The organism is Ruegeria sp. YKSF57 (assembly GCF_059612585.1).
This window is the reverse complement of the sequence record NZ_JBXWQW010000038.1, coordinates 1-42951: the sequence shown is the minus strand read 5'-3', so window position 1 is coordinate 42951 and position 42951 is coordinate 1. Positions and strand designations below refer to the sequence as shown.

The window sequence follows — 42951 nt, the reverse complement described above, 5'->3', positions numbered from 1 at the left end:
TAGCGAACCATCCCTCCCGGCACGTGTGGTTTTTCCGGCAAAGCGCGCGGCGCGCCTTCGGGCAGTTTGCAGAACCCTCGCGTCCACGGGCGCTGCGTCGAAACAACGGGGGAAAACGCGTTACCGTCTGGACCGGTGATACCTTCATAGTGGTTCGATCCGCCCCAGCAATTGTAGGCCAGCCATGTCCCCGTAGCGCAAACCAGAACGAAAGGTGCTGCCGGGCGATCGGTTGCCCTACGCAAGAAAAACAGGTGATGCTCTTCGACCATGTCCGCACCCCGGCGGGCGCGCAGGGTAACCAGATATCCACCCTCCATCCAGTCCTGCGGAATGTCGAACTCAAACTCGACTGGCCAACCGCATCCTTCAACGGAACAGTCGACAGGCGTAGGGTGATGTGTGCCTGGCAGATCGGTTCGATGAAAAAGAGGGGCGTAGCGGGCGCCGTCGCGTCCGATCTCGACATCCCAGGAATCGCCCGTCGTCGAAACGCGCAGTGCAAGCCGCTCGCCGGGACGATAGGTGTAGCAATCGGAATAGCCCCAGATCTCAAGCACAGCGCCATCACGCGACGGGCCGATATAGTAGTTATCAAGAATATGCCGCGCCTTGGCGCGGGTACGCGGCGTGGTCGCGGGGGTGGCGCATTCGCTGGTCCGCATGATGAATTCCTGTTTTCCGGCCCGACCTGAGCACAGTAATCAGAAGAATTTCATCCAGATCAACATATTCAGCTCAAGCCGAACCCTTTTCAGTCGTACCTGATCTGGCCCGCATATGGGCTGCGCGTCACGATGTTGTGGACCATTGTCGCCAATGTCGTCAAGTCGGCTATAGGCAATCCCAACACTTCTTGCAGGCGGTGCGCATACGGCGGAAGGTCGGTACATTCCAGAACGATCGAATTGACATCCGGATTGTCTGCTACCAGTTGACGGCCAACAGTGGCGAGTTCCTGAGCCAGTACCTCTTGGTCGATTTCCGGCCGATTGTCATCAAGGATCACGTCCCGGAATTCCGGCTGTTCTTCCATCCCCGCAATGGCGACGGGCGTCGTTCCCGCCCCGACTGCATCCATATGCGCCTGTGTCAGCGCCGATTTGCGGGCAGTGATCACACCGACCTTGCCACGCTGCCCTGCCATCTGGTGCATCAACGGGATCTGGATCAGGCTGGAAGAAAACACGGGTATCGAAACCTGTGCTGCCAACTCGCGGTGAAACAACGCCATGAATCCACAGCTGCCGGTGATGGCGGCGCATCCCTGAGCCTCCAGTTCCCTTGCCGCGTCCAGAAAGGGTGAGAAGAACTCGATACTGGGTCGTTCCAGCAACTCGCGGATGGTTGTGCCTCGCACGATCCGTTTGACCGTCGGGAATGGCAAGCTTTCACTGCACCGGATATGGCCGGGTGGTTTGGCGAAATGTGTATCGAGACAAAGTATGCCGATCGGGGTGTTTGTGACTGTCATGGTCAAAGGTCCGTTGTTGGGATCAGTCCGCGGGAAAAGCGGCCCGTGGAATAGGCCGAGCAATCAATGTTGTTACTGCGCCCCGACAGTATGTCCGCCAGCAGTTCCCCGGTTTTCGGTGCCATCATCAATCCCCAGTGAGAATGACCAAAGCCCGCAAACAGGCCCGGTTGATCATCAAATTCGCCGATCATTGGCAGGCTGTCAGGAAAGGTCGGGCGGCGACCCATCCAGAAACTCGGGCGATCGGTCGCGAGATCCGGAAAGGCGGCCTTGGCCTGCGCCAGCATTCGGGGTTGCTTGCGAGGATCTGGTGGGTCGTTCACATCGCCGAATTCGGCTTGTCCAGCGATACGCATACCGCCTTCCATGCTGGATGCCACGATCTTGGCATCGGTATCCATGACCGAATTGTTCACCTCAATCCCCGGAGCAGAAAACTCCAGGTGATATCCACGCTCGGCCACCAGCGGTACGTTGATACCCAAAGGCCGCAGGATCTCGGGCGACCACGCCCCCATCGCGATCACCACTCGGGAGGCTTCATAAACACCCGCATTGCAGGAAATGCGCCACCCCAGATCGGTACGCATCAGGCCGGTGACCTGCTCCTTGACAATTTCGACACCAAGCGAACGAGCCTTGTCGGCCAGGGCCGCGCCAATACGCCCCGGTGAAAGGGCGCGGGCCTGATCGTGGATCAGAACGGCCGCCTTGAAATCGTGCGACAAAGCAGGCTCAATCCGGCGCAATTCATCCACCCCCACCAGTTCAAGACGCGCGCCCTTTTCTTGGCGAATGCGATAGTCCAGAGACCGCAGCGAAGCCTTGTCGCCCTCGCGAAAGGCGTGGATATAACAACTGTCGCGCACCAAACCTTCTGCCCCGGTGCCTTGCAGATGCCGACGATAAAGGTCGATCGAAGGGCCGCACAGCACCTCCATCGCATCGGCGGCCCGCTGCACACGGGCTTCGGTTCCGTTACTCAAAAACGCCAGACCCCAACGCGCCATCCTGGGCCAGAATGTCGTGCGTACGGCCAGTGGTCTGTATTTGCCGAACAGCAAATGGGGCATCTGTTTCCACGTCCCCGGCAGAGCCTGCGGGATGATGGACCATGGCGAGATGACGCCGGCATTGCCAAAAGAGGTCTCTTGCCCAGGATCGCCCCGGTCAATCAGTCGCGCCGCGACGCCGCGCTCAGCGAGGGAGAGGGCGGTGCAGATGCCAACAACACCTGCACCGAGAATGGTGACATCCTTTTCCATCGAGTTACGCCACGGAAGTTTGCGCCCGTCGGGCGATGATCTGGCTTAGGATTGCCGGGCTGGCAATTGCAAGCGCCACCAGATCGGCCTGCAGCGATGGAGCGATGAAAACAAGACCCGAGATTGCCATCAGGATCCGATAGAACACACCCATCGGTGCCAGCCAGTAACCCACGACTGCCGTCGACAGGGCGATGACACCCGCAATGCAACTGGTGGCCGTATAGCTGAACTCGACGAAGTTGAAGCCGGTCGATGAGACGAACAGCAGCACCGGCGCATAGACGAACGCCATTGGAGCCACCACCTTTCCCAATCCCAGCGAGAAGGCCGACAAGCCGGTCCGGAACGGGTTGGAGTTGGCAATGGCCGCAGCCGCGTAAGCCGAGGTACAAACCGGCGGGGTGATCTCAGCCACTACGCCATAGTACAACACGAACATATGACTCGCGATCGGTGGGATGCCAAGCTGTGCCAACGCGGGCTGAGCCACCGAAACCAGCATGATGTAAAGCGCCGTGGTCGGCACCCCCGCCCCCATCAGGATACAGGCAACAGCGATGAAGATCAGGCTGATGAAGAGCGTCAGATCCTCGACTGCGAACAACTCGAAGCTGCCGAAAGTCAGAAGGCTGTTGAGATCACCGCCAAGGTTCGCTGCGGCCTGCGTAACCATGAAACCGATCCGGAACCCGACGCCGGTGGTGTTGATCACACCGATGACGATGCCGACAGCTGCCGAGGCCGCGCCCACGGCCAGCGCGTATTTCACGCCGGTTTCAAGCGTATCCGCCATTTCCGTGATTGTCGTGCGGCCCTGTGGGTTGAATGTGGCGATGACCGATCCCGCAATGAGGATGAGGGACATCGTCAGATCAAAGCCATCGCCGGCATATTTCCACAGTACAAAGGCGATGAACGCTGCGGGAATTGGCAGAGTCAGCGGCTCTTTGTAGCGGGCCATACCAGCGATCAGTGCCAGGGATATACCGCAGAACGCAGACATATAGGGGGTGTACCCCGAGAACAGAACCACCAAAAGCCCGACCAGCGGAACGATGTTGGCCCAGCCTTCGCGCCACACTTCGCCAAGCTTCGGCAGCATTTCCTTGGACAGACCCTGCAGGTTCAGGCGGCGCGCCATCAGATGCACCACTGTGAAGACGCCGGTATAGTGCAACAGCGCCGGAAAGATCGCCGCAATGACAATCGTGGTATACGGCACTTCCAGGAATTCAGCCATGATGAAGGCCGCAGCGCCCATGATCGGTGGCGTGATCTGCCCACCCGCCGACGCCGCCGCCTCGACCCCGCCTGCGAAATGGCCTGGGTAGCCAAGCCGTTTCATGTTCGGAATGGTCAGCGCCCCGGTCGAGACGGTGTTCGCCACCGAAGAACCCGAAATCGTACCGAAAAAGGCGGACGAAACCACCGACACCTTGGCCGGGCCACCGGTATAGCGGCCCGCCAGAATGGTGGCATTGTCAATGAAGAGCTGCCCCAACCCGGTGCGCTGCGCAATCACACCGAACAGGACAAAGTGGAAAACGATCGTCGAGACGACCCAGAGCGTGACGCCAAAAATGCCTTCCTGCGGGAAGTACATCGAGCTGACGAATGTTTTAAATTTGACGCCAGGATGCTGAAGGATGCCCGGAAAGATCGGACCGAACAGCGCATAGGCCATAAAACAGCAGATGATCAGCGGCAGAATCCAACCCAGCGTCCGGCGCGCAATATCGAGAACCAGAACGATCAGGATGCAGCCGAATATCATGTCATAGGTGTTCGGATTTCCCATCCTGAAGGTCATTTCTTCTACACCAAGGAAGGGAATACCATGCCAGGCGAACCCCAGATAAAGTGAGGCCGCCACGCCCAAAACCATCAGCATCACATCCAGATAGGGCACGCCGCCCAGATGGAACGCACCGGTTTTCAGGTCGAACGAAGTTTTGGTCTTGATATGCGGGAACAACGCGTAAATCAGGATAAACAACCCCGACAGGTGCCAACCCATGTGCCAATAATCAGGCGGCAGTCCAAACCCTGCGGTCAGATAGTGGTACGTGGCATAGATCAGGGCCACATAACGCAGGAACTTTCCGAACCGGTCCGAAACTTCGCGTGTCGCGGCACCTTCGTCGAATTTCTCTTCGATTGCGGCCAGCTCTTCGGCGGACAGTTCCGGAGACTCGTGGTTTGGCGCGTTGCTCATGGCCCGCCCTCTCGCATCAAGTGTGGTGTGGGATTGATTGGGCGGCGCAGCTTACGCCCGCCGCCCAGGACTTGGAATAACCGAGGAGAGAGGGGTTACTCCAGAACGCCAGCTTCTTTGTAGAACTTCTCGGCACCCGGGTGCAGCGGGACGCCCAGATTTGCGATCCCGTCAAGCGCGGTATCCAGTGTGATTTGCTTGCCCTTGGCGTGGCCGTTATCCAACAAATTGCGGGTGTTGTCGTTCCACATTGCCTTGGTGATGCCATAGACCAGTTCGTCGGACAGGTCGGACGAAACCACCAGCAATGCCGAAACCGCCGGGGTTTTCACTTCATAGTCGACACCTTCATAGACACCGGCCGGAATCTTTGACGGGATATAGGCCGGGATGATCTCATTGATCTTGGCAAGATCCTCGTCGGTGAAGCTGTGCAGGTCCATACCTTTGGTCGAGGCGAGCTGAACCATCGCCGAAACCGGCCAACCGGCCGCATAGAAATAGCCGTCAAGCTGACCGTCAGCCAGACGTTCGGCCGACTGGCTGTTGTTCAGTTCGGCCTCTTCCATGTTGTCGCGGGTCACGCCCCAGGCCTCGAGCATCTGCAGGACTGCAACTTGGGTTCCCGATCCCGCCTGAGCGATGCCCACGCGTTTATCTGCCAGATCGCCAAGGTTGCTGATCGACGTACCCTTGGGCAGAACCAGGTGCAGGTCTTCGGGGAACAGGTTCGCGACGATACGCAGCTTGGGATGCGGCTTGCCTTCGAACTTGCCTTCGCCCAGATACATCGAACGCGTGACGTCCGCAGCCGCCAGACCAGCTTCAAGCTCGCCGTTCTCGACAGCGGTATTGTTGAACACGGACGCGGTGGTCGATTGTGCGATGGCGATCAGGCCCGGCACGCCGCACTGGCCACCTTCCTCACAAGGGCGCGAGCCCGGAGGGGACGAGATGCCGTTTGCGATGGTGCCGCCAATGGGGAAATAGGTGCCGCCTGCACTGCCCGTGCCAATGCGGAAGAAGGTCGGGTCCTGAGCATAAGCTGCGCCAGCTGCCAGAGTGGCTGCCAGAACAGCTCCGCCAAGATTTCTGATGAATGCCATTTTTGTCTCCCTTTGGTGTGATTGGACGTTAGGTCACGATCCTTATTCTGAAACGATGATCGAACTTTTAAATAAATGCAAATTTGATTACTTTAGGTTAGGCAAAGTTTTCCTTATGGATTTACGATGAATCTATCCCAAATCACTGCGTTTCGCGCTGTCATGAACTCGTCATCTCTGTCTGAGGCAGCACAGAAACTGGGCAGGACCCAACCTGCGGTCAGCCTGGCGATTCGATCTTTGGAAGATTCGCTGGGTTTGAAACTGTTCGAACGTCGGGGTCGCCAACTGGTTCCGGTACCTGAGGCCCGCTATCTTCTTGCCGAAACCAGCGATATTCTGGATCGTCTATCCACAGTGGCCGGAACCATGAAAAGTCTGGTCAGAGGCGAGCGCGGAACTTTGAACATTGCGTCGATGCCAGGTCCTTCGGCGTTTCTGTTGCCACGATTTATCAGTCGCGCTATCGGCGATGTGCCAGATATTCGCGTGTCCCTGTCATCACGGACCTCAATGCAAATCCGCGAATTGGCAGCGACGCAGGCTTTCGACTTTGGTTTTGCCGATCTTGCGGTCGGCCCGGGCGACGACCGCACATTTCAGCAGGAACTTATCACCGCAAACTGTTTTTGCGCGCTACCCCGCTGCCACCCTCTGGCTGAGCGCGACACGATTTCCTGTCAGGATCTGGACAGTGTTCCGCTGGGCACATTGCAGAGCTATCACGTGATGCACCAACGAACTCTCAAGGCTTTACGCGACGCCGGAGCCACGCCGAACATACTTCTTGACAGCCAATTTTTCGCCCCCTTGATGCAATTCATCAGCGCAGGACGCTGCCTGTCCATCGTCGACCCCCTGACGGTCGTCAACGAACAAGAAACCAACACGACTCGAGGCGAGGTCGTCTTTCGCCCGATGCCCGACATTTTCAGGTACGAATACGTGATCCTGACCCCGCTTTATCGACCGCTCTCGCAACTTGCTAAAAAGATCAAGGAGGGTTGGCAGGCCGAGGTTGTCGCACTCCTGGACAGTATCGGCGCGCACCCAGATATCTCCGCCATCGAAGACGAGACTGAAATCCCTCAGAATGCTGCTTCCAGGCCGGATTGATAACCGAACAACGCAGCCAGACCGCCCGTGTGCACGAACAGAACCCGACTTCCTTGCGCGATTTCTCCACTCGCCGTTAGGGCCGGGATGGCCGCAAAGGCCTTGGCCGTATAGACTGGGTCAAGCAGAATACCTTCCTGCCGCGCCATCATTTCCATTGCAGATTTGGCGGCTGGTCCGAATTGCCCATACCCGGGTGCGAGCGCCCCGTCCCAGATGCGGATATCCTGCGACGTCACCGAAGACGCGTGCTCGGTCAACTCGCTCAACCGGTCAAGAACCTCGGCTATGCGCAGGCTCTGCGACTCGCGCGACCGGCGCACACAACTCCCGATGACGGTGGCCTGTCCGCCCGCCCCACGCAATCCGGTCAAAAGCCCTGTATGGGTCGCCCCGCTGCCGGAAGAAACGACAACAGTGTCGAAATCACCAGCTTGCGCCACAATCTCCTGTCCGGCCCGGACATAACCCAAGGCGCCGAGCGGCGGGTTGTTCACCGCGAGAGGAATGACATACGGATGACGCCCCGCCTCGCGCAGTTCTTCTGCCCGGGCACGCAAGGCCGCATCGGCACCCGCCTCGTTCTCGCCTTCAGGGTAGTGCATGATTTCGGCCCCAAGAACGCGCAGCAGCAGGACATTGCCAGAGGTCCGATAGATCTCGTCAACGCCATTCACACGCTCTTCAAGCTGCACGACGGTCTGCATACCCAGCGAGGCGGCGGCTGCAGCCGCAGTGCGAACGAAATTCGACTGGACCGCACCGGTAATCAGTATCGTGTTGGCATCCGCCGCCTGCGCCGCGCCCAGATAGTATTCCAATTGCCGGGACTTGTTGCCACCAAATGGTGCCCCGGCCAGATCATCCCGCTTGATCCACAGGTCGATGCCAAGATGCCCGGAAAGCCGCGGCAGGCGATAAAGCGGCGTGTTCGACGCGGCAAGGTCGGCACGAGGTCTGTCCATGAGAAGCTCTCCGAAACCCGGTATGATGTATGGAAAACCTAAACACCTCCCGCACGCCGGCACAAGCCAATCCGGCTAAAGGGTCAATCCGGTCACCCGTCCCTCATATATTGCAGCCGCAGCCAGGCGCGGCGCGTACACGTCACCGACCAAACGAGGATGGATGCCCCTGGAACGCAGGTCATCGTGCAGGGTTCTGTCGACGATGTTGCCCGTGGCCAGAACCAGTGCGTCTGCCTCGATCCTGTTTTCTCGCCCAGACAGCAGGCAAACCAAATTGGCACCGGAACCGGTCCATTCGGAAATCGCGCTTTCCGTGACGAACCGCACGCCAAGTGCGGCCAGTGACCGGCGCGCGGGCAAATCTGTGGCCGAGCGGATCAGGTCGCGCGCCACCATCGGGCTTGGTGTCACGATCGTTACGTCGTGCCCTTCCTCGGCCAAATGCCAAGCCGTGCCGATCCCGCGCCAGTTTCCGGCCTCATCCAGAACAACAACCCGCTTGCCCAAACTCGCGGCACGCCCCATGACGTCCTCGGGCGACCAGGCATTCGCACTACTGGCGCCGGGCATTGCGGCCACATGCGGCAGCGCCTTTTGAAACCCGGTTTCCGCAGGCAGCGACCCCGTGGCCAGAACCACCTGATCCGCACCGATGCCTGAAATGTCATCCGCATCAAGAAACGTGTTGAACCGCAAATCAACGCCCAACTTGTCCAGTTGCCGACCATACCACGCAATAAGATCCGCAATTTGCGCCCTGCGCGGTTGCAATCCCGCAAGACGGAACTGACCGCCCAGTTCCGAGGAGGCCTCCGCCAGTAAAACCCTATGACCTCGCTCCGCCGCTACGCGAGCGGTTTCCAGACCGGCGGGGCCAGCCCCCACCACCAGAATGGTCTTGGGGTCGTCGGTTTTCGCGAAACGATCGCCGCCCCACAGATACTCATGCCCTGCAGAAGGGTTGATCAGGCACGATATGTAATAGTCACGCCCCCGCCGTCCCCAGCATTGCTGATTGCAGGACAGACAGCCGCGAATATCCTCGACCCGATCCTCTCGGGCCTTGGTGACCAGATGCGGGTCCGCGATCTGACCGCGCACGATCGAGACAAGATCGGCCTGCCCACCCCCTAGTAGAGCGTTGGCGTTCTCAGGCGTCCGGATATTGGCCTCAGCCGTCACCAGCGCATTCCGAACCACCTTTTTCAGGCGGATCGACAGGTCGACTCCCAGACCCTCCGGATACTGGAAACTGGGCAAGATCTTGTAGAAATCAAAATAGCTTCCTGAACCAACAGTCACATAGTCCATCAAACCTTCGGCGTCGTGCAAAGTTATGATCTCGACCATCTCGTCCCGACTGAGGCAGACTTCGACTTCGGCATCGTCGTTGATCGCCAAGCCTACAATGAAATCCTCGCCACAAGCCGCGCGAATGCGGCGCAGGATATCGCGGGAAAACCGGGTTCGGTTTTCCAAACTACCGCCCCATTCATCCGTGCGCTTATTGGAAAATGGCGTCCAGAACTGATCAAGCAGACAGTGATAGGCCGCCCAAACCTCGACGCCGTCGAACCCAGCACTCTGGCATCGGATAGCAGCCTGAACGAAACCTTCGATCGTCTCCTCGATCTCGTCGGCGGTCATTTCGTGACTACCGTCACTATCGTGATAGCTGGGACCGCCCGAAGGTGACCAGTTGGCATGCCAACTGTTGTCCCAATCCCCATGCGCACCGACGTGATACAATTGCTGTATCATCACCGCACCCTGCGCCTTGCAAGCTTCGGTCAAGCGGGCAAAGTGCGGGATTACATCGTCGCTGCAATGTCGGAAGTTGCCGCGGGTCAGAACCGCCGCCGGATGAACCGGCATCGGCTCTACCACGATCATCGCGGCCCCACCAATGGCGCGCTCCAGATAATAGCCCAGGTGTTGGTCACCCGGCACCCCATCCTGCGCCATATTGGTCGTGTGTGCGCCAAAGACGATGCGATTGTGCAAGGTCTTGTGGCGCAAGCGCACCGGGGTGAAGACGTGCTTGAGGCTCATGGCAAACCTGTGAACATGCGTATCAGATGTCTTTCACCAGCCGTAGAGCGTCATAGATTGCCGCATGTGTATTGCGGGCACTGACAGCATCTCCGATTCGAAACAGTTTGAAGTTGCCCTCAGGGTTGCGTGTTACTTCCTGCGGCAGACCCGCGATCAGCGCATCATAATCGACCGCCCCCTCGTTCGACGACAGCGGTTTGAGGTCGAAGTAAAGGTCGGCAAGCGGCATGGTGCCATAGTTCACCACAACCTGATCATAGGTCTTTTCGGACGTGAAGCCGCTGTAATCCGTACCAATCACTGCCCTAAGCTGGTTTCCGTCACGCTCAACGTCCAGTAGTCGGCGCGCGACAGTAAAGGTCGTTTCCTTGTCCTGCAATGCACGCATATAGGGCACGAGGTTCATCCCCATGATGTCGGGCGCAAACATGCGGTCAGGCGTCATGACTTCAACCTTCGCACCCGCACTTGCCGCAACTTCGGCGGCCATAAGGCCGGGGTGATCACCACTTTCGTCATAGACAAGCACGTTCTGTCCAGGTTTCACATCACCCGAAATCATGTCCCAGGCACTGACCAGAAGGTCGTTTTCCTTTTTGCTTTCAAACAACTCGGTGTTGGCAATACCACCCGTCGCCACGATTACCACATCCGGGTTCAGCGCGGTGATATCCTCGGACTCGGCCCAGGTGTTGAAACGGAATTCGACGTCGCGCGCGGCGCATTGGGCCATGCGCCAATCGATGATGCCGATCATCTCGCGCCGGCGCGGGTTCTGTGCCGTCAGGCGCACCTGGCCACCCGGATCGGGTTGCGCCTCGAACACGGTGACGTCATGCCCCCGTTCGGCGGCCACACGAGCGGCCTCCAAACCTGCGGGACCGGCCCCGACGATCACCACTTTCTTGCGTGTTTCAGCGGGTGATATTTCGTGCGGCATGGTCAGCTCGCGACCCGTGGCGGCATTGTGCATGCACAGCGCCTCTCCGGCCTGATAGATCCGGTCAAGGCAATAGGTAGCGCCCACACACGGGCGGATATCGTCTTCGCGCCCCTCGACAATCTTTCTGACGATGTGCGGGTCCGCCATATGCGCGCGCGTCATGCCCACCATGTCCAACAGGCCCGAGGCAACGGCATGGCGCGCTGTAGCCACATCGGGGATTTTCGAGGCGTGGAACGTTGGCAGGCCGGTCGCCTTCCTGACCTCACCGGCGAAATCCAGATGCGGCGCATTCTTCATGCCCTGAACCGGAATCACATCGGTCATCGCCGGGTCAGTATGAATACGCCCCCGGATCACGTTGAGAAAATCGACCATGCCGCTATCGGCAAGGCGTTTGGAGATTTCCAGCCCTTCCTCTGGCGAAATGCCGCCCTCCTCTGCCTCGTCGGCTGTATAACGCAGGCCGACAATGAAGTCGTCGCCTACCCGTTTGCGGATGTGGCGCAATACGTCGAGAGGCATCCTCAGTCGGCTATCCAGTGTCTGTCCGCCATAAGGACCTTCCAGATCGTTGGTGAGCGGCGACCAAAACTGGTCGAGCAGGTGGCCATAGACCTGCAATTCGATCCCGTCCATACCGCCTTCTTTCATCCGTTCGGCGGCATCGGCAAAATCCGAGATAATGCGCTCGATGTCCCAGTCCTCGGCAAGCTTCGGGAACGATCTGTGCGCAGGTTCGCGATGTTTCGACGAACTGACCGACGGCAGCCAGTCGCCCTTGGCCCAGCCGGTACGGCGGCCCAGATGGGTCAACTGGATCATTACCGCGCATCCGTGTTCGTGGCAGGCATCCGTCAGACTCCTGATCCACGGCACCACCTCATCCTTGTAGGCGAGGATATTGTTGAACACCGGCGGGCTGTCCTTGGAGACCGCCGCCGAGCCGGCCGTCATCGCCAGCGCCACGCCCGCCTTTGCGCGCTCCGCATGATAGGCGGCGTAACGGGCTTTCGGCATCCCGTCCTCGGGATAGGCCGGTTCATGACTGGTGGTCATGATGCGGTTGCGCAGGGTCAGGTGTTTCAGCTGATAGGGCTGCAGCAGCGGGTCTTTGGACATGACTTTTCCCTCAGTACCAGGCGTCGGCCATTGCGGCTTTCTTTCGAGCGACGAAATCCTTCAAAGCTTCATCGGTTGCTTCATCCATGGCGGGCGCCTCATAGGCGTTCAGCAGGTCTTTCCAACGCTTGTTGGCGCGTTGGGCGTAATCCACACCGCCCTGTTCTTCCCATGTCTCGAACGGCTGATCGTCGTTCAGTCCACTGTCCCAATAGGCGGTTTCGTAGTGGCGCAGGGTGTGATCGGTTCCAAACAGGTGTTCACCGGGTCCGTTCTGCGCCAATGCCTCAAAGCCCAGCGTATCCTCGTTAACGTCGACACCCCTCAGATAGGAATGAAGCGCGCCGCACATATCGGTGTCCATCACGAACTTCTCGTAGGACATTGACAGCAAGCCATCAACAAACCCGGCCGAGTGCAGAATGTAGTTGGCCCCGCCCTGTACCGCCGACATCATCGACATCATAGCTTGCTGCATCGCTTGCCCGTCAGGCGCCTTGGAGGTCGAGAAGTTGCCCGCACAACGCAGCGGCATGTTCAGGCGTCGAGCCAACTGTCCCATGATCAGGGAACCAAGCGCGGGTTCCGGTGTGCCAAAGGTGGGCGACCCCGACCGCAACGACATCGACGAGAGGAACCCGGCCAGAATGGCAGGCGAACCCGGCCGCACCAACTGGGTCAGCGCACACGACGCCATCGACTCCGCCAGACACTGCGCCACTGCCCCGGCCATGGTCAGCGGCGACACTGCACCACCCAGCAGAAACGGCAGATGGATTGAACCCTGCCCCGCCTCGGCATAGGTTCGGATTCCCGCAGTCGTCACCCCGTCCAGAACCAGCGGCGAGGTTGTATTGAAGTTCCCCATGATCACGCAATTTTGGTCGACGAAATCAGACCCGAATAGAATGCGGCACATCTCGATGCTGTCGGCGGCGCGTTCAGGCGCGGTGATCGACCCCAGAAAAGCCCGGTCTGAATACCGCATGTGAGCATAGACCATGTCGAGGTGCCGTTTGTTTACCGGAACATCGGTCGGCTCGCAGATGGTGCCACCCGAATGGTGCAGCCAGGGCGAGGATTGCGCCAGCTTCACCAGGTTCTCGAAATCGGCGATGCTGCCATACCGCCGCCCCTTGTCCAGATCCATCACGAAGGGCGAACCATAAGACGGCGCGAATACCATTGCATCGCCGCCGATCTCGACATTATTGGCCGGGTTGCGCGCGCATTGGGTAAAACGCGCAGGCGCCGACCTCAGCAATTCCCGCACCATTCCCGGCTCGAATCTCACGTTCCACGCCTCGGCGGACACATCAGTCACAGTTGCCCCGGCCTGCTGGTACAGTCGCACGGCTTCGGCATCTTCCCGCACCTCGATGCCGATCTCGGCCAGGATGCGTTCCGCCGTCGCCTCGATCCGATCCAGGCTTTCCTCGCTGGCAAGATCATAGGTGGGAATGCGACGGGTGATATAGGGCACTCGCAGATGCAGGTTTTGCCCCGGCTCAGCCGAACGCGAGGGTTTTCCTGAATTGCGGCGAGAACGACGAGAGCGGGTTACGGGCTCAGCTGTCATAAGGCGATTCCTGGCACAAGGTTGCGTCTATTGACATGTGTGTTGCTTATCTTGACACATGTGTCAATATTGTTGTGCACCCCTCACGGACCTGATACGGCGCTCAGATGATCGAAGAGTTGAAACATGGTGGAACAGAAGCCGCATGGCTGACAGCGGCTTATGAGTTGCTGACGGAAAGCGGTGTCGAGGCCGTCAAAGTCATGCCGTTGGCCAAGCATCTCGGTGTCGCGCGCTCAGGGTTCTATTGGCATTTCAAGGACCGCGACGCGCTGCTCGAAGCGATGATTCGCCACTGGGAAGATAAAAACACCGGCAATCTGGTCGCACGAACCGAAGCCTATGCCGAAAGTATTGTCGAAGCGATGTTCAACCTGTTTGACTGCTGGCTGGACGACACGCTGTTCGACGCCAAGCTTGATCTGGCCATCCGCAACTGGGCGCGCAACGACCCGGCGCTGGAACCGCGCCTGAACGCCGCCGACAAGGCACGGCAGAATGCGCTGGTCGCGATGTTCCTGCGATTCGGGTACGCGAAATCGGCGGCCGAAGTCCGGGCTTTGACCGTGATGTACACGCAGGTCGGCTATATCTCGATGCGGATTGAAGAGAACCGGGAAACCCGGATTACAAACATGCCCGACTATGTCGAGGTATTCACGGGTGTTAAAGCGAGCGAGGCGGATTTCGAGCGATTCAAGTCGCGCCACGCCACTTGATCACAGCGCATTGCCGACGATCCGCGACGGTGCCTCACCACCAAATAACCGACTATTCTATCCGCCCCTAAAAAACGGCGGCTCAGAGAGCCGCCGGAGTGTCAGGGAGACAAAATTCGGTACTATTGCGCCGCCATCGGCATTCTGGCGATCTGGCACCGTTGCCAGAGTTTAGACAGCGCTCCGACCAGATGATCGATATCCTCATCCGTGTGCACCGGAGACGGCGTGATACGCAGACGTTCGGTTCCCTTGGGAACCGTGGGATAGTTGATGGGCTGGATATAGATGCCGAACTCTTCCAGCAGCGTGTCCGAGATGAATTTGCATTTGACCGGATCGCCCACCATCACCGGGATGATATGGCTGGGGTTGGGCAGATGCGGGATACCTTCAGCGTCCAGACGAGCTCGCACCTGTTCGACGCGCGCCTTCTGCGCATCACGTTCAACCGGCGATTGCTTCAGGTGACGTATCGAAGCAGCTGCGCCAGCGGCAACAGAAGGTGGCAAAGCCGTGGTAAAGATGAACCCGCTGGCAAAGCTGCGCACGAAATCGCATAGCGCAGCAGAGGCGGCAATGTATCCGCCAACCACACCGAATGCCTTGCCCAGGGTTCCTTCGATCACCGTCAGGCGGTCCATCAGACCCTCGCGCTCGGCAATACCGCCGCCGCGCGGGCCATAGAGACCTACGGCGTGTACCTCGTCCAGATATGTCATGGCACCGTATTTATCTGCCAGGTCGCAGATTTCCTTGATAGGCGCGATATCGCCATCCATGGAATAGACCGATTCAAAGGCAATCATCTTGGGCGCCACCGGATCGGCGGCGGCCAGCTTTGCCTCAAGATCCGCAAGATCGTTATGTTTCCAGATTATCTTTTGCGCCCGCGAATGACGGATGCCCTCAATCATCGAGGCGTGGTTCAGCGCGTCCGAGAACACGATCAGACCGGGAATTTTCGAGGCCAATGTACCCAGCGCCGCCCAGTTCGAGACATAGCCCGAGGTAAACAGCAGCGCCGCCTCTTTTCCATGCAGATCGGCCAGTTCGTCCTCAAGAAGAACATGGTCATGCGTGGTGCCGGATATGTTGCGCGTCCCCCCGGCTCCGGCCCCGCAGCGGTCGAGCGCATCGTGCATCGCAGTCAGCACTTTCGGATGCTGCCCCATGCCCAGATAGTCGTTCGAACACCAGATCCGCACATCGCGCTGAACCGGCCCGTCGGTCTGCCGCGCATTCGGGAAGGCACCGCAACGGCGCTGGAGGTCGATGAAGACACGATAGTTCCCCTCGTCCCTCAGCGAATCAAGGCTCTGGGTGAAATAACGCTCGTAATCCATGACTGGCTTCTCCCGGGTATTCTGAGGTTCCCCGCAGACTAGGGCGAGGATCCAGCGCGCCAAATGACAATTGTCAAGTGGCCGCACGGCATTGACTAACAGCGCGCGAAAATGCAGGTGCGCCACACGACTCTTTGCATTAGCTTGGTCGGAGACGGACAAAATGGCCCATAAAGCCTGTCGACGGACGAGAGGGGAAAAGCGCTTGGCGCACGAAGCACAAAAGGCAATCGCACGGCAATCCGTGCTGGTTCGCTCATTGCCGGATCAGCATGTGGACACCCTGCTGAGCCACGCCATCTGGCGTAGCTATGACCGGGGCGAGACGATATTTCTGCAAGAAGAAAAAGCACAGGCCATCCATGTCGTGATCAGTGGCTGGGTCAAGCTCTTTCGCATGGCTCCGACAGGGGCCGAAGCCGTGGTAAGCGTCTTTACCCGCGGTGAAAGCTTTGGCGAAGCCGTGGCGCTGCGCAATATGCCGTATCCGGTTTCTGCCGAGGCGGTTTCGACCTCCGAAGTGATGCACATCCCCAGCCATGTCTTCATTTCGCTGATGAAGGAAGACCCCGAGATCTGCGTCTCGATCCTGGCATCGACATTCACGCATCTGCACTCACTGGTCGCTCAGTTGGAACAGCTCAAGGCGCAAACCGGGGCGCAGCGGGTTGCCGAGTTCCTGTTGAACCTGTGTGACACAGCAAATGGCACATGCGATGTAACCTTGCCGTACGACAAGATGCTGATTGCCGGACGTCTGGGCATGAAACCGGAAAGTCTGAGCCGCGCGTTCTCCCGCCTGAAAAGCGCCGGAGTGACGGTGAAAAGAAACCACGCCGAAATCGCTGACATCGAAATGCTGCGCGATTACGCCGAAAGCGATCCTGCCGAGAACTGGAGCCGGTGATGAGCGAGCGAATGAACAAGGTGCTTGCGGCGGTCGACGCTGCAAATGAAGCTGATCCAAACAGGGAAGAGGGTCGTCCCGAAGCTCTGCTATATGGTGAAAGGATGAGCTCGGAACTGAACCGGTTGTTCCCCGACGCCTCCGAAATCCTGCAGATTGCCGCGCGCGGCCAGCATGTGGAACGCTGGAAGCTGGCTCGGACACAATATCCCGAAGGTCGCGCCGGTTATCTGGCCTGGCGCAAAGCGCAGGGCGTGCATCATGCGGATGTGGTCATGCGGCTTATGGCCGAGGCCGGGTATGACGCCGAAGAAGTCGAAACAGCGGGTCGTATGCTGCGCAAAGAGGGTATCAAGCGCGACGAAGAAGTTCAGGCGCTTGAGGATGTGATCTGTTTCGTATTTCTCAAATGGTATTTTTCCCCGTTTGCCGAAAAGCACTCCGCCGAAAAAATCCAACGCATCGTGGAAAAGACTGCCCGCAAAATGTCGGTCGCAGCGCGGTCTCGAGCCCTCGGCGAATTTGATCTGCCCGAAAACCTGGCCACAGCGTTCCAAAGCTGAAGGGCGGCGGTCAGACCAGATAGAGGCCAAAGACAACGGCAGTGAACCCAGTCAGGACCATGGTGAACCCCCGCAGCCAGCTTGGGCTTTCTTCGAGCGCCAGATAACGGGCGAGGATAACGCGTGATTTGGCGAGCGCCAGAACCAAGATACCCGCGCCGACAACCTTGGGCGAAACGGGCAGAATGGTCAGCAGCGCCGAGGCAAAGCTGAGCATCAGAAGAGCAACCCACGCGCCCGTTAGGCGGTCTGTGTCTCCGTTTCCGGAACGAGAAGAAACCATTTTCGTCACCCCAACAGATAGATCACCGGAAACAGCAGCACCCATACAAGGTCGACCATGTGCCAGAACTGCGATCCCGCCTCGATATTGGCAGGATCGTCGCGCCAGGCGACCAGCAGCAGGATGCCGGTTCCGGCCAGAACGTGCGCGGCGTGAAATCCCGTCAGCAGATAGTAGAACATGAAGAACGGGTGGGTGTCGAAACCGATGCCATCAGCCGCCTTTCCGGCATATTCCACGCCCTTGATGATCAGGAACAGGACCCCCAGAAGGGCCGCCGAAATCAACGCAAGGCGCGGGGCTTTGCGTTGCCCCTCGCGGCGCCACGCAAGCGCCTTTGCCGCCAGGTAACCTGACGTGACCAGCACCGCGGTGTTAAGCGCAGCGCCAGTGCGGTAAAGATGCGACTGCGCCTCTGCAAAACCCGCCGGATCAGTCAGGCGCACCCCCATGAAGGCGATGAGTCCAGCGCCAAAGACCAGCAACTCGCTGATGATCAGCACCCACATGAGCAACTCGCCAGGAAGCTCATCAATCAGGGTGGCGTCGCTCATGCGCCGACCAATTGACGATAGATCTGCGGCAACGCCATAGTCAGACGGTTCGGGTCGGGGATGACCGCAAAGCCGCCCTGCCCGAACATGCGTGGGAACCAGCTTTTGCCTGTCTTGTCGATGGTTACACCAAAGACGGACTGCCCGGCGCGGCGTGCCTCTCGAACCGCCATGCAGGTGTCTTCGATACCGTGGCGGCCCTCGTAGTGGTCCAGATCGTTGGGCTTGCCATCTGTGATGACCAGCAGCAGGCGTCGTTTGCGGGACTGACTGGCCAGATCGGCCGAACAGTGCCGGATCGCCGCACCCAGACGGGTATAGTGGCCGGGCCGCAGCGAGGCGATGCGCTGTTCCACTGCGGGTCCCATCGGCTCGTCAAACCCCTTGCAGCGCTGGATATACACCCGGTGACGCTTGAGCGAGCTGAAGGCATGGATCGCGAAATCGTCACCGCATGCGTTCAAACCCCACGCCAGCGCCGCCAGCGCCTCGCGTTCGATATCGATGACGGCACGGCCCGCGACTGCACTTTCGGTCGAGCGGCTGACATCCAGAACAATCGATACCGCCAGATCGCGCGCCTCGGGTCGCGACTGCATCCAGACCCGTTCGGTTGCTTCGCCATTGGCGAGACGGTCCACCTGGGCCCGTACGGCGGCCTCGATATCCAGTTGATCGCCATCCAGGTGACCACGGGTCATCACGCGCCCCGGGCGCAGGGCCTCGAACTGGCGCTTGACGGCGCGGATGCGGCGGGCGGTGGCGGGGTCTTTGCCAAACTCAGCGGCATCTTCGCGGATATCGGCATCCGAGGTGAGGACATTCACGTGATCCGGCAGGTACTGGCCCGACCGCACGTCCCACTCCGGATAAAGAATGCGGCCTGACGATCGCTCGCGATCCACGTCTTCGGGCGCGAGGTCGAGGTGCAGTTTCAACCGTGTCGGCGGTGCCTTGGAAATCTGCCCCAGACCGATCTCGTCCTGATCGTCGGCTGCTTTCTTGGCATTGTCCGGGTCGTCGTCATCGACGCGGCGGTTGAGGTTCAGGAACTCGGCCCAGCTTAGAATCGCCTCGAACTTGTGCAGAATGAAGCTGTCGTTGCGCTCTGCCTGGTCGGATTTACGGCGGCGCGCCCGGTGGGTTTTCTCGCTCGACTCTTCCGGAGGACCATCGGTGTCGCGGCTTTCCGCCTCGTGATGTTCGGAAAAGGCAACCGCACGCAACTCGGGCCACAAGGCGACCGGGCGGAAGGGCTGATACCCGCGCGGGGCGGTGAGGTCAGCATCGACGGCCCACAACTGCTCAGCCTTGGAGGACAAGGGCTCTGAATTCCCCAACATTTTCCGGATCAGTTCCTCAACTGCGGCCTCAACCGGCGGCAGGTCCGGAACCTCGCGCTGATGCAGCATCCCCTTGCAAAGCTCGTCATAGAGCGGACGCAGACCCGGTGCATTGTCGAAAGTTTCCGTCACCATATCCCTGGCGGCATGCAAGGCACGCAAATCTGCACGCAACAGGTCTTCTTCGTCGATGCGGGTTCCGGCATGGGCTGCAGCGGCAGCAAGCCAGACGTAAAGTGCGCCGTTGGCCTCACGATAGGGAAAGATTGCCAGCCGGTCTGGCAGGCGCAAAACCTCGCCGTCGAACGAGGCGCGCGGCAACAGCTCGGCCTCGGTCGCCAGACGACGGCGCCAGCCTAGCCGGTGGCGGGAAAGCTCAGGCGAAACCGGGCGCAGCTCGACACCCGGACTTCCGCCAAGCCCCCGGAAAAGAACGGCCAGCCGCCCCGCGACCTGCGACAGGTCGACCGCGGCTCCAACGTGCACCTCAGGTGCATCAAGGCGGCTGGCGAGGGTGTGCCACAGTTTCCCGATGGTTTCTTCGGGTTCCCATGGCTCAAAGTCGATCTTGACCATCGGTCGGCCTCACCCAAAGACGGCCGTGACAAGATCGAGGAGCCCGCGTTTGATATCCTCGTCATCGGTCAGAGGTTCGATCATGGCGGCCAGAATGGCGCGATCGGTGGACATGCCCTGCGCGATCAGCGTCGCGGCATAAACCACAAGGCGGGTGGAAACCCCCTCCTCAAGGTCCTGCCCCTTGAGACCGCGCAGCTTGTTCGCCAACCGGATCAGCGGCTTGCAGCGTTCCAGCGACAACCCACTTTCTTCGGCCACGACTTTGGCCTCCAGTTCCGGAGACGGAAAGTCGAACTCAACCGAAATGAATCGTTGGCGGGTGGAAGGTTTCAGGGTTTTCAAGATGTTCTGGTAGCCCGGGTTGTAGGATGCCACCAACATGAAACCGGGCGCGGCCTCAAGCTCTTCACCGGTACGGTCGATCGGCAGGATGCGCCGGTCGTCGGTCAGCGGGTGCAGCACCACGGTCACGTCCTTGCGCGCCTCGACCACCTCGTCAAGATAGCAGATAGCACCCTCGCGCACCGCGCGGGTAAGCGGCCCATCGACCCAGACGGTTTCCCCACCTTTCAACAGGTAGCGCCCGATCAGGTCGGCGGCGGCCAGGTCGTCATGGCAGGCCACGGTATAAAGCGGACGACCAAGTTTGGCGGCCATGTGGGCCACAAACCTGGTTTTGCCGCATCCTGTCGGACCTTTCAGCAGGACCGGCAGACTGTTGTTATATGCAGCGGTGAAGACATCGCATTCATCACCCTGCGAGAGGTAGAAGGGGGCGTCAGCCGCCCCCGTTCCGAGTTTCATGGAGCCGTCCATCCTCATTACTCCGCTGCCACGTGGTCAGGGTCCTTGTCGAGGCGGTCACGCTCAAGCGGGCCAGGTTCGACCAGCTCCCTGCGCGGCACCCAGATCGAGTAGATGAAGAGCAACGCGCCAATGACAACCACCAGACCTGCACCGAAGCGCATCCAGTAGAAGATGGCAACCTGATCCTGCACATCCATGTAGTAGTCGCCTACCACACGCTGCATGTGCGTTTGAACAGTTCCCGCAAAGGTCAGCACGAAAGTCATGAACACCATGCCGCTGGTCATCAGCCAGAACGACGCCATGTTCAGTACCTGGTTATACGGATCGCGGTTCAGAAGGATCGGCATCGCATAGCTGAAGATCGCGCAGTTCAAGGCCACATAGGCACCGTAAAAGGCCAGGTGACCATGGGCTGCGGTGATCTGTGTCCCGTGGGTGTAATAGTTCACCCCGTGCAGCGTGTGCAGGAAGCCCCAGATGCCGGCCCCAAAGAAGGCAAGCGTGGCACAGCCCAGCGACCACAACAGCGCGGCCTTGTTAGGGTGGTCACGACGGCCTTTCCAGACCATGACAAAGGCGAATGCCATCATGCCGAAGAAGGGGATCACCTCAAGGCTCGAGAAGATCGAACCGATCCACTGCCAGTAACCGGGAGTACCGATCCAATAGTAGTGGTGGCCGGTGCCCAGGATGCCCGAGAAGAGGGCGGCAGCAACGATGACATAAAGCCATTTTTCGACGATCTCACGGTCAACGCCCGTCAGCTTGAGCATCAGGTAGGCCAGGATCGAGGCCATGATCAGTTCCCAAACGCCTTCAACCCACAGGTGAACCACGTACCACCAGTACTGCTTGTCAAGGCTGAGGTTCGAGGGGTTGTAGAAGCTGAACAGGAACAGCAGCGCCAGCCCCCACAGGCCCAGAAGCAGGATGTTGGTGATTGCGGTTTTCTTGCCCTTCAGCACCGTCATCGAGATGTTGTAGAGGAAGATCAGTGCCGCAACGACGATACCAGCCTTGACCCATTTGGGTTGTTCAAGGAACTCGCGGCCTTCTTTACCCAGCAGCCAGTTACCTTCGAACAGGTTGAAGACATAGGTCAGAACCACGCCCAGCGTACCGACCACGAGGATCAGCAACTGCAGATAGGCCAGCTTGGGCGAGTGTATTTCGCGCTCCGCCTCTTCCGGGATCAGGAAATAGGCGGCGCCGAAGAAGCCAAGGATCAACCACACGATCAATGAGTTGGTGTGCAGCATTCTCACGATGTTGAACGGCAACAGCTCGGAAAGCGTGTTGGGCGCAACATAGATCCAGCCTGCGAGCAGACCGCCCAGCACCTGGATCGCAAACAGCGCCATGGCTACGGCAAAGTAGACCAGAGCGATTTTTTGGGATTCGTATTTCATTTCTCCGTTCCCTCCTTAGCCCGCGTCATTCGGGGGCCAGCCCTGAGCGTCGATATTGTCCGTCCAGATCAGGAAGTTCGCGAGATCCCGGATATCTTCGTCGCTGAGGTTGAATTGAGGCATCTGACGCCGGCCCTCGATGCCCGTGGGCTGCGCCTCCATCCACCCTTTCAGGGTTTCAAAAGCCGCCTCGGGGTCGTCCAGTACGCCCCAACGGGTCATCACATTGGCGACTTCCGGGGCGAAATATGCACCTTCGCCCAGAATCGAGTGGCAGTTGATGCAGGCATGTTTTTCCCAAACATGCTTGCCCCGGGCCACACTGTCGTCGAGTTTGGCCGCGTTTTCCGACCCGATGATGTACAAGTGTGAGTGGGCCGATAAGGCCAGAAAGATTAGTATGAAGAACAGGGACCCGCCATAAAAGATATTGCGGGCCATGCTCTTTGTCATGACTTCGCGCATTGCGCTCTCCTTTGCGCCGCATTGCTGGTGCAAGGAAAATGGCCGCTGGCGCATAGGGACGCCTTAACCAAAGTCAAGACTTCCAGGCATGTTTCGGCCTGTATTGGCGAATTTCCGAAAATTTCGACACTCCCCGGTGGGGAACCCCGACTTCTGCAATTGCGTCGCAGAATCACATCATACTGTTATCATTGACAAAAACACGAAGCGTCCCTATCTCGACGGCATCGGGGAGTAGCAACCGCAAGCGTGCGGGGACGTGTCAACACACCCGCGGGATATCCGCGTGGCACGCCCGGTCTCGGGACTGTCCCAGGCTCAGCAAGACCGTGGTGATTGGACTCTGCGGGCGGATTCCAAATGGCACCCGGTTCGGCCCACGAGGATGCGCGCATGACCCCGATCACAATCGGCCTGCTGGCCTTGACCATGTCAATAGACGCCTTCGTCGCCTCCATCGGCCGCGGCGCGGTGCGACAGGGCGCGCCGCTTGCGAGCGCCCTGAGGACAGGCGCGGTGTTTGGCCTTGTTGAAACGGTCACACCGCTGCTCGGCTGGGCCCTCGGAGTCGTTGCCAGCCAGTACGTGCAGGCGTTCGATCACTGGATTGCATTCGCGCTACTCGGCCTGGTCGGAATGCGAACAATCATTCATGCGGGCCAGCGTGATGGCGACGGCGGCGCACCCAGGCTGCACTCCCCACTTGCCTTGCTTGCAACGGCCATCGGCACATCTGTGGACGCCATGGCTGTCGGTGTGTCGTTTGCCTTTATAGACGTGGACATCGTGATCATCGCTCTGGCCATCGGTCTGGCAACTATGACGATGAGCACCACTGGCGCTCTGACCGGCCGGTTGCTGGGTCAGCGCTTTGGGCGCAGCATCGAGGTTTTTGGCGGCTTGATCCTGATCGGTCTCGGTCTTGCGATTCTGCTGGAGCACCTGACAGCCTGAGGATTCGGTTTTTTCTGGACCCGACCGACACATTCGTTCCAATCTTCGCCTAATTTAATTCGGTGCGAGAATGCCAAATAAACGTCTGCAACCAGTCTGCGCCTTCGATTTTTCGGGTGAACGCGCACAGGTCATCGTCGATGACTGGCCCTTACCCATGCCACCCAGTGAAAAAACGTACCGGTGGCTTCATCTCAATCTCGCTGACGAGGCGACAGGCCAGTGGGTCAAAGAAAACCTTCCGGCGGTGGTTGCGTCCGCATTAACCCAATCCGAAACGCGCCCACGATGCGATGCTTTGCAAGATGGGCTGATCCTCAACCTGCGCGGCGTAAACCTGAACCCCGGTTCCAGCCGCGAGGACATGGTGTCACTGCGGATGTGGATCACGCCCAACGCCGTGATCTCGGCACGCACCCGAAAGATCTGGGCGGCCGACGAAATACATCGCAAGGCCACGGCTGGCACGGGCCCGGCTTCGGTCGGTGCGTTTCTGGTCGAACTTCTGCACGGACTGTCCCACCGAATCGAAATCGTTTCCCTGGAACTGGATGACCAGACCGACGGATTGGAAGAAGAAGCCCTGGAAGGAACCGTGGATCTGCATGACCGCCTCAGCGCCCTGCGCCTGACCGTCATCAAGATGCGCAGGTTCCTGCACCCGCAACGCGAGGCGCTGGATGCGCTCTTGCGCAACGAAGCGCGGCTGCTTGACCCTTCCGAAATCATCAACCTGCGCGAGGCAGTCAACCGCACCCGGCGCACTCTGGAAGAACTGGACGCAACCCGCGACAGATTGGCGGCGGTCCAGGATCAGATTGCCTCGGAACAGGTACGCCTGCTGGGACGGAACAGTTATACCCTGTCGATCATCGCGGCGGTTTTCCTGCCGCTCGGCTTTCTGACGGGTCTCTTCGGCGTCAACATTGCCGGGATGCCAGGCACCGCCTCGCCGACCGCATTCTGGCTGCTAGCCGGAGGCTCAATCGCCCTTGGCATCACCATTTTCCTGCTGTTCCGGCTGCTCAAGTGGCTGTAAAGCGCGGCCCGGTCAATGCGGCCCACATGGACGCAATGTAAAGCGCAAAAGCCGTGACCCACAGCCCTCCGGTCACCAGCATGGCAACAAGGTACGCACCGTCCAGTTCCGCTCCGACCCACCTGAGCAAGGCCGCAACGGCCATAAGCGCATAGGCCAGAATCATTGGGAAGGGCGCGACCAGTTCACGCCCGGAATGCCCCAGCGACGCACGGCTCATGACTGCCAGTGTCATGCCGCCCACGCAACCAATTCCCAGAACATGCAACCCGGCGATTTCGCGTCCGATGCCCAGCGCCGACAGCCCCCAAAGCACCATGCCCAGTGCCAGCATCGCCAGCCCCAGGTGCAGGGACCACAGAATCGGCTGTCCCAGGCACCAGATGCCACCCCAGCGAGACAGCCGCAGGGCCTGAACCAGCCCGAACAGGATGGCGACCGGACCCAGCCCCCAGGCCGGGGTCCCCAACATAACCAGCGGCGGCAAGGCCAGCGCCAGGATCAGAGCCGTGCGCTCGACCAGCGGAAAGCTCCGGGGCCAGTGGCTTTCAGCAACACCCGAACGCTTCATCGCATTGCGGGTGAACGCGGGGGTGATGCGACCCCCAAGAACCGAGATCAGGGCGCAAATCGCCGTCAAGCCACCCCGTAGCCCGGCCTGTGCGCTGTCCTGTGTAATTCCCAGCCACTCAAGATGCACCAAAAGATCAGCGATCCAGAGATAGGTTAGAAAAAGCAGAAACATGATGTTCTGCGGTTTTGGGCGTTTCACCAACTGGGACAGGATCTTTATCGCCAGAACCGGGATAAAAGCCAGGTCGAGAACCGCCACCCAAACCGGGGGCATCATCCCCGAATACCAGACTGCCAGCCGCCCACCCAGCCACAGGCCAGCGGCCAGAGTGATGAACCCGCGCCGGGCGCCCGGTGTGTTGGTCCAGTTCGGCACCGCCGTGAGGAAAAATCCGCCAATCGCTGCAGTAGCATAGCCAAAGATCATCTCGTGGGCATGCCACAGGACCGGCACACCATCCCGCAGCGGCCCTTCAGCTATGCCGGCCAGATACATTGTCCAGATTATCCCGGTAAAAACACCATAGATACCGGCTGCCAGAAAAAAGATGCGAAACCCTTCACCCAAGACGCGACCAACGATCGACGACATTCCTGTTCTCCTTCGGCCCTGGCAATGGGCTGGGCGCAAATTCATTTGTTTTCTCAAACGGCCATCTGCGACACTTGGGTCCAAAATGCCCGCAGCAAAACAACTAGCGGGCAGATGAGGCGTCACACTTAACCAAAATCAATTGAATTCGGGATTTCAGGTCGCCCTGCGGCGGGATGACGCCCGTACGGATTCACGTTTCCGCGAACTCCGTTGACTTTTGTCAAGGCGGCACCGCCCCCGTTTGCCGCACATTCCGACCTGCCTCACCACGCATATGGAGAGTGATCATGTCACTTGGAATCAGCTACAACAAAACCGGACGCGCCCTGGGGGCTGGTCTGGCAATGCTGCTTGGCACTGTCGCCGCGCCAGCATTCGCACAAGAGCCAACCCTGAGCGAAGAAGCCTTCGAAAGCTCGAAGCAGCTTTACTTCGAACAATGCGCGGGCTGCCACGGCGTTCTGCGCAAAGGTGCCACCGGTAAAAACCTTGAACCCCATTGGAAAAAGACCGCCGCAGACGGCACTGTCACCGAAGGTGGCACACTGAAGCTGGGGCAGGAACGCCTTGAGAAAATCATCGCCTGGGGTACCGAAGGCGGGATGAACAACTTCTCGGACATCATGACCGAGCAGGAAATCAAGGACATGGCGACGTACATCATGATGGACGCGCCGAAACCGCCCGAGATGTCCCTCGAGCAAATGAAACAGACCCGCAAGGTCTATGTCGAAGAAGCCGACTACCCGACCGAGCCTTTGCATGGCCGCAACTGGGAGAACTTCTTTGTCGTCATCGAACGTGACGTAGGCAAGGTGGCCGTGATTGACGGCGACACCAAGGAAGTACTGGCGCACATCCCGACCGGCTATGCCGTGCACGTGCTCAAGGCCTCCGAGCACCACAAGCTGGAAGAGCCGGAAAACCCTGGCCGCTTCTGGTACACCATGGGCCGCGACGGCAAGATGACCAAGATCGACCTCTGGCAGACGCCGGACAAGATGCTGGTTTCGGAAGTCAAGATTGCCTATGACGCGCGCGATGTCGCCGTGTCCGGTGACGGCAAATACGTCATCGGTGGGGGCTACTGGCCGCCGCACTTCGCGATTGTCGATGCTCAAACCATGGAACCGCTGAAAGTCGTCTCGACCCGCGGCACCAACGTCGATGGCGAATACGTCGAGGAAAGCCGTGTGGCTGCCATCTACACCACCCCGAACGAACCGACCTGGATCGTCGCGGTGAAAGAGCTGGGCCAACTGTGGCAAGTGGACTATTCCGACCTCGACAACCTGCGGATCGACAAGATCAACTCGGCCAAATTCCTGCACGACGGGTTCTTTGACCCGACAGGCCGGTACTTCCAGATCGCCGCGAACGCGTCTAACAAAATGGTTGTCGTCGACACCCAGACGCACAAGCTCGAAGCAATGATCGACACCGCAGCCCTGCCGCACCCCGGCCCGGGCGCCAACTGGGAAGACCCGAACTGCGGCCCGGTGGCCGGTACGACCCACCTGGGCGTCGGCACCGTGACCGTCTGGGGCAACGACCCGGAAGGCCATGCCGACAACGCTTGGAAGATCTGCTACGAAGTGGAAACAGACGGCCCCGGCCTGTTTGTCCGGACCCACCCGAACTCCAAGTACGTGTGGGCTGACCAGACCAAACACCCCGAGCCTGAAATCCAGCAGTCGGTGCAGGTCATTGACAAGGCGACCGGTGAGATTGTGAAAACGATCCAGATCACCGAGGACGAAGGCAACGCCGCGGTTCACTTCGAGTTCAACAAAGACGGCACCGAAGTTTGGGTCTCCAAGTGGAACCTGGCCGACTCGAAAGAACCGAACGGTCAGATCGTGATCTTCGACGCGGAAACGCTGGAAGAGATCGGGCGGATCGATGGACTGTATGCCCCGACCGGCAAGTTCAACGTCTACAACCGTTCGAACCACGTCACCTGATGTGACAGGAACTGCCATGGAAGGGGCGGGCAGATCGCCCGCCCCTTCCTCGTTCCCGGGCACGCGTGACCCAACTGTCACACAGGCCCGCGACCAAACAGCCAAAGCAACCGGCCTCTCACCCAAGGCCAGACAACAAAGCCAATACGGAGTCTGGACATGAACCAGCCCACGGACACGGAAAAGAAAAAACCGATCTGGCGCCGGTATTTCCTTTGGGGAATGCCCTTGGCCGGTATCGCCGGTGCATTTGTCGCCGGTATCGTCTTCTGGGGCGGTTTCAACACCGCAATGGAAGCCACAAACACCAAGGATTTTTGCATCTCGTGCCACGAGATGGAGAATTTCGTCTATCAGGAATATCAGGGCACGATCCATGACGTGAACCGCTCGGGCGTGGGCGCGGTCTGCTCCGATTGCCACGTTCCCAAGGATTGGACCCACAAGATCATCCGCAAGATCAAGGCCTCAAAAGAGCTTTACGGAAAGATGGTCGGCACCATCAACACCCGAGAGAAGTTCGAGGCCAAGCGCGTGCATCTGGCCATGAACGAGTGGGAGCGGATGAAATCCAGCGATTCGCGCGAATGCCGGAACTGTCACGATTTCGAATCGATGATGCCCGAATTCCAGCGTCCCCGCGCTCGTCAACAACACCTGAACGCGATGAAAGTGGGTCAGACCTGCATCGACTGTCACAAGGGTATCGCTCACTCGGACGCCCGCGAACGCGCGGATGAAGAGTATCTGGAAAAACTCGAAACGCCGAATCCGGATTTCATCCGTGAGATTCCGGAAGAATACCTGGCAAGCCTCGCACGAATCGAAGCCAAGGAAGCCGCCGAGGCCGAAGCAGCAAACGCCGCCAAGAAGGCGCAGCAGGAAGCCGTACAAGCCCAGATTGCCGCTGCGGTCGAATCGGCGGTCGCCGAAGAGCGTGCCAAGGCCAACGGCAGCACAACCGAGGCCTCGACCGCTGGTGGTGGCGACGATGTCGCTTCCAACATCGACTGGAACTCGGTCGCTGCGACGGACATGAAACTGTTCTACCCTGGCCAAGCCTCGTTCGAATGGGTTCAGAACGGCAAGACCCACGGCGGCGCGCGTCCGCTAACCAAGGGCGGCGATCAATGCTCGACCTGCCACGCCAAGGAACTGGACACGATCGGCAACAAGATTGTCGCAGGCGGAGATCTGGAACCGACCCCGATTCCGGGCAAGCGCGGCGTGATCGATGCAACCGTTCAGGCGGCGCATGACGACGAAAATCTGTACATTCGCCTGCAATGGTCGGATGCGGGCCATAACCCTGCCCCGTTTGTCGACGGCGGCAAGATGGACCCCGACAACCAGATCAAGGTCGCCATGATGATCACCGGAACCGGAATTGAAATGGGCGATCAGGTGGGGTGCTGGGCCTCTTGCCACGCCGACAACACCTATATGCCCTTCGATCCGGGCGCGGATGGCGTGGCGGCAAACGGTGACGTCACCGCGCGGCTAACCGCCCAGAACACGGTCACTAAATACCTCAGCGAAAGCCGCACCGACATCGAAATCCGGGGTCGTGGGGATAAACCGCTGGGCGGTTGGGACAAGCTGAAGGCCGAGGCAGAGATCGAACAGTATCTCAAGGACGGCACCTTCCTCGACCTGTTGCGTGTCTATGCCGACGGCAGTTCCTCAAATGGCTATCTGCTGGAGCAACGGGTCGTGAACGACGGCGAAATGGCCGCCTCGGCCAGCCTGTCGGGTGGTATCTGGACCGTGGTCTTTACCCGGCCGCTCGACAGCGGTGCCCCCGGCGACGTACCACTGGTTCCGGGTCAGACCTACACGGTCGGCTTTGCGATTCACGACGACTTTGCCGCTGCCCGCTTCCACCACGTCACGCTGAACACCAGCCTCGCATTGGATGATGACAGCGCGACCATTAATGTGGTGAAACAGTAAGTGCTTGCAGGGGCCGGACAACTCCGGCCCCTGTTCTTTCCGGAAAGGAGATCTGACAGATGCATGCCAAACACCTTCTTCCCGCCACCCTGCTGTCGCTTGCGGCAGCTTTTCCCGTTTTTGCCGCCGACGAAGACACGGCTGCAATCTGCGCCGAAGCCGAAGAGCGCTATGTCGAACTGTTCGGACAGCCCTCGGATACGGTCGAGGATGCCGAGATCGTATTGATGTACAAATACAATTTCTGCCCCGCGCAACTGACCGTCAAAACGGGAACAACGGTGCGCTGGGTAAATGTCGACAAGCGCACCAGTCACAGCGTGCTGCTGAAAGACGGAAGCGTGCCGGAAACCGACCGGATATTCCCCGAAGAAACCGTCGAGCTGACCTTTATCACCCCCGGCCCGCAGGACTACCTGTGCGGCCCGCATTGGGAAACGCAGAACATGATCGGAATGGTCACGGTCGAACCCTGAACCAAGGCGACAATTCGGGCATGATCAAGGGGCGCGAGAGCAATTCTCGCGCTCCTTAACTTATGTCAAGGCGACTCCTTTTGCCATCGGCCAGTCTGCGACCATGGAACGCCAGGAATCCCCAGCCACACTCCCGTTTTCACTCGCTTTTTTGCGCGCGGACGGACTGTGTTCCGAGGGTCGGCGTCTGCGGAAGTTCAGGACAAGTGAGTTTGCAAATGAGCGGTAAGGTATTTCTGATCGGAGCCGGCCCGGGCGACCCTGAATTGATGACCCTGCGCGCGCTGCGGATGCTGCGCGAAGCCGATGTCGTTGTCTATGACCGCCTGGTTTCGCCCGAAATCCTCGCCATGAGCCCCGAGGGCGCGAGCATGATCCCGGTCGGCAAGGCCCCCAAATGCCATACCGTGCCGCAGGAGCAGATCAACGAGATACTGCTTGAACAGGCCCGCGCCGGACATACGGTAGCCCGCCTGAAGGGCGGCGACCCGGTGATTTTCGGCCGCGGTTCCGAAGAGGCCGCCTATCTGACGGCTCATGACATCGCGGTCGAATACGCGCCCGGCATCACCGCCGCTCAGGGCGCCTCCTGCTCGACCGGCGTGCCGCTCACCCATCGCGGGTTGGCGACCTCGGTGCAATATGTCACCGGTCACCGTCAGGCCGACAAGGTTCTCGACCTCGACTGGAAACGGCTGGCCGATCCGTCGACCACGCTCGTGATCTACATGGGTGTTGCCAATATCGGCCAGATCGCAATGGGCCTGATGACCGAGAACCTGCCCGGTTCGACCCCGGTTCTGGCCGTGGGCCGCGCCACCACGCCGGACGAGCGGCGCCTGGTGTCGCGCCTCGACCGCATCGCAACGGATGTTCGCGAAGCCCAACTGACCGCCCCTACTCTTTTCATCATCGGCAAGGTGGTGTCACTCTACGACGAGCGTCCCGTTGCCGACCTTATCGAACAGGCAACTGCCAATGCCTAGCTTCATGCAAATGCCGTCCGCCACACCCGGGCGGATCGGTTTTTCCTTTCGCGCCACGCTGACCACACTGGCGCTGGTCGCGACCTCGGCTATTGCCGCCGACGCACTCGACCCGAACGCCCTGAAACGTCTGGTGCATCAGGATTGCGGCTCGTGCCACGGCCTGTCGCTCAAGGGAGGGCTTGGCCCTGATCTGCGCTCCGAGACACTGCAACACTATGATCTGGACATTCTGACCGGCGTCATCCTCGACGGTATTCCGGATACGGCCATGCCCCCCTGGCGTCCGTTGATGACTCAGGAAGAGGCCGAGTGGATCGCCCGTTACCTGCTGGAACCGGAGGGACAATGAAACGGATTGCATTCGGCCTGCTGGCCACGCTGATGATGAGCACTGCACAGGCCGAACCAATGGCCACCGGCGATCTCGGCCTCGTGATCGAACGTGCGACCGGCTCGGTCCTCCTGGTCGACCAGTCCGATCGCGCCGCATTGGCACGGATCGAAGGCCTGGGCGATCTCAGCCATGCCTCGCTGGTCTATTCACCCGATGAACGGTTCGCCTATGTTTTCGGCCGCGATGGTGGGCTGACCAAGGTCGACATAGTCACCCGCCAGATCGTGAACCGCGTCGTACAGGCGGGCAACGCCATCGGCGGAGCCATTTCGGATGACGGCAAACTGGTGGCCGTGTCCAACTACGAACCCGGTGGTGTGCGCGTGTTCGACGCCGACACGCTGGACATGGTCGCGGATATTCCCACCGACAGCAAAACCATCGGTCTGGTCGACGCGCCGGGCCGCCGCTTCGTGTTCACCATGTGGGACACGGGCGAAACATGGATTGCCGATTTCGCAAAGGGCGCGCCGGACATCACAAGGATCGCCGACATGGGCAAAAATCCTTATGACGCGCTGATCACCGCCAATGGCCGCACTTATATCACCGGTCTTTTTGGCGAGGACGGTCTGACCGCGCTTGACCTGTGGTCGGACAATCCCGAACCGATCCGCGTCCTGCCGGGCTATGGTCGTGGTCAAGAAGAAATGCCGGTCTACAAGATGCCCCACCTCGAAGGCTGGGCGCTGACGGGGCGCGAGTTCGTCCTGCCTGCTGTCGGCCATCACGAAGTTCTTTGGGTCGATGCCGACACTCTGACCGAGACCGGGCGCACCAAGACCCACGGCCAGCCCGTCTTTGCCATGGCCCGGCCCGATGGCCGTCAGGTCTGGGTCAACTTTGCCCACCCCCTGAACGATACGATTCAGGTGATCGACACCGTCACCAAGGAAATCATTCACGAATTCAAACCCGGCCCGGCGGTGCTGCACATGGAGTTCACACCACGTGGGCACGAGGTGTGGATCAGTGTCAGAGATGCCGGAAAGGTCATGATTTACGACACGCAAACATTTGAAAAATTGCGCGAAATCGAGGCGGACAGCCCCTCGGGCATTTTCTTTACTGCCCGCGCGCACAGAACGGGGCTTTGACGCCATGTGCCACATTACCGATCCGATCGACCGAAGCCTGCTGGATGATTTCCAGCGCGATTTTCCGGTGACCGAGCGACCGTTTCAGGTACTCGCCGACACGCTGAGTCTGCCCGAGAACGAGGTGATCGACCGTCTGGCCCGGATGCGCGCCGCAGGGCGCATCACCCGTGTCGGCGCAACAATTGCGCCAGGTACCGTTTCGGCCAGCACTCTCGCCGCTGTCGCCGCCCCCGAAGGCCGATTGGAACAGGTCGCCGCCATGATCGACGCCGAACCGGGGGTCAATCACAACTATCAGCGCGAAGACAAATGGAACCTCTGGTTTGTCGCCACCGGACCCGACCGGCAGCACGTCGACGAGACGTTGGCGCGGATCGGTGACCGCACCGGCCTGCGGGTTCTCGACCTGCGGCTGGTCCGTCCGTTCAACGTCGATCTCGGCTTCAGGATGGCGGAAAAGACGCCCCGTGTGCCAGTGGCACGCAAGATCGACCGTTCGGTGATGCAGACCGGCGATCTGGACCTTCTTCAGGCGCTGAGCACCGGCTTGCCTCTGGTCGCCACACCCTATGCCACACTCGCCCGCTCCCTGGGTCGCGACGCGGACGACGTCATGCAGCGGATCGCGATCCTGCATGAGGCTGGTATCGTTTCGCGGCTGGGCATCATTGTCCGGCACCGCGCTCTGGGCTGGTCCTCGAACGCGATGGTCGTATGGGATCTCCCTGCCGAACAGATCGACAGCGCAGGCCCGGCATTGGCCGCCCATCCCGGCGTGACGCTGTGTTACGAACGCCGCCCGGTTGAAAAAGTCTGGCCCTACCGCCTCTATTCGATGATCCACGCCCGCTCCCGTCCCGAGGCCCGTGACGTGCTGGCCGGTGCTACCGAATTGCCCGAACTCTCCGGCGCGCGGCACAAGGTTCTGTTCTCGACCCGCTGTTTCAAGCAGACCGGTGCGCTGATCAAGGCCAGGGAGGTCGCGGCATGACGCCTCTCGACGCCATCGACCGTGCGATCCTGAACCGGATGCAGGACGACCTGCCGCTGGTGCCCCATCCCTATGCCGCCGTGGCCGAGGAACTGGGGATCGGTGAAAGCGACCTGCTTGACCGGCTTGCGCGGCTGAAAGACGATCGGGTGATCACCCGCTTCGGCCCGTTCTTCGATGCTGCCGCCATGGGTGGCGCGTTCTGCCTGTGCGCCATGGCGGTGCCGGAACAGGAATTCGAAACGGTCCTGACCAAAGTCAATGCCCACCCCGAGGTTGCCCATAATTATGAGCGCACGCACCGGCTGAACATGTGGTTCGTGCTGGCCACCGAAACGCCCGAGGGGATCGAGGCCACCGCCGATGCCATCGAAAGGGAAACCGGGGTGCAAGTCCTCCGCTTCCCCAAACTGCAAGAATTCTTCATCGGGTTCCGGGTGGCGGCATGATCGACGCAACAGACAGACAGATCATCGAAGCGATGCAGGGCGGCCTGCCCCTGACCCACGCCCCGTTCACCCGGATCGCAGCGCAGATCGGCCTTGCCGAATCTGAGCTGTTGCAGCGTATCGCCGAAATGAAAGACAGCGGCGTGATCCGCCGCATCGCCGCCGCCCCAAACCACTACAAGCTGGGAATGACTGCCAACGGAATGACGGTCTGGAATGTCGATGACAGCCGCATTGCCGAACTTGGCGCCCGTATCGGTGCCCTGCCCTATGTCACCCATTGCTATGAACGCCCCCGGGCCCTGCCGGAATGGCCCTACAACCTGTTTGCCATGGTCCATGGCGAAAACCGCGACGAGGTCGAGGCCCAGCGCGCCGACATCGCCGCGATCCTTGGTGATGCCTGTCAAGGTCACGATATCCTCTACTCCACGCGCATCCTGAAAAAGACCGGGCTGCGCCTGAAACAGAAAGGCTGAAGCCCCCATGTTCCGCCTGACCGAATACATGAAGCAACTTGTCGAACCGACACCGGTTCGCAAACGCCGCCCCGGCCCTGTCAAACCGGTGGTGATCTGGAACCTGACCCGCCGCTGCAACCTGAAATGCCGTCACTGCTATACCGTGTCTGCGGACGTGAATTTCCCCGGCGAACTCAGCCACGAACAGGCCATGTCGACGCTCGAGGATATCGGCCAGTTCCGCGTTCCCGCCCTGATCCTGTCTGGTGGCGAGCCGCTGGACCGCTTTGATTTCTTCGATATCGCCACCCGCGCCCGCGAACTGGTGCCGATGCTGGCGCTCTCGACCAACGGCACCAGGATCCACGGCGAAACAGCCGACCGGATCGCCGATGTCGGGTTCAGCTATGTCGGCATATCCCTCGATGGGATCGGCGCCACCAACGACTGGTTCCGCGGCGTCGAAGGCGCTTTTGCCGACGCTCTGCGCGGCGTGCGCGAATGCAAGAAGCGCGGCATCAAGGTGGGGTTGCGTTTCTGCCTGACCGAAGGCACCCAGCATCACCTGCCCGACCTGATCCAGCTTTGCGACGACGAGGGCGTTGACAAGTTCTATCTCAGCCACCTGGTCTATGCCGGGCGCGGTGACAAGAACCGTGGCGAGGACGCCCAGCGCCTGCGTACCCGACACGCGATGGACCTGCTGCTGGATCGCGCCTGGGTCGCCGTCGCCGAAGAAGCGCCGCTGGACATCGTGACCGGCAACAACGATGCCGACGCGGGGTATTTCCTCGACTGGGTGTGCCGCAATTTCGACGAGGCCAAGGCAGCGCATGTGCGCGAGCATCTGGCGGCCTGGGGCGGCAACTCCAGCGGTCTGGGCGTCGCCAATATCGACAACCTTGGCCGGGTGCACCCTGACACCTACTGGTCCGACTACACCGTGGGCAACGTCAAGACGACGCCGTTCTCGGAACTGTGGACCGGCAATGACCCGATGCTGGCCCTTCTTCGCACCCGCCCCCGTCCGCTGAAGGGGCGCTGCGGCGCGTGCAGGCTGCAGGATGTCTGTGGCGGCAACACCCGTATCCGCGCCCTGCAACTGACCGGCGATCCCTGGGCCGAAGACCCGGCCTGCTATCTGGACGATGCCGAGATCGGCGTAAAAAGCGCCGAACGGCTCGAAGTCACGCCTTTCCGGGGCAAAAGCCACGACCCGGCACACCAGTTCTTCTGAACTGACGGGTTGCCTGCCTCGAAAGGGGTAAAGAAGGAACGCGAACATGCGGAATTGGAACAAACGGACGGGCCTTGCGGCCCTGCTGCTCGGGACAGTGATGGCCCTGCCCTTGGGCGCCGACCCGGCGAAGAACTATGCCGACTATTGCGCCGAATGCCACGGCGCCGGGCGTCTGGGCGGTGTTGGCCCGGCCCTGATCCCCGAAACGCTGAAACGGATGCGCGGGCCTCATGTGGCCGCCGTGATCGCCGACGGGCGCATCGCCACGCAGATGCCTGCTTTCGCCGAGCAACTGGATACGGCTCAAATCGGGGAACTGGCGGACTGGCTGAAATCCCCGCTGGCATCCACACCCGAATGGGGCGAGGCGGATATCATGGCCAGCCGAACGCTGGACGAAGACTATGTCGCCGTTGATGCTCCGGTCTGGAACAGCGACCCGATGAATATCACTCTGGTCGTCGAAACCGGCGATCACCATGTGTCCGTTCTGGACGGCGATACATTCGAGGTGCTCGACAGGTTCGAAACCCCCTTTGCCGTGCATGGTGGCCCGAAATTCAGCCCCGACGGGCGCTATGTCTTCATCATGTCCCGTGATGGCTGGGTTCAGAAATACGACATCTGGGCACTCAAACAGGTGGGGCGCGTGCGCGCCGGCGTGAACAGCCGCAACATCGCCATGTCAAGCGATGGCAAATGGGTTGCCATCGCCAACTATCTGCCCAACTCGCTGACGCTTCTGTCGACCGAGGATCTGTCGGTTGCCAAGGTGGTTGAGATCAAAAGCAAGAAAGGCAAGCCCAGCCGGGTCTCTGCCGTCTATCAGGCTCCGCCACGTGAAAGCTTTGTGCTGGCGCTCAAGGACGTACCCGAGATCTGGGAAGTGTTCTATGGTGCCAACCCGCCGCAATTCGGTCTGGGGCACGATTTCCGCATCGAAGGTCAGGTCAAGAACCCCGATCCCTTCCCGGTGCGCAAAATCACCACGCCCGACTATCTGGACGATTTCTTTTTCGACCAGACCTATGAATACGTGATGGGCGCGTCGCGCGACGGTAAAGGCGGCCAGGTAATCGACCTGGTGATAGGGCACAAGATTGCGGATCTCGATCTGCCCGGCATGCCGCACCTTGGGTCAGGCATCACCTGGTCACGCAACGGCAAAACCGTCATGGCGACACCGCACCTGACCGATGGCGTGGTGTCGGTAATCGACATGGAGAATTGGCAAACAATCAAGCGGATTGAAACCGAAGGCCCCGGATTCTTCATGCGCGGGCACGAAAATTCACCTTATGTCTGGACCGACGTGTTCTTTGGCCCGAACAAGGACGCGATGCACGTGATCGACAAGCAAAGCCTCGAGATCGTCAAAACCCTGCGCCCTGCACCCGGCAAAACGGTGGCCCACGTGGAATTCACCAAGGACGGCCGCCACGCTCTGGTGTCGATCTGGGAAGACGACGGCGCTGTGATCGTCTATGACGCCAATACTCTGGAAGAGGTCAAACGCCTGCCGATGCGCAAACCCTCGGGAAAATACAATGTCTGGAACAAAATCACCTTCTCCGAAGGCACCAGCCACTGACGGACGCTGGCCGGTATGGAAGCTGGCCTTGCTGCTTTATCCGGCCTCTGCGCTGACTGTCGCGATCAACCTGTTTCTGGTCGGGCTGATCGCGCATGGTCTGGGCTTTCCGGCCATCAGCCCGGTCTCGGCAATCCTGTGGTCCATCCCGTTGGGGGTTCCCGCTACCTGGCTTGCTGGGCGCTGGCTGCGCGGGCTGATGGACGAGGCCGACGGAGACGTCAACTAGCCGCCGCAGCAGAACGGAACAGCTTGAGCGGCCTGCCTGCGATTGACAGGAAAACAGCTGATACCGCCACACCGGCAAGTGCAGGCAGGTACAGCAGCCCCCAAAGTTCGGGCCGAGCGATCACCATCGGCGCCACAAAACCCCGAACACCTTCGAGTATCACCAGTATGGTGAACGCGCCCAAAATTTGCGGCCAAAGACCAAATCGGGAAAACCCGCCCAGCATCAGGGTGGAATACCCAACCAAAGACACCGCAATGCAGATGAACGTCCACGAAAGCCGCTGATGCAACTCTTCGGTAATCTCACCTTGGGTATAGTCCTCGACCTCGGCCATTGCCTCCGGCCCACGCAGCAGATCCAGCGTCGGCACCGCCTGCAGGCTGCGTTTCAACCCCATCCCGTCATCGGCCAGTGATGAAATGTCATAGGTCGCATCCTCGAACAGCGTCGTCGACATCGTGCGGTTGCCCGCATGATACCGCAATGCCATGCCGTCGAGCATGACTAGGTTGATGCCATCCTTGCCCCGAACCAGATAGGCCTCGGCCCCGGAATAGGTCACAGGCACCTGTGGGTCGCGCCGATCGGACAGATACACATCCTTCAGCGTTCCATCCAGCTCGATCTGTCCAATATAGACCGTCACCCCGTCGGATGGGTGCAGGAATTCACCTTCGTTCAACAGCTGTGCCGTGACATCACCGGCCACCTCTTCCTGACGCTGTTCAAGCTGCAGTATGGACGCCGGGCGCAAATAGATGCTGATGGCTCCCATCATCAACCCGGTAATCACTCCGAACCAGAGAACGGGTCGGGCCAGCCGCCACGGGCTGAACCCGGTCGCCAGCATGACCGTCAACTCGCTTTCCCGGCTTAACCGGTTGGTCGCGTATACAGCCGAGGCAAATACCGCCATCGGCATGACCGTGCGGATCAATGTTGGCAGCGACAGTGCCGTAAACTCCAGAAACACCATGGCCGACTGGCCGCCGCTGATCACCTTGTCAAACAGGCTGACCGAACGGGTAATCCAGAACACACCGACCAGAACCAGCGTGAAAAACCCGAACAGCACCAGCAGCTGCCGCAGGTAGTATCCATCAAAACGCGACATCTGACTCCATCGGGCCTCTCATAGTTGCGACGACATTATTGCAATCGCACGGCATAGAAAACAGCGATTGAGCCTGGCTCACCAGAACCGGACAATCTGTCTTCAAACCGACCAGGCAACCGGCCAATTCAAGCCAATGCGCCACATCGCCCGGCATTCGTATTCATTTATGGGAACTGGCAGGGGCAGCAGGGTTCGAACCCGCGACCTACGGTTTTGGAGACCGTCGCTCTACCAACTGAGCTATACCCCTGTGGTGAGCAACCAGATATGCCACCGACGCGGAGGACTCAAGAGGCTTTTTCACATTCCTTGCCGATTGCAGACAGGGACAAACAAGTTGCGTCACGCGTCAGGTCGGGTAAACCGTTCCCGGCCCGAACGGAGGACCCGACAGGTGAGTTTGCGCAAGAAAATCGCCGATAGCGAAACAGTGCTGAACTGGCTGGCCCGGCGCATTGCCGGATATATCCGCATGGTGCACCGCAACACCAAATGGCAGCGGATCGGCTATGATGAACTTGATCAACTGGCCGCTCAGGGCGAGCCGGTCATCGTGGTGCTCTGGCACCAGCGGCTGGCCCAGTCGCCGTATTTCTTCCCGCTCGACAAGGGGCGCATCTGTTCGATCACCTCCGCAGCCCGCGCCGGCAGCATGGTCGGGCGTGTGCAAAAGCTCTTCGGAATGGACACCATCGCCATGTCCAGCCACAAACGCCACGTGGCGCTCTCGCGCGAGGTGCTGGGCAGGATGAAGGAAGGCGTCTCAATCGGTATCGCCGCCGACGGCCCGCGCGGCCCCGAACGCATCGCCTCAACCGTGCCCCTGATCTGGGCGCGCACATCTGGAAAACGGATCTTCGGCATTACCTATTCCGCCCGCTACGGGCGCGAGGCCGGAACATGGGACCGCCTGCTGATGCCGCGACCCTGGCGGAACGAAGGCGTTTTCCTGTGCCGGGAATGGACCGAGGGCGTGCCGCGCAAAGCGACCGAAGACCAGATCGAAGCGCTGCGCCAAAGCCTGGAACAGCACATGAACGATATCACCGCCGAAGCCGACAGGATGGTTGGAAGAGAGCCCTGGACCCCCGCACCCGAAGGGTGACGGATATTTTCCCGGGGTGTTGCGCCGGATGGCACCCGGCTTGTTCAGCCAGATGCCCAATCAAGGTTCGATTTGCGCGACCTTCAATGAAGCCTGTTCACCCGGCTCTGCATCTTGGCGCAACGTTCGAAAGAGCGGTAAACGGCCCAGAAAATCGTGGTGGGCTGGGTCTTGTTCAGAAACGGCATCCGACTCACTCCGATAACACAGGAATGTGATGAGTATTGACCTGACGTCACTTTCCGTCTGTGAACCAGATCACACTTGGATATCTCGTCGTTCCTTTGTCGCCCCTCTCTATCCACATCATTCCGGAAGCGGGACAGGATCATCCGCCAGGGTGCGCAAATAGGCAATGACCGCAATCCGGTTCTTGCGATCCCGAACCGTACCAAAATATTTCGCGGTTCCCGGAACGCTCCCCTGAACATCCGCCAGATACACGTTCAGGGCCTCGAAATCCCACACGCCGGTCATCCCCGCCATGGCATCGGAATAGGCCATTCCGGGGTCCGACGCCTTCGGCGCACCGACCATGTTCCAAAGTGACCCCGCACGCCTGCCGAAACCGCCGGGTTCGAAACTGTGGCAGGGGCTGCAGTTCTGAGCTTCGGATTCACCCAGTTCAAGATCGGCGCCAGTCAGCTCTGCCGCCGTGACCGGCTCCGGTGTCCACGGCTCGAACCCGCGCTCACGAAGGAGCGCCACAACACCGTCATGCCCCCTGCTGGCCGCGAAATGTATTGCCGGCTCTTCACCCCGAAAATCCGTCCGCCCGTTCACATCCGCGCCGGCATCAAGCAGCATCCCCACGATCTCCGTCGATCCGCCATAAGCCGCCTCGTGAAGGGGCCGCGTCATGTTTTCACCGCCGATGAGGTTCGGGTTCGCCCCGGCCTCAAGCAACAGTTTGACAATGTCCTGCCGTCCCCGCCGGGCCGCGATATGCAACGCACCACCGCGGCGGGTCAACTTGTCCACATCGGCACCATGCGCGATCAACACCGCGACGGCATCCGGGTGACCACGATCGGCGGCAAAGAAAAGCGGCGTGGGGCCACCTTGGGTTCGGGCGAGATTCGGGTCTGTTCCCGCCTCGAGACCCCCCCGCAACTCCGCCACATCCCCCACCTTCGCAGCATCATGAATCGGGTCTGCCGAGGCAGGCGGCAAAAGCATCAGGGTCGATACCAAACCAGCGACCAGCACCCCTCCTTGCCAAGCTGTCATCCGATCACCCCCAAACCGAAAACAATACGTCACTATAGAGGCATGTCATTCAAAAATGGAATTCGGGGTGAATTTGCACACTTGTCTAGGTCTGTAGAGAAGGAAAATGCCTTTCAGCTTCAGACCTCATCGAACGCGATTGGGGCGATGCGTCGCTCTGAGGCATCCTTGTCTTTCCACGCTGATACGGCGAAGTAGTGGCCGACTACCGAGTTCAATCCGAAAGAATGATCGACGTTATGACCAAGAAGGTTTTGATCATAGGAGGCACAGGTGTATTTGGAAAACGCTTGGTGCGCCATCTTGCTTCCTGTGACAAGCTCGAACTGCACGTCTCTTCCCGTAGCATCAACAGCGCCAAAAGCTTTGTCGACACACTGACAAATCAGGGCGGTCCGGTTCATCCGGTCCAGTTGGATACGCACACCAATTTCCGCCAAACATTGGAGGACCTACGTCCGTTCATTGTGGTGGATTGCTCCGGCCCATTTCAGGGTTCCGGTTATGATTGTGCTCGAACAGTTCTGCAAGCGGGCGCACACTATGTGGATCTGTCTGATGCCCGGGATTTTTTGGCCGGTTTTTCCCATTGTCTCGATCCTATTGCCCGGGAAAGTAGCGTAGCCGCATTGGCGGGCGCAAGCTCGTCCCCGACGCTTTCGACATGCGTGGTGAAAGATGTTACCGACGGTTGGAAACGCATCGACAGTATAGACATTTGCATCACTCCGGGAGGCAGAAGCGAGGTTGGTCGTTCTGTAATCGAAGCGATACTAAGCTATGCTGGCAAAAGCGTTCCTCTCTGGGACGACGGGCACCTTAGATCAGTACCTGGCTGGCAGAACTCCCGGCGTGTAGAGGTGCCCGAGTTGGGATTCCGACGGGTAGCTCCGGTTGAAACATATGATGCAGAATATCTCGGAGAGAAATTCAATGTTCAATCTCGAGTGTCCTTTTCTGCCGGATTGGAATCAAGAATCGAACAGAGAGGCATTGAGGCTGTCGCGTTCCTGCGCAGCCACAGGTTGCTGAAGTCTCTGAAGTTTCTAGTGCCGATCTTGTTAAGCGCGCGAAAAATCACGCGAATTCCGACGTCGAGTTCTGGCGGAATGATGGTAAAGGTCTCTGGCTCGGACGCTGATGGTATTGCAACCGGGTTAACATGGTCTTTGGTGGCGCATCAGGATCATGGGCCATTCATTCCAATTCTGCCCGCCGCCGCAGCAGTCAAGAAACTTCTCAATAACGAAGTTGCGCCTGGAGCGAGGTTCGCTCACTCCGCCGTTCAGCTATCCGATATTGTGAGAGAAATGTGCACGTATGATATCAAGACGATGATATCTTTTGATAGAATGAACTCCTGATCCCTAATTCTCTTTCCAACAGGAAAGAGCGCTGTCCCTCGGCGCAGCTCAAAAAAGGCCGCCCACTGTGGGACGGCCTTTTTAGTTCAACCGAGTGGGCTCTCATTGCTCTTTCAGAGCAACTGCCGCCCACCTGTCGGCAAAGCCGACTTACTCGATGATTTTCGACACGCTATTCCGGTGCGTCTCGGGATTATTGAATTCAAACAAAAAGGGCGCCCCGAGGGGCGCCCTTTCTTTGGATATTCGCTGGTGCGGATTATTCAATAATCTTCGACACGACGCCGGCACCGACGGTGCGGCCGCC

Annotated in this window: 39 protein-coding genes and 1 tRNA gene; 20 read left to right on the top strand and 20 right to left on the bottom strand. The window is 59.6% G+C overall.

Annotated features, from left to right (window positions below; translation table 11 throughout):
- The 5 genes from AC2FLX_RS16035 to AC2FLX_RS16015 all read right to left on the bottom strand — a co-directional run.
- Nucleotides 1-665 (bottom strand): N,N-dimethylformamidase beta subunit family domain-containing protein (locus AC2FLX_RS16035; protein WP_496875472.1); only part of this gene is annotated, 665 nt, incomplete at its 3' end.
- Nucleotides 666-754: 89 nt separating this feature from the next.
- Entirely contained in the window at nt 755-1474 is a 720-nt protein-coding gene (locus AC2FLX_RS16030) for an aspartate/glutamate racemase family protein (RefSeq protein ID WP_480748041.1), read from the bottom strand.
- A gap of 2 nt (nt 1475-1476) precedes the next feature.
- Nucleotides 1477-2742 (bottom strand): NAD(P)/FAD-dependent oxidoreductase, encoded by a 1266-nt coding sequence (locus tag AC2FLX_RS16025; RefSeq protein WP_496745019.1) that lies wholly within the window; start codon nt 2740-2742, stop codon nt 1477-1479.
- A gap of 4 nt (nt 2743-2746) precedes the next feature.
- On the bottom strand, nt 2747-4960 hold the full coding sequence (locus AC2FLX_RS16020; RefSeq protein ID WP_480748043.1) for a TRAP transporter permease: 2214 nt from the start codon (nt 4958-4960) through the stop codon (nt 2747-2749).
- 95 nt (nt 4961-5055) lie between these two features.
- Nucleotides 5056-6066, bottom strand: a complete 1011-nt coding sequence (locus AC2FLX_RS16015) for a TAXI family TRAP transporter solute-binding subunit (RefSeq protein ID WP_496745021.1) — start codon at nt 6064-6066, stop codon at nt 5056-5058.
- A gap of 126 nt (nt 6067-6192) precedes the next feature.
- Here AC2FLX_RS16015 and AC2FLX_RS16010 point away from each other — a divergent pair, with 126 nt between their 5' ends.
- On the top strand, nt 6193-7182 hold the full coding sequence (locus AC2FLX_RS16010; protein WP_496810272.1) for a LysR family transcriptional regulator: 990 nt from the start codon (nt 6193-6195) through the stop codon (nt 7180-7182).
- Here the strand turns inward: AC2FLX_RS16010 and AC2FLX_RS16005 are convergent.
- The 4 genes from AC2FLX_RS16005 to AC2FLX_RS15990 all read right to left on the bottom strand — a co-directional run bounded on the left by AC2FLX_RS16005 (nt 7155) and on the right by AC2FLX_RS15990 (nt 13849).
- Nucleotides 7155-8147: a D-cysteine desulfhydrase family protein gene (locus tag AC2FLX_RS16005; protein WP_496810273.1), complete on the bottom strand. Its 993-nt coding sequence runs from the start codon at nt 8145-8147 to the stop codon at nt 7155-7157. The genes AC2FLX_RS16010 and AC2FLX_RS16005 overlap by 28 nt on opposite strands.
- Before the next feature lie 75 nt (nt 8148-8222).
- Nucleotides 8223-10202, bottom strand: coding sequence for an oxidoreductase (locus tag AC2FLX_RS16000; protein WP_496810274.1), 1980 nt, complete (start codon nt 10200-10202; stop codon nt 8223-8225).
- Nucleotides 10203-10224: 22 nt separating this feature from the next.
- Nucleotides 10225-12270, bottom strand: coding sequence for an FAD-dependent oxidoreductase (locus AC2FLX_RS15995; protein WP_496810275.1), 2046 nt, complete (start codon nt 12268-12270; stop codon nt 10225-10227).
- A gap of 10 nt (nt 12271-12280) precedes the next feature.
- Nucleotides 12281-13849 (bottom strand): trimethylamine methyltransferase family protein, encoded by a 1569-nt coding sequence (locus AC2FLX_RS15990; protein WP_496810276.1) that lies wholly within the window; start codon nt 13847-13849, stop codon nt 12281-12283.
- A 107-nt stretch (nt 13850-13956) separates the two neighbouring features.
- On the opposite strand from AC2FLX_RS15990, the gene AC2FLX_RS15985 reads away from it, so the two are divergent.
- Nucleotides 13957-14568 (top strand): TetR/AcrR family transcriptional regulator, encoded by a 612-nt coding sequence (locus AC2FLX_RS15985; protein WP_480748050.1) that lies wholly within the window; start codon nt 13957-13959, stop codon nt 14566-14568.
- A 122-nt stretch (nt 14569-14690) separates the two neighbouring features.
- Here AC2FLX_RS15985 and hemA read toward each other — a convergent pair whose 3' ends face one another.
- On the bottom strand, nt 14691-15914 hold the full coding sequence (gene hemA / locus AC2FLX_RS15980) for a 5-aminolevulinate synthase (RefSeq protein WP_496810277.1): 1224 nt from the start codon (nt 15912-15914) through the stop codon (nt 14691-14693).
- 205 nt (nt 15915-16119) lie between these two features.
- On the opposite strand from hemA, the gene AC2FLX_RS15975 reads away from it, so the two are divergent.
- Nucleotides 16120-16821, top strand: a complete 702-nt coding sequence (locus AC2FLX_RS15975) for a Crp/Fnr family transcriptional regulator (RefSeq protein WP_480748052.1) — start codon at nt 16120-16122, stop codon at nt 16819-16821.
- Nucleotides 16821-17384: a DUF4202 domain-containing protein gene (locus AC2FLX_RS15970; RefSeq protein WP_480748053.1), complete on the top strand. Its 564-nt coding sequence runs from the start codon at nt 16821-16823 to the stop codon at nt 17382-17384. Before AC2FLX_RS15975 ends, AC2FLX_RS15970 begins: the two co-directional genes overlap by 1 nt.
- Before the next feature lie 10 nt (nt 17385-17394).
- On the opposite strand, the gene AC2FLX_RS15965 is transcribed toward AC2FLX_RS15970, so the two are convergent.
- The 6 genes from AC2FLX_RS15965 to AC2FLX_RS15940 are packed head-to-tail and all read right to left on the bottom strand — an operon-like array spanning nt 17395 to nt 22827.
- The gene (locus AC2FLX_RS15965; RefSeq protein WP_480748054.1) at nt 17395-17667 is read right to left on the bottom strand and encodes a cytochrome C oxidase subunit IV family protein; all 273 of its coding nucleotides are present in this window, start codon (nt 17665-17667) and stop codon (nt 17395-17397) included.
- Nucleotides 17668-17672: 5 nt separating this feature from the next.
- A complete protein-coding gene (locus tag AC2FLX_RS15960; protein ID WP_480748055.1) occupies nt 17673-18221 on the bottom strand; it encodes a cytochrome c oxidase subunit 3 in 549 nt (182 codons plus the stop codon).
- Complete coding sequence (locus AC2FLX_RS15955; protein ID WP_480748056.1) at nt 18218-20140, bottom strand: nitric oxide reductase activation protein NorD; 1923 nt, start codon at nt 20138-20140, stop codon at nt 18218-18220. Before AC2FLX_RS15955 ends, AC2FLX_RS15960 begins: the two co-directional genes overlap by 4 nt.
- A 9-nt stretch (nt 20141-20149) precedes the next feature.
- A complete protein-coding gene (locus AC2FLX_RS15950; RefSeq protein ID WP_496745037.1) occupies nt 20150-20959 on the bottom strand; it encodes a CbbQ/NirQ/NorQ/GpvN family protein in 810 nt (269 codons plus the stop codon).
- Nucleotides 20960-20964: 5 nt separating this feature from the next.
- Nucleotides 20965-22362, bottom strand: a complete 1398-nt coding sequence (locus AC2FLX_RS15945; RefSeq protein ID WP_496875471.1) for a cbb3-type cytochrome c oxidase subunit I — start codon at nt 22360-22362, stop codon at nt 20965-20967.
- A 15-nt stretch (nt 22363-22377) separates the two neighbouring features.
- Entirely contained in the window at nt 22378-22827 is a 450-nt protein-coding gene (locus tag AC2FLX_RS15940; protein WP_480748059.1) for a c-type cytochrome, read from the bottom strand.
- 393 nt (nt 22828-23220) lie between these two features.
- On the opposite strand from AC2FLX_RS15940, the gene AC2FLX_RS15935 reads away from it, so the two are divergent.
- Both AC2FLX_RS15935 and AC2FLX_RS15930 read left to right on the top strand, forming a co-directional pair.
- A complete protein-coding gene (locus tag AC2FLX_RS15935) occupies nt 23221-23781 on the top strand; it encodes a manganese efflux pump MntP (RefSeq protein ID WP_496811343.1) in 561 nt (186 codons plus the stop codon).
- 70 nt (nt 23782-23851) lie between these two features.
- A complete protein-coding gene (locus AC2FLX_RS15930; RefSeq protein ID WP_496811342.1) occupies nt 23852-24820 on the top strand; it encodes a zinc transporter ZntB in 969 nt (322 codons plus the stop codon).
- Here the strand turns inward: AC2FLX_RS15930 and AC2FLX_RS15925 are convergent.
- Nucleotides 24807-25985, bottom strand: a complete 1179-nt coding sequence (locus AC2FLX_RS15925) for an NnrS family protein (protein WP_496811341.1) — start codon at nt 25983-25985, stop codon at nt 24807-24809. The two genes, AC2FLX_RS15930 and AC2FLX_RS15925, sit on opposite strands and share 14 nt — an antisense overlap.
- Nucleotides 25986-26275: 290 nt before the next feature.
- Here AC2FLX_RS15925 and AC2FLX_RS15920 point away from each other — a divergent pair, with 290 nt between their 5' ends.
- The 12 genes from AC2FLX_RS15920 (at nt 26276) to AC2FLX_RS15865 (ending at nt 37825) form a co-directional block, all read left to right on the top strand.
- Complete coding sequence (locus AC2FLX_RS15920) at nt 26276-27952, top strand: cytochrome D1 domain-containing protein (protein ID WP_496811340.1); 1677 nt, start codon at nt 26276-26278, stop codon at nt 27950-27952.
- Nucleotides 27953-28111: 159 nt separating this feature from the next.
- Nucleotides 28112-29905 (top strand): NapC/NirT family cytochrome c, encoded by a 1794-nt coding sequence (locus AC2FLX_RS15915; RefSeq protein WP_496811339.1) that lies wholly within the window; start codon nt 28112-28114, stop codon nt 29903-29905.
- A 59-nt stretch (nt 29906-29964) separates the two neighbouring features.
- Nucleotides 29965-30381, top strand: a complete 417-nt coding sequence (locus AC2FLX_RS15910) for a cupredoxin domain-containing protein (protein ID WP_496811338.1) — start codon at nt 29965-29967, stop codon at nt 30379-30381.
- Nucleotides 30382-30599: 218 nt separating this feature from the next.
- Complete coding sequence (cobA, locus tag AC2FLX_RS15905; protein ID WP_480748066.1) at nt 30600-31367, top strand: uroporphyrinogen-III C-methyltransferase; 768 nt, start codon at nt 30600-30602, stop codon at nt 31365-31367.
- Nucleotides 31360-31719: a c-type cytochrome gene (locus tag AC2FLX_RS15900; RefSeq protein WP_480748067.1), complete on the top strand. Its 360-nt coding sequence runs from the start codon at nt 31360-31362 to the stop codon at nt 31717-31719. The genes cobA and AC2FLX_RS15900 overlap by 8 nt, the downstream gene beginning before the upstream one ends.
- Nucleotides 31716-32861: a cytochrome D1 domain-containing protein gene (locus AC2FLX_RS15895; RefSeq protein WP_480748069.1), complete on the top strand. Its 1146-nt coding sequence runs from the start codon at nt 31716-31718 to the stop codon at nt 32859-32861. The genes AC2FLX_RS15900 and AC2FLX_RS15895 overlap by 4 nt, the downstream gene beginning before the upstream one ends.
- A 4-nt stretch (nt 32862-32865) precedes the next feature.
- Complete coding sequence (gene ahbB / locus AC2FLX_RS15890) at nt 32866-33855, top strand: siroheme decarboxylase subunit beta (protein ID WP_480748070.1); 990 nt, start codon at nt 32866-32868, stop codon at nt 33853-33855.
- Nucleotides 33852-34304: an Lrp/AsnC family transcriptional regulator gene (locus AC2FLX_RS15885; RefSeq protein ID WP_480748071.1), complete on the top strand. Its 453-nt coding sequence runs from the start codon at nt 33852-33854 to the stop codon at nt 34302-34304. The genes ahbB (AC2FLX_RS15890) and AC2FLX_RS15885 overlap by 4 nt, the downstream gene beginning before the upstream one ends.
- Complete coding sequence (ahbB, locus tag AC2FLX_RS15880; RefSeq protein ID WP_480748072.1) at nt 34301-34783, top strand: siroheme decarboxylase subunit beta; 483 nt, start codon at nt 34301-34303, stop codon at nt 34781-34783. Before AC2FLX_RS15885 ends, ahbB (AC2FLX_RS15880) begins: the two co-directional genes overlap by 4 nt.
- Nucleotides 34784-34790: 7 nt before the next feature.
- Nucleotides 34791-36002 (top strand): heme d1 biosynthesis radical SAM protein NirJ, encoded by a 1212-nt coding sequence (gene nirJ / locus AC2FLX_RS15875; RefSeq protein ID WP_496811337.1) that lies wholly within the window; start codon nt 34791-34793, stop codon nt 36000-36002.
- A gap of 46 nt (nt 36003-36048) precedes the next feature.
- Complete coding sequence (locus AC2FLX_RS15870) at nt 36049-37596, top strand: cytochrome D1 domain-containing protein (RefSeq protein WP_480748074.1); 1548 nt, start codon at nt 36049-36051, stop codon at nt 37594-37596.
- The gene (locus tag AC2FLX_RS15865; protein ID WP_480748075.1) at nt 37553-37825 is read left to right on the top strand and encodes a hypothetical protein; all 273 of its coding nucleotides are present in this window, start codon (nt 37553-37555) and stop codon (nt 37823-37825) included. The genes AC2FLX_RS15870 and AC2FLX_RS15865 overlap by 44 nt, the downstream gene beginning before the upstream one ends.
- Here the strand turns inward: AC2FLX_RS15865 and lptF are convergent.
- Both lptF and AC2FLX_RS15855 read right to left on the bottom strand, forming a co-directional pair.
- Nucleotides 37818-38942 carry an LPS export ABC transporter permease LptF gene (gene lptF / locus AC2FLX_RS15860; protein WP_496745061.1) on the bottom strand — a complete coding sequence of 375 codons (1125 nt, stop codon included), beginning with the start codon at nt 38940-38942 and terminating at the stop codon, nt 37818-37820. The genes AC2FLX_RS15865 and lptF overlap by 8 nt on opposite strands.
- A 177-nt stretch (nt 38943-39119) precedes the next feature.
- Nucleotides 39120-39195, bottom strand: a tRNA-Trp gene (locus AC2FLX_RS15855).
- 144 nt (nt 39196-39339) lie between these two features.
- On the opposite strand from AC2FLX_RS15855, the gene AC2FLX_RS15850 reads away from it, so the two are divergent.
- On the top strand, nt 39340-40050 hold the full coding sequence (locus AC2FLX_RS15850; RefSeq protein WP_496875470.1) for a lysophospholipid acyltransferase family protein: 711 nt from the start codon (nt 39340-39342) through the stop codon (nt 40048-40050).
- Between the two features lie 306 nt (nt 40051-40356).
- Here the strand turns inward: AC2FLX_RS15850 and AC2FLX_RS15845 are convergent, their stop codons facing one another.
- Nucleotides 40357-41280, bottom strand: coding sequence for an ankyrin repeat domain-containing protein (locus AC2FLX_RS15845; protein WP_496811474.1), 924 nt, complete (start codon nt 41278-41280; stop codon nt 40357-40359).
- A gap of 239 nt (nt 41281-41519) precedes the next feature.
- Between AC2FLX_RS15845 and AC2FLX_RS15840 the strand changes: the two genes are divergently transcribed.
- On the top strand, nt 41520-42644 hold the full coding sequence (locus tag AC2FLX_RS15840; RefSeq protein ID WP_496811475.1) for a saccharopine dehydrogenase family protein: 1125 nt from the start codon (nt 41520-41522) through the stop codon (nt 42642-42644).
- Nucleotides 42645-42951 lie beyond the last annotated feature (307 nt).

Bases quoted from the DNA above. Each gene is read 5' to 3' on its own strand.
- AC2FLX_RS15955 (WP_480748056.1), bottom strand. From the start codon at position 20,140: ATGGTCAAGATCGACTTTGAGCCATGGGAACCCGAAGAAACCATCGGG.
- AC2FLX_RS16030 (WP_480748041.1), bottom strand. From the start codon at position 1,474: ATGACAGTCACAAACACCCCGATCGGCATACTTTGTCTCGATACACAT.
- AC2FLX_RS15885 (WP_480748071.1), top strand. From the start codon at position 33,852: ATGACGCCTCTCGACGCCATCGACCGTGCGATCCTGAACCGGATGCAG.
- AC2FLX_RS15920 (WP_496811340.1), top strand. From the start codon at position 26,276: ATGTCACTTGGAATCAGCTACAACAAAACCGGACGCGCCCTGGGGGCT.
- AC2FLX_RS15985 (WP_480748050.1), top strand. From the start codon at position 13,957: ATGATCGAAGAGTTGAAACATGGTGGAACAGAAGCCGCATGGCTGACA.
- AC2FLX_RS15965 (WP_480748054.1), bottom strand. From the start codon at position 17,667: ATGGTTTCTTCTCGTTCCGGAAACGGAGACACAGACCGCCTAACGGGC.
- AC2FLX_RS15895 (WP_480748069.1), top strand. From the start codon at position 31,716: ATGAAACGGATTGCATTCGGCCTGCTGGCCACGCTGATGATGAGCACT.
- AC2FLX_RS15995 (WP_496810275.1), bottom strand. From the start codon at position 12,270: ATGTCCAAAGACCCGCTGCTGCAGCCCTATCAGCTGAAACACCTGACC.
- AC2FLX_RS16000 (WP_496810274.1), bottom strand. From the start codon at position 10,202: ATGAGCCTCAAGCACGTCTTCACCCCGGTGCGCTTGCGCCACAAGACC.
- AC2FLX_RS15950 (WP_496745037.1), bottom strand. From the start codon at position 20,959: ATGGACGGCTCCATGAAACTCGGAACGGGGGCGGCTGACGCCCCCTTC.
- AC2FLX_RS16010 (WP_496810272.1), top strand. From the start codon at position 6,193: ATGAATCTATCCCAAATCACTGCGTTTCGCGCTGTCATGAACTCGTCA.
- AC2FLX_RS15910 (WP_496811338.1), top strand. From the start codon at position 29,965: ATGCATGCCAAACACCTTCTTCCCGCCACCCTGCTGTCGCTTGCGGCA.
- AC2FLX_RS15940 (WP_480748059.1), bottom strand. From the start codon at position 22,827: ATGCGCGAAGTCATGACAAAGAGCATGGCCCGCAATATCTTTTATGGC.
- ahbB (WP_480748072.1), top strand. From the start codon at position 34,301: ATGATCGACGCAACAGACAGACAGATCATCGAAGCGATGCAGGGCGGC.
- AC2FLX_RS15990 (WP_496810276.1), bottom strand. From the start codon at position 13,849: ATGACAGCTGAGCCCGTAACCCGCTCTCGTCGTTCTCGCCGCAATTCA.
- AC2FLX_RS16015 (WP_496745021.1), bottom strand. From the start codon at position 6,066: ATGGCATTCATCAGAAATCTTGGCGGAGCTGTTCTGGCAGCCACTCTG.
- AC2FLX_RS16025 (WP_496745019.1), bottom strand. From the start codon at position 2,742: ATGGAAAAGGATGTCACCATTCTCGGTGCAGGTGTTGTTGGCATCTGC.
- AC2FLX_RS15845 (WP_496811474.1), bottom strand. From the start codon at position 41,280: ATGACAGCTTGGCAAGGAGGGGTGCTGGTCGCTGGTTTGGTATCGACC.
- hemA (WP_496810277.1), bottom strand. From the start codon at position 15,914: ATGGATTACGAGCGTTATTTCACCCAGAGCCTTGATTCGCTGAGGGAC.
- AC2FLX_RS16005 (WP_496810273.1), bottom strand. From the start codon at position 8,147: ATGGACAGACCTCGTGCCGACCTTGCCGCGTCGAACACGCCGCTTTAT.
- AC2FLX_RS15915 (WP_496811339.1), top strand. From the start codon at position 28,112: ATGAACCAGCCCACGGACACGGAAAAGAAAAAACCGATCTGGCGCCGG.
- AC2FLX_RS15970 (WP_480748053.1), top strand. From the start codon at position 16,821: ATGAGCGAGCGAATGAACAAGGTGCTTGCGGCGGTCGACGCTGCAAAT.
- AC2FLX_RS16020 (WP_480748043.1), bottom strand. From the start codon at position 4,960: ATGAGCAACGCGCCAAACCACGAGTCTCCGGAACTGTCCGCCGAAGAG.
- nirJ (WP_496811337.1), top strand. From the start codon at position 34,791: ATGTTCCGCCTGACCGAATACATGAAGCAACTTGTCGAACCGACACCG.
- AC2FLX_RS15945 (WP_496875471.1), bottom strand. From the start codon at position 22,362: ATGAAATACGAATCCCAAAAAATCGCTCTGGTCTACTTTGCCGTAGCC.
- AC2FLX_RS15930 (WP_496811342.1), top strand. From the start codon at position 23,852: ATGCCAAATAAACGTCTGCAACCAGTCTGCGCCTTCGATTTTTCGGGT.
- AC2FLX_RS15935 (WP_496811343.1), top strand. From the start codon at position 23,221: ATGACCCCGATCACAATCGGCCTGCTGGCCTTGACCATGTCAATAGAC.
- AC2FLX_RS15960 (WP_480748055.1), bottom strand. From the start codon at position 18,221: ATGAGCGACGCCACCCTGATTGATGAGCTTCCTGGCGAGTTGCTCATG.
- AC2FLX_RS15870 (WP_480748074.1), top strand. From the start codon at position 36,049: ATGCGGAATTGGAACAAACGGACGGGCCTTGCGGCCCTGCTGCTCGGG.
- cobA (WP_480748066.1), top strand. From the start codon at position 30,600: ATGAGCGGTAAGGTATTTCTGATCGGAGCCGGCCCGGGCGACCCTGAA.
- AC2FLX_RS15925 (WP_496811341.1), bottom strand. From the start codon at position 25,985: ATGTCGTCGATCGTTGGTCGCGTCTTGGGTGAAGGGTTTCGCATCTTT.
- ahbB (WP_480748070.1), top strand. From the start codon at position 32,866: ATGTGCCACATTACCGATCCGATCGACCGAAGCCTGCTGGATGATTTC.
- AC2FLX_RS15865 (WP_480748075.1), top strand. From the start codon at position 37,553: ATGTCTGGAACAAAATCACCTTCTCCGAAGGCACCAGCCACTGACGGA.
- AC2FLX_RS15840 (WP_496811475.1), top strand. From the start codon at position 41,520: ATGACCAAGAAGGTTTTGATCATAGGAGGCACAGGTGTATTTGGAAAA.
- AC2FLX_RS15900 (WP_480748067.1), top strand. From the start codon at position 31,360: ATGCCTAGCTTCATGCAAATGCCGTCCGCCACACCCGGGCGGATCGGT.
- lptF (WP_496745061.1), bottom strand. From the start codon at position 38,942: ATGTCGCGTTTTGATGGATACTACCTGCGGCAGCTGCTGGTGCTGTTC.